This window comes from Streptomyces sp. G-G2, from assembly GCF_030063135.1.
In the GTDB taxonomy this organism is placed as follows: domain Bacteria; phylum Actinomycetota; class Actinomycetes; order Streptomycetales; family Streptomycetaceae; genus Streptomyces.
Genome location: NZ_JASISO010000056.1, coordinates 1 through 49726, shown reverse-complemented (window position 1 = coordinate 49726; position 49726 = coordinate 1). Strand labels below are relative to the sequence as shown.

The 49726-nt window shown below is 71.0% G+C and carries 46 protein-coding genes and 5 tRNA genes; 18 read left to right on the top strand and 33 right to left on the bottom strand.

Annotated elements, in window-relative coordinates; translation table 11 throughout:
* Positions 1-163: 163 nt before the first annotated feature.
* Positions 164-1387, bottom strand: coding sequence for a signal recognition particle-docking protein FtsY (ftsY, locus tag QMF80_RS32670; protein ID WP_283460010.1), 1224 nt, complete (start codon positions 1385-1387; stop codon positions 164-166).
* A gap of 666 nt (positions 1388-2053) precedes the next feature.
* On the opposite strand from ftsY, the gene QMF80_RS32665 reads away from it, so the two are divergent.
* Positions 2054-3538 carry a cytosine permease gene (locus QMF80_RS32665; protein ID WP_283460009.1) on the top strand — a complete coding sequence of 495 codons (1485 nt, stop codon included), beginning with the start codon at positions 2054-2056 and terminating at the stop codon, positions 3536-3538.
* 71 nt (positions 3539-3609) lie between these two features.
* Positions 3610-4596, top strand: coding sequence for an LLM class flavin-dependent oxidoreductase (locus QMF80_RS32660; RefSeq protein ID WP_283460007.1), 987 nt, complete (start codon positions 3610-3612; stop codon positions 4594-4596).
* Between the two features lie 45 nt (positions 4597-4641).
* Here QMF80_RS32660 and QMF80_RS32655 read toward each other — a convergent pair whose 3' ends face one another.
* The 4 genes from QMF80_RS32655 to QMF80_RS32640 all read right to left on the bottom strand — a co-directional run bounded on the left by QMF80_RS32655 (position 4642) and on the right by QMF80_RS32640 (position 11343).
* A complete protein-coding gene (locus QMF80_RS32655; protein ID WP_283460004.1) occupies positions 4642-6072 on the bottom strand; it encodes a sugar porter family MFS transporter in 1431 nt (476 codons plus the stop codon).
* Between the two features lie 242 nt (positions 6073-6314).
* On the bottom strand, positions 6315-10331 hold the full coding sequence (locus QMF80_RS32650) for an SMC hinge domain-related protein (RefSeq protein ID WP_283460002.1): 4017 nt from the start codon (positions 10329-10331) through the stop codon (positions 6315-6317).
* Between the two features lie 200 nt (positions 10332-10531).
* Positions 10532-10747: a hypothetical protein gene (locus tag QMF80_RS32645; RefSeq protein ID WP_283460000.1), complete on the bottom strand. Its 216-nt coding sequence runs from the start codon at positions 10745-10747 to the stop codon at positions 10532-10534.
* A 314-nt stretch (positions 10748-11061) separates the two neighbouring features.
* Positions 11062-11343: an acylphosphatase gene (locus tag QMF80_RS32640; RefSeq protein ID WP_283459998.1), complete on the bottom strand. Its 282-nt coding sequence runs from the start codon at positions 11341-11343 to the stop codon at positions 11062-11064.
* Positions 11344-11468: 125 nt separating this feature from the next.
* Here QMF80_RS32640 and QMF80_RS32635 point away from each other — a divergent pair, with 125 nt between their 5' ends.
* Complete coding sequence (locus tag QMF80_RS32635; RefSeq protein ID WP_283459996.1) at positions 11469-12359, top strand: CAP domain-containing protein; 891 nt, start codon at positions 11469-11471, stop codon at positions 12357-12359.
* 7 nt (positions 12360-12366) lie between these two features.
* Here QMF80_RS32635 and QMF80_RS32630 read toward each other — a convergent pair whose 3' ends face one another.
* Entirely contained in the window at positions 12367-12969 is a 603-nt protein-coding gene (locus QMF80_RS32630; protein WP_283459994.1) for a flavodoxin family protein, read from the bottom strand.
* Positions 12970-13074: 105 nt separating this feature from the next.
* Between QMF80_RS32630 and QMF80_RS32625 the strand changes: the two genes are divergently transcribed.
* Entirely contained in the window at positions 13075-13482 is a 408-nt protein-coding gene (locus QMF80_RS32625; protein WP_283459992.1) for a winged helix-turn-helix transcriptional regulator, read from the top strand.
* Here QMF80_RS32625 and mutM read toward each other — a convergent pair.
* The 9 genes from mutM to QMF80_RS32580 all read right to left on the bottom strand — a co-directional run bounded on the left by mutM (position 13455) and on the right by QMF80_RS32580 (position 22542).
* Entirely contained in the window at positions 13455-14324 is an 870-nt protein-coding gene (mutM, locus tag QMF80_RS32620; RefSeq protein ID WP_283459990.1) for a bifunctional DNA-formamidopyrimidine glycosylase/DNA-(apurinic or apyrimidinic site) lyase, read from the bottom strand. The genes QMF80_RS32625 and mutM overlap by 28 nt on opposite strands.
* A 141-nt stretch (positions 14325-14465) precedes the next feature.
* Positions 14466-15305 (bottom strand): ribonuclease III, encoded by an 840-nt coding sequence (gene rnc, locus QMF80_RS32615; protein ID WP_283459988.1) that lies wholly within the window; start codon positions 15303-15305, stop codon positions 14466-14468.
* Positions 15306-15324: 19 nt separating this feature from the next.
* Positions 15325-15498, bottom strand: a complete 174-nt coding sequence (gene rpmF, locus QMF80_RS32610; RefSeq protein ID WP_003965982.1) for a 50S ribosomal protein L32 — start codon at positions 15496-15498, stop codon at positions 15325-15327.
* A gap of 2 nt (positions 15499-15500) precedes the next feature.
* Positions 15501-16148, bottom strand: a complete 648-nt coding sequence (locus QMF80_RS32605) for a YceD family protein (protein WP_283460014.1) — start codon at positions 16146-16148, stop codon at positions 15501-15503.
* Between the two features lie 132 nt (positions 16149-16280).
* Entirely contained in the window at positions 16281-17360 is a 1080-nt protein-coding gene (locus tag QMF80_RS32600; protein ID WP_283459901.1) for a cell division initiation protein, read from the bottom strand.
* Positions 17361-17455: 95 nt separating this feature from the next.
* Positions 17456-17935, bottom strand: coding sequence for a pantetheine-phosphate adenylyltransferase (gene coaD / locus QMF80_RS32595; RefSeq protein WP_283460012.1), 480 nt, complete (start codon positions 17933-17935; stop codon positions 17456-17458).
* Positions 17936-17964: 29 nt separating this feature from the next.
* Complete coding sequence (gene rsmD, locus QMF80_RS32590) at positions 17965-18543, bottom strand: 16S rRNA (guanine(966)-N(2))-methyltransferase RsmD (protein WP_283459899.1); 579 nt, start codon at positions 18541-18543, stop codon at positions 17965-17967.
* A 67-nt stretch (positions 18544-18610) separates the two neighbouring features.
* Positions 18611-20836, bottom strand: a complete 2226-nt coding sequence (gene recG / locus QMF80_RS32585) for an ATP-dependent DNA helicase RecG (RefSeq protein WP_283459897.1) — start codon at positions 20834-20836, stop codon at positions 18611-18613.
* A gap of 38 nt (positions 20837-20874) precedes the next feature.
* Positions 20875-22542 (bottom strand): DAK2 domain-containing protein, encoded by a 1668-nt coding sequence (locus QMF80_RS32580; RefSeq protein ID WP_283459895.1) that lies wholly within the window; start codon positions 22540-22542, stop codon positions 20875-20877.
* 244 nt (positions 22543-22786) lie between these two features.
* Here QMF80_RS32580 and rpmB point away from each other — a divergent pair, with 244 nt between their 5' ends.
* Positions 22787-22972 (top strand): 50S ribosomal protein L28, encoded by a 186-nt coding sequence (gene rpmB, locus QMF80_RS32575; RefSeq protein WP_073911113.1) that lies wholly within the window; start codon positions 22787-22789, stop codon positions 22970-22972.
* 137 nt (positions 22973-23109) lie between these two features.
* Here the strand turns inward: rpmB and thiD are convergent, their stop codons facing one another.
* A complete protein-coding gene (gene thiD, locus QMF80_RS32570; protein ID WP_283459890.1) occupies positions 23110-23940 on the bottom strand; it encodes a bifunctional hydroxymethylpyrimidine kinase/phosphomethylpyrimidine kinase in 831 nt (276 codons plus the stop codon).
* A complete protein-coding gene (locus tag QMF80_RS32565; RefSeq protein ID WP_283459887.1) occupies positions 23937-24917 on the bottom strand; it encodes a thiamine-phosphate kinase in 981 nt (326 codons plus the stop codon). Before QMF80_RS32565 ends, thiD begins: the two co-directional genes overlap by 4 nt.
* Positions 24918-25153: 236 nt before the next feature.
* On the opposite strand from QMF80_RS32565, the gene QMF80_RS32560 reads away from it, so the two are divergent.
* Together QMF80_RS32560 and QMF80_RS32555 are read left to right on the top strand one after the other, a co-directional pair.
* Positions 25154-25387, top strand: coding sequence for an Lrp/AsnC ligand binding domain-containing protein (locus QMF80_RS32560; RefSeq protein WP_283459886.1), 234 nt, complete (start codon positions 25154-25156; stop codon positions 25385-25387).
* Positions 25388-25410: 23 nt separating this feature from the next.
* Entirely contained in the window at positions 25411-25911 is a 501-nt protein-coding gene (locus tag QMF80_RS32555) for a DUF3515 family protein (protein ID WP_283459882.1), read from the top strand.
* An 88-nt stretch (positions 25912-25999) separates the two neighbouring features.
* Here the strand turns inward: QMF80_RS32555 and QMF80_RS32550 are convergent, their stop codons facing one another.
* From QMF80_RS32550 to QMF80_RS32540, 3 genes are read right to left on the bottom strand one after another with little or no spacing between them, the layout of a single operon-like run.
* Positions 26000-27157, bottom strand: a complete 1158-nt coding sequence (locus QMF80_RS32550) for a D-alanine--D-alanine ligase family protein (RefSeq protein ID WP_283459880.1) — start codon at positions 27155-27157, stop codon at positions 26000-26002.
* Positions 27158-27196: 39 nt separating this feature from the next.
* Entirely contained in the window at positions 27197-28207 is a 1011-nt protein-coding gene (locus tag QMF80_RS32545; RefSeq protein WP_283459879.1) for an NAD(P)H-dependent glycerol-3-phosphate dehydrogenase, read from the bottom strand.
* On the bottom strand, positions 28204-28956 hold the full coding sequence (locus QMF80_RS32540; protein WP_283459877.1) for a lysophospholipid acyltransferase family protein: 753 nt from the start codon (positions 28954-28956) through the stop codon (positions 28204-28206). The genes QMF80_RS32545 and QMF80_RS32540 overlap by 4 nt, the downstream gene beginning before the upstream one ends.
* Before the next feature lie 158 nt (positions 28957-29114).
* Between QMF80_RS32540 and cofC the strand changes: the two genes are divergently transcribed.
* Both cofC and QMF80_RS32530 read left to right on the top strand, forming a co-directional pair.
* Positions 29115-29822: a 2-phospho-L-lactate guanylyltransferase gene (gene cofC / locus QMF80_RS32535; RefSeq protein ID WP_283459874.1), complete on the top strand. Its 708-nt coding sequence runs from the start codon at positions 29115-29117 to the stop codon at positions 29820-29822.
* 49 nt (positions 29823-29871) lie between these two features.
* Positions 29872-30078 carry a hypothetical protein gene (locus QMF80_RS32530; protein ID WP_283459872.1) on the top strand — a complete coding sequence of 69 codons (207 nt, stop codon included), beginning with the start codon at positions 29872-29874 and terminating at the stop codon, positions 30076-30078.
* A gap of 82 nt (positions 30079-30160) precedes the next feature.
* Here QMF80_RS32530 and QMF80_RS32525 read toward each other — a convergent pair whose 3' ends face one another.
* The 4 genes from QMF80_RS32525 to leuC form a co-directional block, all read right to left on the bottom strand.
* Complete coding sequence (locus tag QMF80_RS32525) at positions 30161-30835, bottom strand: HU family DNA-binding protein (RefSeq protein ID WP_283459870.1); 675 nt, start codon at positions 30833-30835, stop codon at positions 30161-30163.
* A 145-nt stretch (positions 30836-30980) separates the two neighbouring features.
* Complete coding sequence (locus tag QMF80_RS32520; RefSeq protein WP_283459869.1) at positions 30981-31208, bottom strand: SCO5555 family protein; 228 nt, start codon at positions 31206-31208, stop codon at positions 30981-30983.
* A gap of 125 nt (positions 31209-31333) precedes the next feature.
* A complete protein-coding gene (leuD, locus tag QMF80_RS32515) occupies positions 31334-31927 on the bottom strand; it encodes a 3-isopropylmalate dehydratase small subunit (RefSeq protein ID WP_283459867.1) in 594 nt (197 codons plus the stop codon).
* 3 nt (positions 31928-31930) lie between these two features.
* Positions 31931-33355, bottom strand: coding sequence for a 3-isopropylmalate dehydratase large subunit (leuC, locus tag QMF80_RS32510; protein WP_283459865.1), 1425 nt, complete (start codon positions 33353-33355; stop codon positions 31931-31933).
* Positions 33356-33538: 183 nt separating this feature from the next.
* Between leuC and ndgR the strand changes: the two genes are divergently transcribed.
* A complete protein-coding gene (gene ndgR, locus QMF80_RS32505) occupies positions 33539-34252 on the top strand; it encodes an IclR family transcriptional regulator NdgR (RefSeq protein WP_283459863.1) in 714 nt (237 codons plus the stop codon).
* Between the two features lie 182 nt (positions 34253-34434).
* Here ndgR and QMF80_RS32500 read toward each other — a convergent pair.
* The 9 genes from QMF80_RS32500 to QMF80_RS32460 form a co-directional block, all read right to left on the bottom strand.
* Positions 34435-34507, bottom strand: a tRNA-Glu gene (locus QMF80_RS32500).
* A 19-nt stretch (positions 34508-34526) separates the two neighbouring features.
* A tRNA-Gln gene (locus tag QMF80_RS32495) sits at positions 34527-34598 on the bottom strand.
* Positions 34599-34622: 24 nt separating this feature from the next.
* Positions 34623-34695 (bottom strand) — tRNA-Glu (locus QMF80_RS32490).
* Positions 34696-34756: 61 nt separating this feature from the next.
* Positions 34757-34829, bottom strand: a tRNA-Glu gene (locus tag QMF80_RS32485).
* 27 nt (positions 34830-34856) lie between these two features.
* Positions 34857-34928: transfer RNA gene (locus tag QMF80_RS32480), tRNA-Gln, on the bottom strand.
* Between the two features lie 88 nt (positions 34929-35016).
* Positions 35017-35757: an HAD family hydrolase gene (locus tag QMF80_RS32475; protein ID WP_283459861.1), complete on the bottom strand. Its 741-nt coding sequence runs from the start codon at positions 35755-35757 to the stop codon at positions 35017-35019.
* Positions 35758-35767: 10 nt separating this feature from the next.
* Positions 35768-37225 carry a glutamate--tRNA ligase gene (gltX, locus tag QMF80_RS32470; RefSeq protein WP_283459858.1) on the bottom strand — a complete coding sequence of 486 codons (1458 nt, stop codon included), beginning with the start codon at positions 37223-37225 and terminating at the stop codon, positions 35768-35770.
* Positions 37218-38039, bottom strand: coding sequence for a fumarylacetoacetate hydrolase family protein (locus QMF80_RS32465; RefSeq protein WP_283459855.1), 822 nt, complete (start codon positions 38037-38039; stop codon positions 37218-37220). Before QMF80_RS32465 ends, gltX begins: the two co-directional genes overlap by 8 nt.
* Positions 38040-38150: 111 nt before the next feature.
* Positions 38151-38345 (bottom strand): hypothetical protein, encoded by a 195-nt coding sequence (locus QMF80_RS32460; RefSeq protein WP_283459853.1) that lies wholly within the window; start codon positions 38343-38345, stop codon positions 38151-38153.
* 581 nt (positions 38346-38926) lie between these two features.
* On the opposite strand from QMF80_RS32460, the gene QMF80_RS32455 reads away from it, so the two are divergent.
* The 8 genes from QMF80_RS32455 (at position 38927) to QMF80_RS32420 (ending at position 49553) form a co-directional block, all read left to right on the top strand.
* The gene (locus QMF80_RS32455) at positions 38927-42808 is read left to right on the top strand and encodes a sensor histidine kinase (RefSeq protein ID WP_502962969.1); all 3882 of its coding nucleotides are present in this window, start codon (positions 38927-38929) and stop codon (positions 42806-42808) included.
* Positions 42809-42817: 9 nt separating this feature from the next.
* Positions 42818-43231 carry a roadblock/LC7 domain-containing protein gene (locus QMF80_RS32450; RefSeq protein ID WP_349372260.1) on the top strand — a complete coding sequence of 138 codons (414 nt, stop codon included), beginning with the start codon at positions 42818-42820 and terminating at the stop codon, positions 43229-43231.
* A gap of 149 nt (positions 43232-43380) precedes the next feature.
* Positions 43381-43773, top strand: coding sequence for a DUF742 domain-containing protein (locus tag QMF80_RS32445; protein WP_283459848.1), 393 nt, complete (start codon positions 43381-43383; stop codon positions 43771-43773).
* A complete protein-coding gene (locus QMF80_RS32440) occupies positions 43754-44341 on the top strand; it encodes a GTP-binding protein (protein WP_283459846.1) in 588 nt (195 codons plus the stop codon). The genes QMF80_RS32445 and QMF80_RS32440 overlap by 20 nt, the downstream gene beginning before the upstream one ends.
* Before the next feature lie 293 nt (positions 44342-44634).
* Positions 44635-47862 carry a sensor histidine kinase gene (locus QMF80_RS32435; protein WP_283459844.1) on the top strand — a complete coding sequence of 1076 codons (3228 nt, stop codon included), beginning with the start codon at positions 44635-44637 and terminating at the stop codon, positions 47860-47862.
* 10 nt (positions 47863-47872) lie between these two features.
* Positions 47873-48286, top strand: a complete 414-nt coding sequence (locus QMF80_RS32430) for a roadblock/LC7 domain-containing protein (RefSeq protein WP_283459842.1) — start codon at positions 47873-47875, stop codon at positions 48284-48286.
* A gap of 93 nt (positions 48287-48379) precedes the next feature.
* Positions 48380-48985 (top strand): DUF742 domain-containing protein, encoded by a 606-nt coding sequence (locus tag QMF80_RS32425; RefSeq protein ID WP_283459840.1) that lies wholly within the window; start codon positions 48380-48382, stop codon positions 48983-48985.
* The gene (locus QMF80_RS32420; RefSeq protein WP_283459838.1) at positions 48966-49553 is read left to right on the top strand and encodes a GTP-binding protein; all 588 of its coding nucleotides are present in this window, start codon (positions 48966-48968) and stop codon (positions 49551-49553) included. The genes QMF80_RS32425 and QMF80_RS32420 overlap by 20 nt, the downstream gene beginning before the upstream one ends.
* Positions 49554-49726: the final 173 nt, after the last annotated feature.

The following is a 49726-nucleotide window of genomic DNA, read 5'->3' as shown; positions in this document are numbered from 1 at the left end:
GAGCTGGAAGTATCCAGCCCGTTCCTCAGCGAGCTTCTTTCGCCCCTGAGGGCTCCGCACCTCACGGATCCGGAAGTCCATCGCATCCCCTGAACTGGGGTGTTGCGACAACCACTAGAACCCAAGGTGGGTGCGGGGGCCCTGCGGAACGTACCGGTCCGGGTCAGTCGCCGATCAGCGCGTCGACGAAGGCCTCGGGCTCGAAGGGGGCCAGGTCGTCCGGGCCCTCGCCCAGACCGATCAGCTTGACCGGGACGCCCAGCTCGCGCTGGACGGCGATCACGATGCCGCCCTTGGCCGTGCCGTCGAGCTTGGTCAGCACGATGCCGGTGATGTCCACGACCTCGGCGAAGACACGGGCCTGGGTCAGGCCGTTCTGGCCGGTGGTGGCGTCGAGCACCAGCAGCACCTCGTCCAGCGGTCCGTGCTTCTCCACGACCCGCTTGACCTTGCCCAGCTCGTCCATGAGGCCGGTCTTGGTGTGCAGCCTGCCCGCCGTGTCGATCAGGACGACGTCCGCGCCCTCGGCGATGCCCTCCTTGACCGCGTCGTAGGAGATCGCGGCCGGGTCACCGCCCTCGGGGCCGCGCACGGTCCGCGCGCCGACCCGGTCGCCCCAGGTCTGGAGCTGGTCGGCGGCGGCGGCGCGGAAGGTGTCGGCCGCGCCCAGGACCACGCTGCGGCCGTCGGCCACCAGGACGCGGGCCAGCTTGCCGGTGGTGGTGGTCTTGCCGGTGCCGTTCACGCCGACGACCATCACGACGGCCGGGGTGTCGACGCCGCTCTCGGTCTTCACGGCGCGGTCGAAGTCGGTGCCGAGGAGCGCGACCAGCTCTTCCTTGAGCAGGGCGCGCAGATCGGCCGGGGTGCGGGTGCCGAGGACCTTGACCCGCTCGCGGAGCCGGTCCACCAGCTCCTGCGTGGGGGCGACACCGACGTCGGCGATGAGGAGGGTCTCCTCGATCTCCTCCCAGGTGTCCTCGTCGAGGTGCTCGCGGGAGAGCAGCGTCAGCAACCCCTTGCCCAGCGAGTTCTGCGAGCGGGCGAGCCGGGCGCGCAGCCGGACCAGCCTGCCCGCGGTGGGCTCGGGGACGTCGAGGGCGGGCGCGGCGGGTGCCTCGACGACCGGGTCCTCGATGGCGACCGGCGAGTCGGTGGCGGCCTCCGCATCGGGGAGGGCGACCTCCTCGATCGTGCGTCGCGGCTCGTCCTTCGTGGGTGCGGCGTCTTCCCCGACCTGCGGCTCGGCGGGCGGGGCAGTGATGGTCGGCGTGCTCGACGGCGCCGTGGGGGGCAGCTGCTTCTTCTTGCGGCTGCTGACCACGAGCCCGCTGATCGCGCCGACCGCGACCAGGGCGATGACTACGGCAAGGATGAGGATTTCCATAACCCGTCCAGTATCGGTCACGAAAGGCGGGGAGCCGCAGAAGGTGCGAGCCCGTGACGGTGCGAGCCCGTGACGGTGCGCGTACGGGCCATCGCGAGCCGCGCGGGGCGACCCAGGGGGCCATTGACGGATCGGCCCACCTGCCTCGGGCAAGCCCGACCAATGCGGCGATCGTCCCGCCGAGCACCCGGTCGCGCACCTCACCCGGGCTGGTGACCCGCTCCACCATCGCCCGGGTGAGGGCCGGGTCCCCGTACGGGGCATCGGAACCGAGTCCTCCGAGCTGGCTGACCACCAGCGGAACCGTCGGATGCCGGCCGGCGAGCGCCGACAGGGTCACCAGGTCGTCCGCCGTGGTCGGGGCGAACCCGTGCACAACCACGGGTAGCCGATCAACGTGCCGCCGACCTGGAGACCGCGCGCCGCCTTCCGCGCCGGACGATCGCCGACACCGAGAACCCGGCGTAGTCACGGACGCCTCCCCCGGACAGAACTCGCGACATCGCACCATCCGACGTCGTCAGTCGTCAGTCGTCGGCCGTCAGTCGGCAGCCCGGGCCGTGGCGGAAGGCCCAGGGGCGTAAGCCTCTATTTGAGCTTTTCGCCTTAAATCTACGATGATGGACGACTTCCCCTGCCGACCCTCCCTCCCCCACGGAGTACCGCATGTCTGCCGAGCCCGCCGACGGCGCGATAGAGACCGCGATAGCGACCGCGAGCGAGACCGCGGTCGAGACCCGCGGCCTCGAACCCGTCCCGGACAGCGAGCGCACGGGGCGGGTCCGCGAACTCGTCCCCACCTGGGTGGCCGCCAACATCAGCGTGCTGCTGCTGACCATGGGCGCGGGCCTGGTGATCTTCAACAAGCTGAACTTCTGGCAGGTGCTGGTCGTCGCGATCGCGGCGCCGGTCCTCTCCTACGGGCTCGTCGGGCTGATCTCGATCGCCGGGAAGCGCGGCGGCGCCCCCGGCATGGCCCTCTCGCGCGCCGTCTTCGGCCAGCGCGGCAACCTCTTCCCCGGCGCGCTGATCTGGGTCGCCCGCTGGGGCTGGGAGACCATCAACGCGGTCAGCGGCGCCTTCGCCGTGCTGACCATCCTGGACCTGCTCTTCGGGATCCGGAAGAACACCCCTCTGATCGTGGTCACGCTGCTGCTCTTCGTCGGCTGCACCTTCCTGGTCTCCGGGCTCGGGATCAACGCGCTGCGCGTCTGCTCGAAGTGGTCCACGTACCTCTTCGGCGCGTTCAGCGTGCTGGTCCTCGGCTATCTGATCGCCGAGACCGACTGGTCCGGCGTCTTCGACAAGCCGGCCGGTTCGACCGCGATGATGGTCGCGGGCATCGGCACGATCGCGGCGGGCGGGATCAGCTGGGTGCCCTCGGGCCCCGACTTCACCCGCTACCTGCCCCGCACGGCCTCCTCGCGGGGCATGGTCGGCGCGACGATCGGCGGCGCGGCCGTGGTCGTCATCCCGATGGTCCTGATGGGCGCGGTCATGGCGGTCGGCACTCCCGACCTGGCGACGGCCCAGGACCCGGTGTCCTTCATCGGCGAGCTGCTGCCCGTCTGGATCGCCGTTCCGTACCTGCTCGTGGCCCTGGTGGGCATGCTGCTGATCAACTCGATGTCGATGTACTCGGCGGGCTTCACCGCGCAGACGCTCGGCATCAAGGTCCCGCGGGCCTGGGCGGTCAGCGTCAACGCCGTCATCAGCCTGGTCTTCGGCTTCCTGCTGATGGTGGTGGCGACCAGCTTCTTCGGGTCGTTCATCTCGTTCCTGACCCTGCTCGCGGTGGCGTTCTCCGCCTGGATCGGCGTCTTCGGCGTGGACATGCTGCGCGGCCGTACGTACGACGCGGCGGCGCTGCTGAACACCGGGCGCACCAGCGCCTACTGGTACAAGGGCGGCTTCGCCTGGCAGGCGATGACGGCGTGGGCGGCGGCCCTGGCCGTGGGCCTGCTGTTCACCGAGGTCGACTGGTTCGGCGGCCCGCTCGCGGGCACCTGGATCGGCGAGAACGGCCTGGGCTGGGCGGCCGGGATCGTCACCTCGGGCCTGCTGTACGCCGTACTCCCGCGCGCGTCGGCGCCCGCCGCCCCCGCCGGGGCCGCGGAGGAGCCCGCGCTCGCCGGATCCCTGTCCAACTGATGCTGCGTCAGCTAACGTCCCCCTTCGCCCGGCCCGTCCTACGGGCAGCAAGGCGAAAGGGGGACTTCTTCATGCCCATCACCGTGGCCCGGTTCAACCTCATCGACCCGGACGGCACGCCCGAGACCCTCTCCGCGCGCTACCAGGCGGCCCTGGAGATGGCGCGGTACGCGGACGAGCACGGCATCGACACCATCCAGACCGAGGAGCACCACGGCACCGACAACAACTGGCTGCCCTCGCCCTTCGCCTTCGCGGCCGCCGTCTTCGGCGCGACCCGCCGGATCGCGGTCACCGTCTCGGCGATCATCGGCCCGCTGTACGACCCGCTGAAGGTCGCCGAGGACATCGCGGTCCTGGACCTGCTGAGCGGCGGCCGGCTGGTCACGGTCGCGGGCATCGGCTACCGGCCCGAGGAGTACGAGCAGCACGGCGTCGAATGGGGCCGGCGCGGCAAGCTCCAGGACGAGCTGCTGGAGACCCTGCTGAAGGCGTGGACGGGCGAGCCCTTCGAGTTCCGGGGCCGCACCGTGAAGGTCACCCCGCGCCCCTTCACCCGGCCGCACCCGCTGCTGCTGGTGGGCGGCAGCTCGCAGGCGGCGGCCCGGCGCGCGGCCCGGCTGGGACTGCCGTTCTTCCCGAGCGCGCACCTGCCGGAGCTGGAGGCGTACTACCAGGCGCGGCTGGCGGAGTACGGCACCGAGGGCTTCTGCATGATGCCCGCCGCCCGGACCCCGCTGCTGCACATCGCGGAGGACCCGGACCGCGCGTGGGCGGCGTACGGGCACCACTTCCTGCACGAGGCGGGCATGTACGCGTCCTGGCAGTCCAAGGACATCCGCTCGGCGGTACGGTCCGGCGCGCACACGGTCGAGGAGCTGCGCACGGAGGGCGTGTACCGGATCCTGACCCCGGACGAGGCGGTGGCGTACGCCCGGGAGGCGGGTGAGGCGGGCAACCTCGTCCTGCACCCCCTGTGCGGCGGGATGCCGCTGGACGAGGGCCGGCGCAGTCTGGAATTGCTGTGCGAACGGGTGCTGCCCCGGCTCAAGGACTGAGCCGGGGCAGCGCCACGGAGGAGAGGGGGTGTTGGCGGGGGATGGTTACCCCATCTCCTCCAACGCCTTGCCCTTGGTCTCCGGCACCCATTTGAGGATGAAGGGGATCGAGAGCAGGGCGAAGACCGCGTAGATCACGTACGCGCCGGACAGGTTCCAGTCCGAGAGCGTCGGGAACGAGACCGTGATGACCCAGTTGGCGATCCACTGGGCGGCGGCGGCCACACCGAGGGCGGCCGCGCGGATCCGGCCCGGGAACATCTCGCCGAGCAGCACCCAGACCACCACGCCCCAGGAGAGGGCGAAGAAGAGGACGAAGAAGTTGGCGGCGATGAGGGCCACCAGCCCCTGGGCGTGCGGCAGGGCGATGTCGCCGCCGCTGTTGTCCTTGTAGGAGAAGGCCCACGCGGCGAGCGCGAGGGAGACCGTCATACCGACGGAACCGATGAGGGCCAGAGGTTTGCGGCCGATGCGGTCCACGAACACCATCGCGATGACCGTACCGATGATGTTCACTACGGAGGTCTCGAAGGAGTACAAGAACGAGGAGCTCGGGTCGATGCCGACCGACTGCCACAGCGAGGAGCTGTAGTAGAAGATCACGTTGATGCCGACGAGCTGCTGGAAGACGGAGAGGCCGATGCCGATCCAGACGATCGGCAGGAAGCCGAAGCGGCCGCCGAGCAGATCCTTGAAGCTTGACTTCTGCTCCGAATGGATGGCGCTGTCGATCTCGCGGACCCGGGCGTCGGCGTCGATGTGGTCGCCCTCGACCTCGCGCAGGACGATCTTGGCCTTCTCCATGCGGCCGACCGAGACGAGGAAGCGGGGGGACTCGGGGATGGCGAAGGACAACAGGCCGTAGAGCACGGCCGGGACCACCATCACGCCGAGCATCCACTGCCAGGCTTCCAGCCCGCCGATCTTGCCGCGCTGGTCGCCGTCGGCGAGGTTGAGGATGCCCCAGTTGACGAGCTGCGAGATGGCGATGCCGATGACGATCGCCGCCTGCTGGAAGGACGCGAGCCTGCCGCGGTAGGCGGGCGGCGAGACCTCGGCGATGTAGGCCGGGCCGATGACCGAGGCCATGCCGATGCCGAAGCCGCCGATGACACGCCATACGGCGAGGTCCCAGAGGGCGAACGGCAGGGCGGAGCCGATGGCGCTCGCGGTGAACAGGACGGCGGCGATCTGCATGCAGCGGATACGGCCGATCCGGTCGGCGATGCGGCCGGCGGTGGCCGCGCCGAAGGCACAGCCGATGAGTGCGGCGGCGATCACCTGGGCGAGGGTTCCCGAACCGACGTCGAAACGGTCGCGGACGGCCTCGACGGCGCCGTTGATGACGGAGCTGTCGTAGCCGAAGAGGAAACCGCCCATCGCCGCGGCCGCGGTGATGAAGATGACGTGCCCGAGGTGTTCGGGCTGTGATGCGCGTCCGCCGCCTGACGAGGACGCCTGCGCTGTGCTGGTCAAGGTCTGCTCCTGCGTGCCCGGCTGCGGTGACGGGCGAAGGTGGGGGTGATTCCTTCCAGTGGCGCACAGTTCAAGATCGGCCACCACCCGAAAGGAAGGGCAGTGGGTGCGAGCCTATGTGTTCATTTTATGAAGTCAAGACCTGGTTGGAACTTCTCTGAACCTGGCTTTGGTGGCCCACCGGGGGGAGCGCGTACTACTACTGGCTTCACTACTTGAACAGAAGGTGGAGCGGGCGGGGATCAGCGAAGACGCTGGCTGATGACTTTGGACACCCCATCGCCCTGCATCGACACGCCGTAGAGCGCATCGGCGACCTCCATCGTCCGCTTCTGGTGAGTGATCACGATCAGCTGTGAACTCTCCTGCAGTTCCTCCATGATCCGGATCAGCCGTTGCAGGTTGGTGTCGTCCAGGGCGGCCTCGACCTCGTCCATCACGTAGAACGGGCTGGGCCTGGCCTTGAAGATGGACACCAGCAGTGCCACGGCCGTCAGCGAGCGTTCGCCGCCGGAGAGCAGCGAGAGCCGCTTGATCTTCTTGCCCGGCGGGCGGGCCTCCACGTCCACCCCGGTGGCGAGCATGTTGTCGGGATCGGTCAGGATCAACCTGCCCTCGCCTCCCGGGAACAATCGCGCGAAGACCCCCTCGAATTCGCGGGCCGTGTCCCGGAACGCCTCGGTGAAGACCTGCTCGACCCGCTGGTCCACCTCCTTCACGACCTGAAGGAGGTCGGCGCGGGTCTTGCGCAGGTCTTCCAGCTGCTCGCTCAGGAACGTGTGCCGTTCCTCCAGCGCCGCGAACTCCTCCAGCGCCAGCGGGTTCACCTTGCCCAGCTGCTGGTACGCCCGCTCGGCGGACCGCAGCCGCTTCTCCTGTTCGGCCCGTACGAAGACCCCCGGACGGGGGTCGGCGTCCGCCTCCTCGCCGTCGGCGGGCGGACCCGGGGGCACCGGCTGACCGGGGCCGTACTCGGCGACCAGCCCGGCCGCCGCCACCCCGAACTCCTCCAGCGCCTTGGTCTCCACCTGCTCGATGCGCAGCCGCTTCTCGGCGCCGAGCACCTCGCCGCGGTGCACGGAGTCGGTGAGCTTGTCGAGTTCGCCCTTGAGGTCGCGGCCGCGGGTACGGGCCTCGCCCAGCTCCCGCTCCCGGACACCCTTCGCCGATTCGGCCGCGACGCGTTCGCACTCCGCGCGGGCCAGCGAGACCTCGATGTGCGCCAGGAGCTGGCGGGCGCCGTCGCCCACCGCCGTGGCCACCCGGGCCTCGTGGCGGCGCCGGGCCGTGCGGCGCTCGGCCCTGGCGCGGGCCTCGCGTTCCGCCCTGGCCCCGCGGTCGAGGGCGTCGGCCCGGCCCGCCAGGGCCTTGACCCGCTCCTCGTGGGTGCGCAGCTGGAGCCGGGCCTCCATCTCGGTCTGGCGGGCGTTGGCGCCGTCAGCGGCGAGCCGGTCGCGGACGCCGGTGTCCGGTTCCTCCTCGGCGGGCATCTCCTCGACCACGGCGAGCCGCTCGGCGCACTCCTCCACATCGGCCAGCGCCTGCTCCAGCGCGTCCTGGGCCTTCGCGGCGGCGGCGGCGCAGCGCTCGGCCTCGCCCGCCGCGCCCTTGGCCTGACCGGCGAGCCGTCCGAGCTGCTGGGCGACCCCGGCCCTCGCCGCCTCCCCCGCGCGGCGCCGCCCGTCCAGCTCCTCGACCAGACCGGAGTGATGGCGGCGGCGGTCCTCGGCCTCCGCCCTGGCTCCGGCCAGGTCCCGGCAGCGGGTCTCCAGTTCGGCGAGAGCGGCGTCGGCCTCGTCCACGGCGGCCTGCACTTCGAGCAGGCTCGGCGCCCCGGCGGAACCGCCCTGCGCGAGGTGCGCCCCGAGCACGTCCCCCTCGACGGTGACGGCGACCACGTCGGGCCGCGCCGCCACCAGCGCCTCGGCGTCCGCCAGGCCGGCCACGACCAGGTACTCCCGCGCCACCCACTCCACGGCCCGCCGCACCCCGGCGTCCCCCCCGACCAGTTCCGTCAACGCCACCGCGCCGGTCCCGCGGGCGACCTCGCCGTCGGGGGAGCCGATGGCGGCCGGGGCCTGTGCGCTCCGGGTGGGGGCCGGGACGTCGGCGGGGGTCGGAGCCCCGCCGTGACCCGCGGCAGCCGACCCCGCCAGGCCGGCGACCGGGGCGGTCGCCACCGCCTGAGCCGAGCCGGGGCCGGGGCCGGGGGCCGGGGCGGCCGGGACGGTTGCCCGGACCGCCCGGGCGGAGCCCGGATCCGGGGCGGGACCCGGCGGGCCCGGGACGTGGGCCGGGGCCGCCGGGGCCGTGACCTCGGCGGAGCCGGGGGCGGCCGGGGCCGGGGCCGCCGGCGCCGCGCCGCTCGCGGGGTCCGGGGCGAAGTCACGGTTTCGGGAAGGGGCGGGGTGGGGGGTAGCTCCCCCACCCCCGGCCGGGTCCGCCGGCGGAGGATCCGGTTCCGTGGCCGGCGCTGACGACGCCGCTACGGCTCCGCCACCCGCACCCCGGCCCGCCGATGCCGAGGGCTGGGACGGGACCGGGGTCGGGGCGATCAGGAAGGCCGCCCGGCCCGCGTCGGTCGTGCGCAGGTGGCGGATGGCCGCCGCCGCGGCGGCCGGGGAGGTCACGACCAGGGCGTCCGCCGCCGCGCCCAGCGCCGCCGCCACCGCGACCTCGTACCCCGGCGCCACCGACAGCCGCTGGGCCGCCGGGCCGAGCAGGCCCGCCAGCTGATCCCGGGCCGCCAGTACCGCGCCCGTGCCGTCCTTGCGGCGCAGGCCCAGCGCCAGCGCCTCCCGCCGCGCGGACACCGCCGCACGGGACCGCTGGGCCTCCGCCAGCTCGTCCCGGGCCGCCGAGAGCACGGCCTCCGCCGCGGCCAGCTCCGTCCGGGCACGCTCGTACTCGGCCGTCACGGACTCCCCCGCGTCCCGCGCGCCGACCTCGTCCGCCAGCGCCTCGTACTCCTCCCGGGCCGCCACCGACCGGGATTCCGCTTCGTCCCGGGCAGCCACCAGCCGGTCGATCTCCGCCTGCGCGGCCCCGGCCCGGGAGCGGGCCGCGCCGAGCCGGCCGGTCAGCCGGGCCAGGCCCTCGCGCCGGTCGGCGATGGCCCGCGCCGCGTCCCGCAGGCGCCGCTCCTCGCCCTCCAAAGCCCGTTCCAGTTCCGCCCGGTGCGCCGAGGTGTCCTCCAGGGCGCGGTCGGCGGCCTCCAGCGCGGCCGTCAGTTCCGCTTCCTGCTCGCGGATCCGGGCGGCCTCCTTCTCCATGTCCTCGGGGTCCCGGCCGCGCCGTTCCTCCTCGACCGGCGCCGTCGCGCTCCTGACCCGCGCCTCGGCCAGCGAAGCCGTCCCGCGGACGCGTTCGGCCAGCTGCGACAGCTCGTACCAGGTCTGCCGCGCCCGCTGGAGCCGGGGCGTCAGCGCGCGTACGGCTTCCTCCAGTTCGGCCTCCCGCCGCAGCGCTCCGGCCAGTTCCGCCTCGGCCGACTCCTTGCGCTCCTTCAGCGCGGCCTCGTCCGCGATCTCCGCGTCGAGCGCGCCCCGCAGGGTGACCAGGTCGTCCGCGAGCAGCCGCAGCCGCGCGTCCCGCAGGTCGGCCTGGATGGCGGCGGCCCGCCGGGCCACCGCCGCCTGCCGCCCCAGCGGCTTGAGCTGGCGGCGCAGTTCGTCGCCGAGGTCCTGCACGCGCGCGAGGTTGGCCTGCATCGAGTCCAGCTTCCGCAGCGCCTTCTCCTTGCGCTTGCGGTGCTTCAGTACGCCCGCCGCCTCCTCGATGAAGGCGCGGCGGCCCATCGGATCGGCGTGCAGGACCGAGTCCAGCTGACCCTGGCCGACGATGACGTGCATCTCGCGGCCGATGCCGGAGTCGGAGAGCAGCTCCTGGATGTCCAGGAGGCGGCAGGGGTCACCGTTGATCTGGTACTCACTGCTGCCGCCCCGGAACATGATCCGGGTGATGGTGACCTCGGCGTAGTCGATCGGCAGGGCGCCGTCGGAGTTGTCGATGGTCAGGGACACCTCGGCGCGACCGAGCGGCGGGCGGCCGGTGGTCCCGGCGAAGATGACGTCTTCCATCTTCCCGCCGCGCAGCGACTTGGCGCCCTGCTCCCCCATGACCCAGGAGAGCGCGTCCACCACATTGGACTTGCCGGAGCCGTTGGGTCCCACGACGCAGGTGATGCCCGGCTCGAAACGCAGGGTGGTGGCAGACGCGAACGATTTGAAACCACGCAGGGTCAGGGCCTTGAGGTGCACGCCGCCGGATTCTACCTTTTACGTTCGGTTTCACCCATGAAGGTGCAGGGCACATCTGACGTGAAAGCGGCGATGCGGACGACCGCGAAAGCGAATGCGGCGGAAAGAAAGAAGGGACGCCGGAGCGGCGTCCCTTGCAGATCAAGCGGGGCTGACAGTCGAGCGGGGCAGGGCTGGCAGTCAAGCGACGAGATCGCGGGTCAGGTGAGCGCAGGCTCCGCCTGGGGTACGTCGATGTCGATGCTGTCCAGCAGCAAGTCTCCGTGCTGAGCGGCGGCCGCATTCAGGGCGTCATTCTCGGACTGAATTCGTCCGAGTTCGGACTCGAGGTCCTGGACGCGCTGCTGAAGCCGTCGCATCTCGGCGAGGAGTCGCGGATCGGAACCGCCGACGTAACCGAGAAGCGCCTTTGCCATGATGGATGGTCCTCCACACTGAGTGACCGACCGAAGCGGTGTGGGTCGTGAGGGAATCGCACCCGCGTTGTCCGGCAGTGGCTGTCAGTCACTGCGCTCAATACTGCCAACACTGCCAAACAGCTCAGGTGCGCGGGGCTTCCAGCGTCTCACCAAAAAGTTTGACGGTCAACACGATCACGCCCTGTATCGGCGGGCAGCCCGTTCCCGGCAAGGGGCGGGGAGATCATCCGCTCCTTCGAGCCTTCCACGGATGACCACTCTCGGCAACGTATGCGCAGTTCCGGCGGTATGCACATCCGATCAGTTCATGATCACCGGATCGCGAACCCGTCATACCCGCCGCGCGGAATTCCCCAGATCTCTGTGACCCCGTCCACCCGCCCGGGCGTGTCGGCGGATCGCAGCCAGTCGAGCAGCCGGTGGCAATTCTCACGTTGACCTTCGGCGACGACCTGTACTCGGCCGTCGTCGAGGTTGAGCGCGAAGCCCACCAGGTCGCCGATCTCCAGCGCGTTGGCCCTGGTGAACCAGCGGAAGCCCACTCCCTGTACGCGGCCGCGCACCCACGCGGTCACTCGGACATGTTCGTTCATGTGTGAACGCTAACCGGGTGATCCCTTTCCGGGCACCTCGCCCCCGCGGTGGCATCGGCTACAGTCGCGCCTCAATGAACTCACCCATTTGGGTGAGTAAAGGTTGATCTTGGAAGGCACCGCCGATGGGACGCCACCGACTCCCCGCGCCGCAGCGCGACGGCCGCGGCAAGCGCGGCGGCACCGCCCTGCGCACCGGCCTGCTGGGCGCCTGCGTGGCAGTGGTCCTCGGGACCGCGGCCGTAACCACCGGACTGGTGCCGGTGGGCGCCGACTTCCCCTTCATAGGGCAGGGCGCCGCCGACAAGAGCGAGGCCTCCGGGTCCCGGCACGGCGCGGACAGCGGCGTGGGCAGTACGGACGGACAGGGCGGCCTGGCCAACCTCTCCGGCCGCTCCCCCGAGGCCTTGGGCGCGTCCACCACCCCGTCGCCCTCGCACGCGCCGTCGCCGTCGGCCTCGCCGAGCCCCTCGGCTTCCCCCTCCGCCTCGGCCTCCCCTTCCGCGTCAGCCCCGGCCACGCCCTCCGCCGCGCCCTCGACGAAGGCCCCGGCGAAGCCCGCCGACCCGCCGCCCGCCAGGCCCTCGGCGCCCGCCAAGCCCCCGGCGCCCTCCGTGCCCCCCGCCCCCGCCGAGGGTCACTCCGCGGAGGAGGCGGCCGTACTGGCGCTCGTGAACCAGGAGCGGGCCCGGGCGGGCTGCGGCCCGGTGCGGGCGAACCCGCCGCTGGCGGCCCTCGCGGGCGCGTTCAGCAAGGACATGGCCGTCCGCGGCTTCTTCGACCACACCGACCCCGACGGGAACACCCCGTGGGACCGCGCGTCCAAGGCAGGGATCACCGGCCTCGGCGGCGAGAACATCGCCCGGGGCCAGGGCGACGCCGCCTCGGTCATGAAGGCGTGGATGAACAGCCCGGGCCACCGGGACAACATCCTGAACTGCGACTACCGCACCCTCGGCGTCGGCGTGCACTTCGCCTCCGGCGGCCCCTGGTGGACCCAGGACTTCGGCTTCTAGCGCCGCGTCAGGCGGCGACGGCGGCGCGGCCCGCGACGAAGACGCGGGTGGTCTCGGCCACGCGGCGGCCGAGGTGCTCGGCCGTCAGCAGGTCGGCCTTGTGGACGCCCTCGACGCCCTGGTCCGAGAAGCTCTGGGCGGCGGCGCCGTCGAAGAAGCCGAGGCGGTTGATGTCGTTCTCGGAACCGGTGGTGGTGTTCCAGCCCGGCTTCAGGCCCAGATTGACCCAGTTCATGCCGTGCTGCGCGGCCAGCGTCTGGAAGAAGTCCAGGGTGTTGCCCTTGTCGCCGCTCTTGGACGCGGAGTTCGTGAAGCCCGCCGCCAGCTTGTCCTGCCAGGCGTCGGCGAACCAGCGCTTCGAGGTGGCCTCGGCGAACACGTGGAAAGCGCCGGACGCGGTGCCCATGTAGGTCGGGGACCCGAAGACGATCGCGTCGGAACCGTCCAGGAGTTCCCACTGGGCGTCGTCGATCTCATCGACCTTGATCAGATGAACGGTCGCCCCGGCGTCGGCGGCGCCCGCACGGACGGCCTCGGCGACCACCGCCGTGTGCCCGTATCCGGAGTGGTAGGCGATCGAGACGACGGGGGCGGGGAAGGAAGCGGACACGGTGGAACTCCTCTGGAACGTGGTGGTGCGTCGAGAGAAGGTAAGCACTAACTTTTCGGAAGTGCAACCTTCTGGTTAGCGCTGCGTAGGAGTAGCCTGTTCGTCATGGAGACCCCCGCCCGCACCGAAAGCACCGGATCCGCCGAACTGCCGTTCGACGTTTTCGCGCGCGACTGCCCGTCCCGGGAAACCCTGGAACACGTCACCGGGCGCTGGGGCAGCCTGACGGTCGGCGCCCTCTACGACGGGGCGCGCCGGTTCAACGAACTGCGCCGCCGGGTCGACGGCGTGAGCGAGAAGATGCTCTCCCAGACCCTCCACGCGCTGGAGCGCGACGGCATCGTGCACCGCGAGGCGCAGCCGACGAACCCGCCGCGCGTCGACTACGAGCTGACCCCGCTGGGCCGGGAGATCGCCGAGCGGCTGCTGTCACTGATCCACTTCGTCGAGGGCAGCATGAATCCGGTCCTCGCGGCCCGGCAGTCCTACGACGCGACGCGCGGCGGGCGCTGACAGCGCGGGCAGAAGTAGCTGGACCGGTTCATCCACGGCCTGCGCCGCACGGGCGTGCCGCAGCGCCTGCACGGCTCGTCCTCGCGCCCGTACGCGTCGAGCGAGCGGTCGAAGTAGCCCGACTCGCCGTTCACGTTGACGTAGAGGCTGTCGAAGCTGGTCCCGCCGACGGCGAGGGCCGCGTTCATCACGTCGCGGACGTGCCCGAGGAGTTCCCCGCTCAGCGGGCGCGTGAGGGTGGCGGTGGGGCGCTCGTAGTGGAGCTTGGCGCGCCACAGCGCCTCGTCCGCGTAGATGTTCCCGATGCCGCTGATCAGGGACTGGTCCAGCAGGGCCCGCTTGAGCGTGGTCCGCTTGGCCCGCAGCGCCGCGTGGTAGAGCACCTCGTCGAAGGCCGGGTCCAGGGGGTCGCGGGCGATGTGCGCGATGACGTCGGGAAGCCCGTCCGCGCTGTCGGGGGCGCTCTCGTGCAGGGAGAGGCCGCCGAAGGTCCGCTGGTCCACGAAGCGCAGCTCGGTCCCGGCCGAGTCGGTGAAGCGGACCCGGATGCGCAGGTGCTTCTCGTCGGGGGCCCCGGTGGGCTGCACCAGGAGCTGCCCGCTCATGCCGAGGTGGGCCAGTACGGACAGGTCCCCGTCTTCCAGGGGCAGCCACAGGTACTTGCCGCGCCGCTGCGGGGCGCCGACGGTCCGGCCCGTGAGCCGCGCCGCGAAATCGGGTCCGCCGCCGGGGTGACGGCGTACCGCCCGGGGGTGCAGCACCTCGACGGAGGCCACGGTCCGCCCGGCCACCCAGCGCGCCAACCCGCGTCGTACGACTTCGACTTCGGGCAGCTCGGGCACGGTGTCTCCTCGGAGGGCGGTCCTTGTGGGGCTCGCCCCGAGCGTACCGCCGGGCCCGGTACGGCCGCGGCGGGGCCCCGGGAACGGGTCCGCCCGCCACTGCCGGAGCAGTGGCGGGCGGAGAAACTCCCGAAGGAAGCGTCAGGCGGTCGGCGTCGGATCGGCGGGCGTCGGCGCCCCGCCGTCCTCGGCCGGAGCCTCGGCGACAGCCGGTGCGGCGGAGGCGGCGGCTTGCGCCGCGATCCCCTCGTCCGCGGCGGCGCGGATACCGCGCCATGCGGACTCCGCAGCCTGCTGTTCCGCTTCCTTCTTGCTGCGGCCGGTGCCGATGCCGTACGAGACACCACCGACGCGAGCAGCAGCGGTGAAGGTCTTCTCGTGGTCCGGTCCGGTCTCGCTGACCAGGTACTCGGGTACGCCGAGCCCCTCGGCCGCGGTCAGTTCCTGGAGACTGGTCTTCCAGTCCAGGCCGGCACCGAGGTTCGAGGACTTCTCGATCAGCGGATCAAAGAGCCGGTGAACCAGCTCGGAGGCCGCGTCGAGACCCTGGTCGAGATAGACGGCGCCGATCACCGCTTCAAGGGTGTCGGCGAGGATGGAGGCCTTGTCCCGGCCGCCCGTGCCTTCTTCGCCCCGGCCTAGCCGGATGAAGAGGCCGAGTTCGAGCGCACGCCCGACCCCGGCCAACGCACGCGAATTGACCACAGCGGCCCGCAGTTTGGCCAGTTGGCCTTCCGGCAGGTCCGGATGGATCCGATAGAGCGTGTCCGTGACCACCAGGCCGAGCACGGAGTCCCCGAGGAACTCCAGCCGCTCGTTGGTGGGCAGACCGCCGTTCTCGTACGCGTACGAACGGTGGGTCAGTGCACGCACCAGAAGGGCGGACTCGAGGTGATACCCGAGCCGCCCTTCCAGAAGCGTGTGGGACGAGGCCGCGTTGTTCTTGTCTGCCTGCGTATGGCCGCCGGCAAGCTCAGACATTGCGCCTCTCACCAGCCGCTCAGACCTCGAGGACCTGGCGCTTGTTGTAGGTGCCGCAGCTCGGGCACGCAATGTGCTGGAGCTTCGGCTCCTGGCAACGCTCGCACGAAACCAGGGTGGGGACCGCAGCCTTCCACTGCGACCGGCGGTGGCGCGTGTTGCTGCGCGACATCTTCCGCTTCGGAACAGCCACGGCTACTTCTCCTGCTTCTCGGCGGCGCGCTGGACGTCAGATGCGACGCCGCTCATGTTGTCCTTCTCGTCGTCCTGATCGGTCACGACGAGTCCCTGCAACGCCGCCCAACGAATGTCGGTGGCGTCATGGTGGTGGTCCGGGTCGTCGTTCAGACTGATCCCGCATTCGGGACACAGTCCGAGGCAGTCCTCCCGGCACACCGGCTGCAGCGGCAGTGCGAGCACCACCGCGTCACGCAGCACTGATTCGAGGTCGAACAAACCGTCCTCGATGAAGAGCCTGTCCTCGTCATTCTCAACGTCGTCGCCCGGTTCCGCTTTCATACGGCCCCGGTCGTCGGCGTCAGGGTACGAGAACATCTCCTGGAAGTCCGCCTTGAGCTCGCGCTCCACGGCCTCCAGACACCTTACGCACTCCCCGGCGGCCAGTGCACGGGCGGTGCCTGTGACAAGCACCCCTTCCATGACCGACTCAAGCCGGAGCTTCAGCTTCACCGGCGCGCCGTCCGGCACTCCGATGACGTCCGCGAGACCGAAGTCCGCGGGCGCCACGATCTCTCGGGTCAGCCGCAGCAACGCACCAGGACGCCGACCCAGCTCGTGCGTGTCGAACACGAGGGGGTCATGGGGGTCGAGGTGGGTGTTCAGGGCTGGTCCTGCTTTCAGAAATCGCTGAGCTTTTTGCCGCTTGCGGGCAGCAAGGATCGCATCGCATACGCGCGACCGAAGAGCCAGGATACCCGCCCCTTCGCCCTGAGCCCAATCCGGGGCCGGGGCCCGTCAGCGGCCCTGTTCGTACTGACGCAGCTGGTCCAGATTGATCATGCTCGTGTCGAAGAGGCTGGTCTCGTCGAGGGCCGGCTGCGAGGGCTGCTGGTGCTGCTGCGCCTGCTGCTGCTCGTCGAGCTGATGCGGCTGCTGCTGCTGTTGCGGCTGCTCGTAGGCGGCGTACGGGTCCGGCTGCTGGTGCTGCTGCTGGTACGCCGCGTACGGGTCCGGCTGCTGCGGGGCCTGCTGGTAGCCGTAGGCGTCCTGGTAGCCGTACGCGCCCGGCTGGGGCTGCTGGTAGGAGTAGGCCTCGTACACCGGTTCCTGCGGCGCTTGCGCTCGCTGGGGCGCGATCGGCGCCACCGGTTCCGCCAGGCCCGCCAGGAAGTCCGCGTCGCTGGTGGTCCGGGACTGCTGGCCGCCCGCCGCGTCCTGGGCCGCCATGTGGGCGCCCAGATCGTCCGTCGGCGCCCGGCCCAGCAGCTTCTGCCTGCCCCGGCCGACCGCCTCCAGGGTCTTGGAGAGCACCGCTTCGAAGGTTGCCAGCTTCGTGTCCACGTAGGCGTCGGCCTGCTGGCGCTGGACCTCCGGGTCGTGGCTGCGCTCGGGCGCCTCCGCGTCGGAGAAGCCGTGCTCGTCGAGCCCCGGGCCGCGCCCGAGCAGCTTCTCGCGGCCCCGGTCCACGGACCCGATGGTCTTGGAGAGGACCACCTCGAAGTTGGCGAGCTTGCTGTCGACGTACTCGTCGGCCTCGGCGCGGATCTCCTCCGCCTCCCGGCGGGCCTCCGCGAGGATCCGGTCCGCCTCGCCCTGCGAGCGGCGCGCGACCTCGGTGTCGGAGACCAGCGAGCCCCGCTGGGCGTGGGCCGACTCGATGATCCGGTCCGCCTCCCGGCGGGCCTCCTCGACCATCTGCTCGCGCCCGCCGATCAGCTCCCGCGCCTGGGCGAGCGAGCCGGGCAGCGCCTCGCGCACCTCTTCGAGCCGGGCGAGCAGCTCGGCGCGGTTGATCACGCAGGAGGCGGACATGGGCATGGACCGGGCTCCGCCGACCGACGCGACGATCTCGTCGAGCTTCTTCTGCACGTCCACGGTGGCTCGCACTCTCTCGGCCTCAGGCGGTTCCTGAGACGGACGGGACGACTGTACGGCCCCGACGCGGCCCCCCGACAGCGAGTGACGGCACGTCAGTTGCCGTGCAGCCGCTCCATCAGGGCGGTGTGGACGAAGGGCGGCAGCAGGTGGGAGACGTCGCCGCCCCAGGTCGCCACCTCCTTGACCAGGGAGGAGGACAGGAAGCTGTAGGTCGGGTTGGTCGGCACGAAGAGCGTCTCCACCCCGGTGAGGCCCATGTTCATCTGGGCCATCTGCAGCTCGTAGTCGAAGTCGCTGACCGCGCGCAGACCCTTGACGATGGCCGGGATGTCGCGCTGCTTGCAGAAGTCGACGAGCAGTCCGTGGAAGGACTCGACCTCGACGTTCCCGTATCCGGCGGTGGCCTCGCGGATCAGCTCGATCCGCTCCTCGACCGTGAAGAGTCCCTGCTTGGACTGATTGATCATCACGGCGACATGCACGACGTCGTAGAGCCGGGCGGCTCGTCCGATGATGTCGAGATGTCCGTTGGTGATGGGGTCGAACGACCCCGGACAGACGGCGCGGCGCAACTGAAGTCCCTCGCTCTCCGGTACGGGCATCATGAGTCTTCGCAGGTGTCGGCGGCGCGACCGTACCAAAGGGTGCCTTCGCCGTACCGCCGGGAGCGGAGCGGCTCGAAACCGTCGGGCCAGGGGAACGCACCGCTTCTGGTGCTGCGCTCCACGGTGACGAGCGCATCGCCCGTGAGCCAGGCATTCGACCGGAGTGTGAGCAGGATCTCCGCGAGATCGACGTGCGCGACCTCGTAGGGCGGGTCCAGGAAGACGATGTCGTACGGCTCCCCGACGGCCGGGAGCCCCACGATCTGCTCCGCCCTGCCGGCCCGGAATTCGGCGCCGGGCAGGGCCAGCGCCGTGATGTTCTCCCGGATCGCCTTCGCGGCCTTGGCGTCGGCCTCGACGAGCAGGGCGTGCGCCGCGCCCCGGGAGAGGGCTTCGAGGCCGACCGCGCCGGAGCCCCCGTAGAGGTCGAGGACCCGGGCACCCTCGACGCCGTGCAGCGACTCCCAGGTGGAGAACAGGCCTTCGCGCATCCGGTCGGAGGTGGGCCGGGTGCCGGTGCCGGGCGGCACGGCGAGGCGTCGCCCACCGGCGCTGCCGGCGATCACGCGGGTCATGTGGAGGTCCTTCGCTCAGGGAATGCTCGCGGCTCCACGATAGGACCTCCGGTACGGGACCTCCTGGTCAGCCCTTCTCCAGGTACTGCTCCCGCTCGGTGTCGAGCAGTGCGGCGAGGGTGGTGAGCAGGCCGGGCAGTGCGGTCAGTTCCGGATCGTCGGCGACGACACGGGTGGCCTCCTCGCGGGCCTGCGCGATGACCTCCTCGTCCTCGATGACGGACAGCATCCGCAGCGAGGAGCGCACGCCGGACTGGGCCTGGCCGAGGACGTCGCCCTCGCGGCGCTGTTCGAGGTCGATCCGGGAGAGTTCGAAGCCGTCGAGGGTGGCGGCGACGGCGGCCAGCCGGGCCCGGGCGGGGCTGGCCTCGTGCATCTCGCTGACCAGGAGGCACAGTCCGGGGGCGGAGCCGCGGCCGACGCGGCCGCGCAGCTGGTGCAGTTGGGACACCCCGAACCGGTCCGCGTCCATGATCACCATCACCGTGGAGTTCGGCACGTTCACCCCGACCTCGATGACGGTGGTGGCGACCAGCACCTTCACCTCGCCCGCCGCGAAGCGCCGCATCACGGCGTCCTTGTCGGCGGGGTCCATCCGGCCGTGCAGCACCTCGACGGTCAGCCCGGCGAGCGGGCCCCCGGCCAGCTGCTCGGCGATCTCCAGGACGGCGAGCGGGGGCCGCTTGTCCCCGTCCTCCTCGGCCGCGGCCTTCTTCTTGGCGGCGGCCTTGGCGGCCTTCGGATCGTCCTCGCCGTCGCCGATCCGCGGGCACACCACATACGCCTGGTGCCCCTTGTCGACCTCCTCGCGGACCCGCTCCCAGGCCCGGGTGAGGAAGTGCGGCTTGTCCTTGGCGGGCACCACGTGGGTGGCGATCGGCGAGCGTCCGGCCGGGAGCTGGTCCAGGACGGAGGTCTCCAGGTCACCGAAGACGGTCATGGCGACGGTGCGCGGGATCGGGGTCGCGGTCATCACGAGCAGGTGCGGGGGCTGTTTGCCCTTGGAGCGCAGGGCGTCGCGCTGTTCCACGCCGAACCGGTGCTGCTCGTCGACCACGACCAGCCCGAGGTCGTGGAACTTGACCTTGTCCTCGATCAGGGCGTGGGTGCCGATGACGATCCCGGCCTCGCCGGTGATCAGGTCGAGCAGCGCCTGCCGGCGCGCGGGCATCCCCATGGAGCCGGTGAGCAGCACCACCTTGGTGCCCCGGTCGGATCCGCCGAGCAGCCCGCCCTCGGCCAGTTCGCCCATCATCTCTGTGATCGACCGGTGGTGCTGCTGGGCGAGCACCTCGGTGGGCGCGAGCATCGCGGCCTGTCCCCCGCAGTCGACGACGGCGAGCATGGCGCGCAGCGCGACCATCGTCTTTCCCGAGCCGACCTCGCCCTGGAGGAGGCGGTGCATGGGGTGGTCGGTGGCCAGGTCGTCGAAGATCTCCCGGGACACCGCGACCTGGCCGTCGGTGAGGGTGAAGGGGAGCTTGGCGTCGAAGGCGTCGAGCAGGCCGCCGGGGGCGGGGCGGCGCGGGACGGCGGGGAGCAAGGTGTCCGCGTGCCTGCGGCGGGCCAGGGCGACCTGGAGGACGAAGGCCTCGTCCCACTTGAGCCGCTGGCGGGCGGCTTCGATGTCGGCCTTGGTGCGCGGCCGGTGGATCTTGAGCAGGGCTTCGGTGAGCGGGAGCATGCCGCGGCCCTCGCGCAGCGCGGGCGGCAGCGGGTCCACGGCCTCCTGGGCGGTGGGGAGCACCGTGTCGACGGCCTTCGCGATCTTCCAGGACTCCAGTTGCTTGCAGGCCGGGTAGATCGGGATCAGCTGCTGGGCGAAGGCGTCCACCGCGTCGGCGGTGGTGGCCTCGACGCCCAGGGGTTCGTAGGCGGGGTGGGTGAGCTGGAGCTTGCGGTTGAACAGGGAGACCTTGCCCGCGAACATCGCGCGGCTGCCGGGGAGCAGGTCCTTGTGCGGTTTGTGGACGCCCGCGCCGAAGAAGACGAGCTGGAGCCTGCCGCTGCCGTCGGTGATGGTCACCTCCAGCCGTTTGCCCCGCCCGCCGTTGAAGGTGAGGACGCGGGCGTCGGCGACCTGGGCGACGACGGTGACGTGTTCGTCGATCTGGTCGGCCAGTTCCGCCAGCGAGGTCAGTTCTCCGCGCTCGGCGTACCGGCGCGGGTAGTGGTGCAGCAGGTCCAGGGCCGTGTGCAGGCCGAGGTGTTCGGCCAGCACCTTGGCGGTGGCGGGGCCGAGCGTCTTCTTGAGGTCTTCGTCGAGCGCGGGCACGTGTTCATTGCACACCATGGCTGTGACATCGCGGGCCCTGGACCCCGCCGAGGTCCCTACTCGACCCCGATGAGCAGCGGCGCGGAGTACCGCCCGCCCCGGTAGGTGACGGTGTCGACGGCCAGGTGCCCGTGCTGGACGTACGCCTCCAGCCGTTCGGCGAGCGCGTCCGGCACCTCCGGGCCCAGGACCAGGGTGACGAGTTCGCCGCCGGAGCCGAGCATGCGCTCCAGGACGGCCTCCGCGGTCTCGGGCAGCCCCGCGCCGATGACGGCGACGTCCCCGTCGATGAGGCCGAGGACGTCCCCGGCCTGGCAGATGCCCGCCGAGGTGAAGGACTGGCGTTCGGCGATGGCGAGTTCGCCGTGGCGGGTGGCTCCGGCGGCTGCGGTCATGGCGACCACGTCCTCGTCGAAGCTGGCGTCGGGGTCGTGCACGGCGAGCGCCGCGAGCCCCTGGACGGCGGACCGGGTGGGGATGACGGCGACCCGTACGCCGTCGGCGCGGGCCTGTTCGGCGGCGGCCGCGGCGGCCGCGCGCTGTTCGGCGCCGCCGGGCAGCAGGACCACCTCGCGGGCGTGCGCGCGCCGTACGGCGGCGGCGATCTCGGCGGCGGCGGGCGGTTCGCCGGGGAGGACGAGCACGGTGGCCGCCCCGGCCTCCTCGCAGAGCGCGGCCAGTCCCTCGCCCTGGACGACGGCGACCACGGCCCGCTGGGCGCGCTCGGTGCGGGCGCGGCGCCGCTCGTCGCCGAAGTGGGTGATCCGGATCCGGTAGGGCCGTCCGGCGACCACGCCGGCCTCCACGGCGGCGCCGGGATCGTCGACATGGACGTGTACGTTCCACAGTCCGTCGCCGCCGACGACGACCAGCGAGTCGCCGAGCCCGTCGAGCCGTCCGCGCAGCACCTCGACGGCCGGGTCCGCGGCCTCCAGCAGGTAGATCACCTCGTACGCGGGCCCGTCCGGCTCCTCGGGGCACGGTTCCGGGAGCGCGGGGACGGCGACGGCCCGCCCGCGCACCGGTTCCAGGGGCACCTCCTGCCCCGACAGCGCCTCCCAGAGCGCCCCGAGCACGGCGACCACTCCGCAGCCCCCCGCGTCCACGACCCCGGCCCGGCCCAGCGCGGCCAGCTGCCCCGGGGTCTCGGCGAGGGCGGCGCGGGCCCCGTCGTAGGCGGCCCGGGCCACGTCCGCGGCGTTCCCGGCGGCGGCTTCGGCGGCCCGCGCGGCGGCGGAGGCGACGGTGAGCATGGTGCCTTCGACGGGGTGCGCGACGGCCTGGTACGCCGATTCCGCGGCCCGGGTCAGCGCCCCGGCCAGCAGTCCGCCGGAGGCCGCGGCGCGGGGTTCCCCGCCGAACGCGTCGCCGCCGAGTACGTCGGCCACCCCGCGCAGCAGCTGCGCGAAGATCGTCCCGGAGTTCCCCCGGGCGCCTATGAGGGCTCCGTGCGCGTACGCCCGTACCGCGACGGCCAGCGCACCCTCCTCACCAGCGGTTTCCGCTGTGCCCTCGCTCACATCGGCGGGGTACTCGAAGGCGGCGTCGAGGGCTTTGGCCGCCGAGCAGGCGGTCAGGTAGAGGTTGGTCCCGGTGTCGGCGTCGGCGACCGGATAGACGTTGATCGCGTCGATGTCCTCACGGGCGCGGCCCAGTGCGGTCACGGTCAGCGAGCTCCAGGTGCGCACCGCGGCGGCGTCGAGGGCGTGCGGCTCGTGCGGCACCGGGTGTTCCTCCTTGGGCGGGCGGGGGTTCACCGCAGCGTAACGAAGGACGGCTCCGGATCCGGGGTGCACCCGGGACGGGGTCCGTGGCGGTCATGGTAGTTTTCTTGGACGGACGCAGTCGTTGTATGCTGCTCCGGTTGCCCGATGAGAGTCGGGCCATTCCCCCGGCAAACCACTTCAGATCTCTGATTCCGGTGCGCCGGTTTCACTGTAAGTGCATCTGAAGTCTTTGGAGTGACCTGTGGCTGCCAACTGCGACGTTTGCGCCAAGGGGCCGAGCTTCGGCAACAGCATCTCCCACTCGCACCGCCGCACCTCGCGTCGCTGGAACCCGAACATCCAGCGCGTCCGTGCCGTGGTCAATGGGACGCCGAAGCGCCTCAACGCCTGCACCTCGTGCATCAAGGCCGGCAAGGTCTCGCGCTGACGCCTCCCGTCGTCGTAAGCGCAGCCCCTTCCGGTTGCCAAAAAGGCTGGTCCGCCTAGGCGGACCAGCCTTTTTGCTTGCCGTCCCCGTGGGGGCCGGTTCCGCGGCCCGCCGCGGGACCGGCCCCCACGGCGTTCCTACGGGCGCCGGCGCCAGGCGTGGTCCACCGGGCCGATGCCGCCGCCGAGGGCGAAGCCCGCCTCGATGGCGCCCGTGACGTACTCCTTGGCCGCGGTGACCGCCGCCGGGACGTCCAGACCCTTGGCCAGGCCCGCCGCGATCGCGCTCGCCAGGGTGCAGCCGGTGCCGTGCGTGTGCCGGTTGCCGTTGCGGGGCGCCCGCAGCCACAGTTCCGTGGATCCGTCGCTCAGCAGGTCCACGGCCTCGTGCCCGGCCGCGAGGTGGCCGCCCTTGATCAGGGCCCAGCGCGGCCCGTACCCGAGGATGGCGTCGGCGGCCCGCCGCATGTCGTCCTCGGTCTCCACCCGGACCCCCGCGAGCTGCGCCACCTCGTCGAGGTTCGGGGTCGCCACGGTGGCCCGGGGCAGGAGTTCGGCGCGTACGGCGTCCAGCGCGGACGCGGCGAGCAGCGCGTCCCCGTGCTTGGAGACCCCGACGGGGTCCACCACGGCCGGGGCCCGGGTGTCGGCCAGCAGTGCGGCGACCGTCTCGACCAGCGCGGCCGAGGAGAGCATGCCGGTCTTGACGGCGTGCACCCCGATGTCGTCCACCACGGCCCGGTACTGGGCCGTCACGGCCTCGGCGGGCAGTTCCCACACCCCGTGCACCCCGAGGGAGTTCTGGGCGGTCACGGCGGTGACCACGCTCATCGCGTGCACCCCGAGCGCGAGCATGGTCTTGAGGTCGGCCTGGATGCCCGCCCCGCCGCCGGAATCGGATCCGGCGACGGTCAGGCACAGCGGCGGCGCCCCCGCGCCGGCGCCCTCGGCGGCGCCGCCGTCGCTCATCTCGGGGGCTCCTGCGCCGGGTCGGGGCCGAAGTGGTCCCAGCCGCCGGTGCTGGTCCAGGGCGCGCCGTCCACGGTCACCTGGGGCAGCGCGGAGCGGTTGAGCACCTCCCCGATGACCTTCCACCGGGCCGGGAGCTTCACGTCGGGCGGGAAGGTCGCCACGATCGCGTGGTCCTCTCCCCCGGTGAGCACCCACTGGAGCGGGTCCACCCCGACGGCCTGCCCGATGTCGTGCATCTGGGTCGGGATGTCCACGGCCGCCGAACGCAGGTCGATGCGGACCTTGCTGGCCTCGGCGATGTGCCCGAGGTCGGCGACCAGGCCGTCACTGACGTCGGTCATGGCGGTGGCGCCGAGCCCGGCGGCCGCGGGACCCGCGTGGTACGGCGGCTCGGGGCGCCGGTGGGCCTCGACGAAGGCCCGCGGCGAGCGGAACCCGCGCGAGAGCACCGCGAATCCGGCCGCGGACCAGCCGAGCCAGCCGGTGACGGCGACGACGTCCCCGGGCTGGGCGCCGGAGCGCAGCACGGGGTCGTGGTTGCGCAGATCACCGAGGGCGGTGATGGCCACGGTGATGGTGTCCCCGCGGACCACGTCCCCGCCGACCACGGCGGCCCCGGCGACCTGGCACTCGTCGCGCAGGCCGTCCATCAGCTCGGTCGGCCAGGTCACCGGCAGGTCGGCCGGTACGACGAGGCCGAGGAGCAGCGCCGTGGGCACCGCTCCCATCGCGGCGATGTCGGCCAGGTTCTGCGCGGCGGCCTTGCGGCCGACGTCGTAGGCGGTGGACCAGTCGCGCCGGAAGTGCCGTCCCTCCAGCAGGATGTCCGTGCTCGCCACGACCCGCCGGTCGGGCGCGGACACGACCGCCGCGTCGTCACCGGGCCCGAGCCGGACCGCCGGGGTGGTGGTCAGCCGTGAGGTCAGCTCCTTGATGAGCCCGAACTCCCCCAGCTCGCCGACAGTGCCCTTCATCGCTGTGCTCCTTCTGGCCCAGTCCGCTTGCGGTCGCGAGCCGTCTCAGCTCTGGGTACCGTCAACAGATACGTCAACTTCTGCTCTCCGTACGCCCCGCTGCGCGTGTCACCGGGCTCGCGGGTCTCCCCGCGGCACTCGGCGACGCGGTACCGTGGCGTCCCTTCCTCCCCGGGTCCGGGACATCCCACCCGAAGGTTAGGGGAAATGATCCTCGCGGCCGCTCTGGAGGTTCCGTGGTACAGGCGTACATCCTCATTCAGACCGAGGTGGGCAAGGCTTCGCTGGTGGCCGAGTCGATCGGCCTGATCGAGGGGGTGATCCAGGCCGAGGACGTGACGGGGCCGTACGACGTGATCGTGCGGGCCCAGGCCGAGACGGTGGACGAACTCGGCCGCATGGTGGTCGCCAAGGTCCAGCAGGTGGAGGGGATCACCCGCACCTTGACCTGCCCGGTCGTCCATCTGTAGCCCCCGTCTACTCTTGGCCGGTGATGTCCCTCCACCGCCGGTCCGTCCGTCTGTCGGCCCTGTCCGTCCCCGTGGCCGTACTCGCCGTGGCAGCCCTCGCGGGCTGCTCCCCGGATACCGCCCGGGCCCGGGTGGACCCCCCGCCCGCGCCGCCCGCCGATGTCGCGGGGCTCTGTGCCACGCTGCACGAGGAGCTCCCCGACACGGTGGCCGGACTGAAGCGGACCGATACCGCACCCCGTTCCGACCTGACCGCCGCGTGGGGCGGCTCGGCGATCGTACTGCGGTGCGGTATCCCCAAGCCCCCCAAGATGTCGGATCCGGCTCAGGACGGCGTCGAGGTCGACGGTGTGGCCTGGCTGCTGGAGGACCGGGGGGCGAAGGGTTTCCGTTTCACCACCGGACTGCGGCTCGCGTACACCGAGGTCACGGTGGACAAGGAGCACGCCAAGGACGCCGGTCTGCTGGTCCCGCTCTCGGCGGCGATCAAGAAGTCGGTGCCCGAGGGCGTCTCGTCCTACTGAGAACCGCCCGCCGGATCATGACCCGGCGGGCGGTCTCTCGTACGTACGTCGTTCCGCGGCCGTACGTCGTTGCGCGGCGCGGTGGCGGCTAGCGCAGCCCGGTCGAGCGGCGCAGCGCCGCCTGGATCAGGCGGTCCACCAGCTCCGGGTACTCCACGCCGGTCTCCTGCCACATGCGCGGGTACATGGAGATGGGGGTGAACCCCGGCATCGTGTTGATCTCGTTGATGACGAAGGTGCCGTCCTCGGTGAGGAAGAAGTCGGCGCGCACCAGGCCCTCGCAGGACGCGGCCTCGAAGGCCTCGACCGCGAGCCGCTGGACCTCGGCGGTCTGCTCCGGGGTCAGCGGGGCGGGGACCAGACCGGAGGCGGAGTCGATGTACTTCGCCTCGAAGTCGTAGAAGTCGTGGCTGGAGACCGGCGGGATCTCGGCGGGCACGCTCGCGCGCGGGCCGTCCTCGAACTCCAGCACGCCGCACTCGATCTCGCGGCCGCGCAGCAGCGCCTCCACGATGATCTTCGGGTCGTGGCGCTGGGCTTCCTTGAGGGCTTCGTCGAGGCCCGACGGGTCGTCGACCTTGGTGATGCCGATGGAGGAACCCGCCCGGGCGGGCTTGATGAACAGCGGCCAGCCGTGCTCGGCGGCGAACTCCACGATCTTCGCGCGGGCGGCGCTCTCGTCGCGCTCCCACTCGCGGGGGCGGATGGTCACGTACGGGCCGACCGGCAGCCCGAAGGAGGTGAACACCCGCTTCATGTAGTCCTTGTCCTGGCCGACGGCCGAGGCGAGGACGCCGGAGCCGACGTACGGGATGCCGGACAGTTCGAGGAGGCCCTGGAGGGTGCCGTCCTCGCCGTAGGGGCCGTGCAGCACGGGGAAGACGACGTCGACCTCGCCCAGCGCCTTGGGCGCGGAGCCGGGTTCGGTGTAGACGACCTCGCGGCTGGCCGGGTCGACCGGGAGCACCACGGTGCCCTCGGCGGAGTCGGCCAGTTCCTCGACGCTCGGCAGCCCGCGGTCGGTGATCGCCATCCGCTCGGGCTCATCGGCCGTCAGGGCCCAGCGGCCGTCCGTGGTGATGCCGATGGGCAGCACCTCGTACTTGGACCGGTCGATGGAGCGCAGAACCGCGCCCGCAGTGACGACCGAGATGGCGTGTTCGGAGCTGCGGCCGCCGAACACGACGGCCACACGCGGCTTGCGACCCTGCTGGTCAGGGCTCTGGGGGGAGTTCTGGCTGCTCATATCGGTCCGAGGGTACCCGGTCCGCGTACCGGAACGGAGTCAGCGGCGTTCCGGTTTGGCGCTGCGTCCCATGAGTTCCTTCAGCGCGACCAGCGGCGGCTTCCCGTGGTGGACGATGTCGACCACTGTGTCCGTAATGGGCATGTCCACTCCGTGCCTGCGGGCCAGATCGGCCACCGACTCGCAGGACTTGACGCCCTCCGCGGTCTGCTTGGTGACGGCGATGGTCTCCTCCAGGGTCATCCCGCGGCCGAGGTTGGTGCCGAAGGTGTGGTTCCGGGAGAGCGGCGAGGAGCAGGTGGCGACCAGGTCACCGAGGCCCGCGAGGCCGGAGAAGGTGAGCGGGTCGGCGCCCATGGCCAGGCCCAGCCGGGTGGCTTCGGCCAGTCCGCGGGTGATCAGGGAGCCCTTGGTGTTGTCGCCCAGGCCCATGCCGTCGGCGATGCCGACGGCGAGCCCGATGACGTTCTTGACGGCGCCGCCCAGTTCGCAGCCGATGACGTCGGTGCTGGTGTAGGGGCGGAAGTACGGGGTGTGGCAGGCGGCCTGGAGGCGCTGCGCGACGGCCCCGTCGACGCAGGCGACCACGGCGGCGGCGGGCTGCCGGGCGGCGATCTCGCGGGCCAGGTTCGGGCCGGTGACCACGGCGACGCGCTCGGAGGGGACCTTGGCCACCTCTTCGATGACCTCGCTCATCCGCTTGGCGCTGCCCAGCTCGATGCCCTTCATCAGGGAGACGAGGACGGCGTCGGCGGGGAGCAGCGGGGCCCATTCGGCGAGGTTGCCGCGCAGGGTCTGCGAGGGGATGGCGAGGACCGCGAAGTCGGCGCCGCGCGCGGCCTCGGCCGGGTCGGTGGTGGCGCGGATGTTCGCGGGGAGTTCGATGCCGGGGAGGTAGTCCGGGTTGGTGTGTCCGGTGTTGATCGCGTCGGCGACCTCCTGGCGGCGCCCCCACAGGGTCACCTCGCAGCCCGCGTCGGCGAGGACCATGGCGAAGGCGGTCCCCCAGGAACCGGTTCCGTAGACGGCGGCCTTGACGGAACGTGTCACTTGTTGCCCTCCCCCGCGGCCTTGCGCCGCTGTTCCACCCTGGCCTTGCGGTGGTCGTACGGCTGCGCGGGAGCGGTCTCCGCGCGCAGTTCCTCCAGCAGTTCGGTGATGGCCGCCATGATGGTCTCGGTGACGGCCTTCAGGACGTCCGGCGTGGGTTCCCGGTCGTAGAACTCGGAGAGGTCCACGGGCGGTCCGGCCAGCACCTGGAGCGTCTTGCGGGGGAAGAGGCGGACCCTCTTCTCCGTGGCGTACGGCGGCACGGCGAGGTTCGCGCCCCATTGGGCCACCGGAATGACGGGGGCCCGGGTCAGCAGGGCCACCCGGGCGGCGCCGGTCTTGCCCGCCATGGGCCACTGGTCGGGATCGCGGGTGAGCGTCCCCTCCGGGTAAAAGGCCACGCATTCGCCGCGCTCGATCGCGGCCACGGCGGCCCGGAATGCGTCCAGGGCGTTCGTGGTCTCGCGGTAGACGGGGATCTGCCCGGAGCCGTGCAGGATCGCTCCGACAATGGGCACCTTGAAGAGGGCGGCCTTCGCGAGCAATCGGGGGACCCGGCCGGTGTTGTACTGGAAGTGCGCGTAGGAGAGCGGATCCAGATACGAGTTGTGATTGACAGCGGTGATGAATCCGCCTTCGGCCGGAATGTTCTCCATTCCCTGCCAGTCCCGCTTGAAGAGCACTACCAGCGGCGGTTTTGCGATGACCGCGGCCAAGCGGTACCAGAAGCCGATTCTGCGGCGGGACACTCGGACACCTTCCTCTAGGACCGGTGCGCGGCTTGGGCACCTGCCCGGGCGGACAAGTCTCTCCCCGGGCCCGGTCTCTGTCGAGAACACCGTACGCCCCGCTCACGCCACCGGGCCGCCGGGTTGTCCGGGAGGGGGGCGACAATGGGCCGACGTATGTGCGAGAACGCATCCACGACGTATCGACGGGGAAGGGGCCGGCCACGAACGCCGTCTGGAGCCTGGTGATCCCGCTCAAGCCCCTTTCCGTGGCCAAGAGCCGTCTCGCCGCGGCGGCGGGCGCGGACCGCCCGCGGCTGGCGCTGGCGTTCGCGCAGGACACCGTGGCGGCGGCGCTGGCCTGCGCGGCGGTGCGGGATGTGGTGGTCGTCACGGACGATCCGCTGGCCGGGGCGGAACTGGCCGCGCTCGGCGCGCGGATCGTGGCGGACCGGCCCGCCGCGGGGCTCAACGCGGCGCTGGCCCACGGCGCGCGGGCGGTCCGGGCGCTGCGGCCGGGCGCCGCGGTGGCCGCGATGAACGCGGACCTGCCCGCGCTGCGGCCGCCGGAATTGCTACGGGTGCTCGAAAAAGCGGCGGTATTTCCCCGGGCATTCCTGGCGGATGCGGCAGGAATCGGGACGACGTTGCTTTCCGCTGCGCCGGACGTGGAATTGCGCCCCTCGTTCGGCGGTCCTTCGCGGGCCCGGCATTCGGCGTCGGGCGCGGTGGAAATCACCCTCCGGGACGTCGACAGCGTCCGCCGGGACGTGGATACGGCGGCGGACCTGCGCGAGGCCCTGCTGCTGGGCCTGGGCGCCTGGACCGGCCGCTACGGGGCCGTCCTGCGGGGCGGTGTCCCCGTGGTCGGGCCGGAGCCCCGATAACCGCCCGGGGCCCGGGCGTACGGGGAATGCCAGGGCCTAAGCTGCGCTCATGCAGGCAACGGCGTTCACGTACGACTCTCAGACCCGCGGCGGCAGCGTGCTGCTGGACGACGGCACTCCGGTGCCCTTCGAGGCCGCGGCGTTCGACGCGGGCGGCCTGCGGCTGCTGCGCGCGGGGCAGCGGGTGCGGATCGAGACCGAGGGTGAGGGCGCGGGGCTGCGCATCACCCTGATCACCCTGCAGACCTTCGTCTGAGGGCTGTCCGGGCCCGGACAGCACCGCGGGCCGGCCCCCCTGCCATTGGGGGGCCGGCCCGACGTGTGTGACGTCGCCTCGCTTACTTCTTGCGGGCGGTGGTCTTCTTCGCGGTGGCCTTGCGCGTCGCCGTCTTCTTCGCCGGAGCCTTCGTCGCGGCGGTGGCCTTCTTGGCCGCCGGGGCGGTCTTCTTCGCCGTGGCGGTGGTCTTCTTGGCGGGCGCGGCGGTCTTCTTGACCGTGGCGGCCTTCTTGGCGGCCGGGCTGGCCTTCTTCGCGACCGTGGACTTCGCGGCCGACTTCTTGACCGGGGCGGTGGTCTTCTTCGCCGTGGTCTTCTTCGCGACCGCGGTCTTCGCCGCCGCCTTCTTGGCGGTGGTGGCCTTCTTGGCGACGGCCTTCTTGACCGTCGCGGAAGCGCTGCCGGTCAGGCTGCCCTTGGGCGCCTTCTTGACCGAGACCTCGCCACCCTTGGGGAGCTTCTTGGTGCCGCTGACCAGGTCCTTGAAGCCCTGGCCCGCGCGGAAGCGGGGGACCGAGGTCTTCTTGACCCGTACGCGCTCACCCGTCTGCGGGTTGCGGGCGTAACGGGCCGGGCGGTCGACCTTCTCGAACGAGCCGAAGCCCGTGACCGAGACCCGGTCTCCGGCGACCACGGCACGGACGATCGCGTCGAGTACCGCGTCGACGGCGTCCGCGGCCTGCTGGCGGCCGCCCACCTTGTCGGCAATCGCTTCTACGAGCTGCGCCTTGTTCAACGTCTTCCCCTTCGGAGACTTCGCCAGAACGAATGTGTTCAAGCTTATTTCGCACGTTAGGCGGATATATACCGCAAATCAAACACGAAACGGGCTAATCACCCTAGTGCCGCAACGATGTAGGCCGTTACGGAGTTCCTTCGCATCAGTCGCCTTCAGGGAATCGACCCTCGTCGAGGTCCTTCATCAACCTGTCCAGGCGCCTTGCCGCATCGGCGAGATCGTGCTTCGCCGTGGCCGTGACGACCAACAGCTTCCGGGACAGCGCCATCCTTACGCCCTCCGGGACTTGCAGTGAGCGCACCCTTGTGTGCGCTTCTTTCAGCCGGTCCGCGACAAGTCCGTAGAGCTGGAGTTGACTGTCGCGTTCCATGCACAGATTGTGCCATCTGGGGCGAGTTGTCGCCTCATGGGGCCTCAACAAACGCGTGTGCCCCCCGCCGGAAGGCGAGGGGCACAGGCGTCAAAGCGAGTTCAGCCGAGGTGAATAAGCGCTGATCAGGCCTGAATCGTGCGCGGCTTGAAGCTCGGCCGACCGCTTTCGTAGGTCGCGATGTCCGATTCGTTCTGAAGGGTGAGGGAGATGTCGTCCAGACCCTCCAGCAGACGCCACCGGGCATTGTCGTCGAGTTCGAACTCGGCCACGACGCCTTCGGCTCGGACCTCCCTGGCGACCAGGTCCACCGTGATCTCGGTGGTGGGGTCGGCCTCGGTCAGGGACAGCAGCGTGTCGACGGTCTCCTGCGGGAGCACGACGGTCAGCAGACCGTTCTTCAGCGAATTCCCGCGGAAGATGTCGGCGAAGCGCGAGGAGATCACGGTCTTGAAGCCGAAGTTCTGCAGGGCCCAGACCGCGTGCTCGCGGGAGGAGCCGGTGCCGAAGTCGGGACCGGCCACCAGAACGGTCGCCCCGGCGCGCTCCGGCTGGTTCGTGATGAACGCCGGGTCCTTGCGCCAGGCCTCGAAGAGCCCGTCCTCGAACCCGTCGCGGGTGATCTTCTTCAGCCAGTGGGCCGGGATGATCTGGTCGGTGTCGACGTTGCTGCGGCGCAGCGGCACGGCCCGGCCGGTGTGGGTGGTGAAGGCTTCCATGGTTCAGACTCCGGCGGTCGCGGTGGCTTCGGTCAGGTCGGCGGGAGAGGCCAGATGGCCGAGTACCGCGGTGGCCGCGGCCACCTGCGGGGAGACCAGGTGGGTCCGTCCGCCCTTGCCCTGCCTGCCCTCGAAGTTGCGGTTGGAGGTCGACGCGGAACGCTCACCGGGGGCCAGTTGGTCGGGGTTCATGCCCAGACACATCGAGCAGCCCGCGTGCCGCCATTCGGCGCCCGCCTCCTTGAAGACCTTGTCCAGGCCCTCCGCCACCGCCTGCAGGGCGACCCGGACCGAACCCGGGACGACCAGCATGCGTACGCCGTCGGCGACTTTGCGGCCCTCGATGATGCCCGCGACGGCGCGCAGGTCCTCGATGCGGCCGTTGGTGCAGGACCCCACGAAGACCGTGTCGACCCTGATGTCGCGCAGCGGCTGCCCCGCGGTCAACCCCATGTACTCCAGGGCCTTTTCGGCGGCGTTGCGCTCCGAGGCGTCCTCGTACGAGGCCGGGTCGGGGACGTTCGCCGACAGCGGCGCGCCCTGGCCCGGGTTGGTGCCCCAGGTGACGAACGGGGAGAGGACGGTGCCGTCGATGACGACCTCGGCGTCGAAGACCGCGTCCTCGTCGGAGCGCAGCGTCTCCCAGTACGCGACCGCGGCGTCCCAGTCGGCGCCGACCGGGGCGTGGTCGCGGCCCTCGAGGTACGCGAACGTGGTGGCGTCCGGGGCGATCATGCCCGCGCGGGCGCCCGCCTCGATCGACATGTTGCAGATGGTCATGCGGGCTTCCATCGACAGCTTCTCGATGGCGGCGCCGCGGTACTCCAGGATGTAGCCCTGGCCGCCGCCGGTGCCGATGCGGGCGATGATCGCCAGGATCAGGTCCTTGGCGGTGACCCCGTCGGCCAGTTCGCCCTCGACGGTGATCGCCATGGTCTTGGGGCGGGCCAGCGGGAGCGTCTGGGTGGCCAGCACGTGCTCGACCTGGCTGGTGCCGATGCCGAAGGCCAGCGCGCCGAAGGCGCCGTGGGTGGAGGTGTGCGAGTCGCCGCAGACCACGGTGGTGCCCGGCTGGGTCAGGCCCAGCTGGGGTCCCACGACGTGGACGACACCCTGCTCGACGTCGCCCAGCGAGTGCAGCCGGACACCGAACTCGGCGCAGTTCTTGCGCAGCGTCTCCAGCTGGGCCCGGGAGACCGGGTCCGCGATCGGCTTGTCGATGTCGATGGTGGGGGTGTTGTGGTCCTCGGTCGCGATGGTGAGGTCGAGGCGCCGCACCGGGCGGCCCGCCTCCCGCAGACCCTCGAAGGCCTGGGGGCTGGTCACCTCGTGCAGCAGGTGCAGATCGATGTAGAGGAGGTCGGGCTCGCCCTCGGCGCGCCGGACGACGTGGTCGTCCCAGACCTTCTCCGCGAGTGTCCTACCCATCGCTTTCCCTCCGGCCGACAGGTGAGTCGGCGCTTCTAGAGATTCCCTGCCGCCGGTTCGCCCGTACCCCACATGGCGGACGGCGGCTCGGGCCCCGTGGTTCGTGGACCCGTACATACAGACTCGCTGGTTCTTGGAAAAATTGAACTTGCGTTTCACAGTGTGAGACGCGAATATCGTTTCATGGACAACTCTAGCGGCGTCGGCGTTCTCGACAAGGCAGCTCTGGTATTGAGCGCACTGGAGTCCGGTCCGGCCACCCTCGCCGGGCTGGTCGCGGCGACAGGGCTCGCACGACCCACGGCACATCGCCTGGCCGTGGCACTGGAACACCACCGGATGGTGGCGAGGGACATGCAGGGCCGGTTCATCCTCGGACCGCGGCTGGCGGAGCTCGCCGCCGCGGCCGGCGAGGACCGCCTGCTGGCCACGGCCGGACCGGTGCTCACGCACCTCCGTGACGTGACGGGCGAGAGCGCGCAGCTCTACCGGCGTCAAGGCGACATGCGCATCTGCGTGGCGGCGGCCGAACGGCTGTCGGGCCTGCGGGACACCGTCCCGGTGGGCTCCACGCTCCCGATGAAGGCCGGTTCGGCCGCGCAGATCCTGATGGCCTGGGAGGAGCCCGAGCGGCTCCACCGCGGCTTGCAGGGCGCGCGCTTCACGGCCACGGCCCTCTCCGGCGTACGGCGCCGCGGCTGGGCCCAGTCGATCGGTGAGCGGGAGCCCGGCGTGGCCTCCGTCTCGGCTCCGGTGCGCGGCCCCTCGAACCGGGTGGTGGCCTCCGTATCGGTCTCGGGCCCGATCGAGCGGCTGACCCGGCACCCGGGGCGGATGCACGCCCAGGCCGTGATCGACGCGGCCGCCCGCCTGAGCGAGGCCCTGCGCCGCTCCTGACCCGTCCCGCTCCGCCCCGCTCCGTTCCACTCCCCCGGGCCCGGGGGCGCGTACGACGCCGCACACGTCCGAACGCGCGCCTCCGGGCCCGCATTTGTACCCACCCACGGCTCCCCGCCGCACGGTGCCCGGGAACACGGAAGAGGCCCTCCGCGATGATCGCGGAGGGCCTCTCCTGTACGTACCCCCGACCGGATTCGAACCGGCGCTACCGCCTTGAGAGGGCGGCGTGCTAGGCCGCTACACAACGGGGGCCTGCATGCTTTGTGCTGCGCTGGGCTACCAGGACTCGAACCTAGAATAAGGGAACCAGAAACCCTCGTGTTGCCAATTACACTATAGCCCATAGTGGTCTAGACCAGCTAGACAGTACCCCCGACCGGATTCGAACCGGCGCTACCGCCTTGAGAGGGCGGCGTGCTAGGCCGCTACACAACGGGGGCCCTAGCGATCCTGCATCAAGACGTCCGGGTGCGACCCTGGAGATCTCGCGGGAAGGATCTGTACCCCCGACCGGATTCGAACCGGCGCTACCGCCTTGAGAGGGCGGCGTGCTAGGCCGCTACACAACGGGGGCAAAGCACTGCGTTACTTCTGTACTGCGCTGGGCTACCAGGACTCGAACCTAGAATAAGGGAACCAGAAACCCTCGTGTTGCCAATTACACTATAGCCCACCAAAACACAACCCCTTGCGGGGGTTTGTTTGGGTTGTTGCGCTTCCGTTCTGACCTTGCGGCCCGCACCGGCGGCGCAGAAAGAACATTACCGGATGCCTGACCGTGCTCCAAAACGGGTATCCCCGGCCAGCAGGGCAGGAAGCTGCGCGAGTCCGGTGATCCGGTGCACCCTCTCGGGGGCCGGACCGGGCCGCGCGCCCCGCCCCTCGCCCCGGTCGAGCCAGACGGCCACCAGACCGGCGTCACGCGCCCCGCGCGCGTCGATCTCCGGCTGGTCACCCACGTAGGCCACCTCGTCCGGCGCGAGCCCCATGGCCTCGCAGGCTGCCAGGAAAGCGGCCGCGTCGGGCTTGCTGCAGCCCAGCTCGGCGGCGCACACGAGGACCTCGAAGCGCTCCCGCAGGCCGAGGAAGCGCAGCTTGGGGTCCTGGTTGGCGAAGGAGGAGTTGGAGAGCACCCCGTGCCGGTGGGTACCGGCCAGCAGGTCGAGTACGGGCACCACGTCCGGGAAGACGGCCCAGGCGGCCTTGTAGTGCGCGACGTACCGGTCGAACCAGGCGTCCGCCAGCGCGCCGCTCAGCGCGGGCCGCTCCAGGAAGTCCCGGACGCGGTCGCGCCGCTGCTCCTGGAAGTCGACCTCACCCGCGGCGAAGCGGCCCCAGTGCCGGTCGGTGTACGCCCGCCACAGCTCCAGGGCCCGCCGCGCAGACCCGTACCGCCCCGCGAGGCCCTCCTGCGCCAGGTGGGCCTCGAGACCGGCCGTGTCGGCCCCGCTGTAGTCGAAGAGCGTGTCGTCGATGTCCCACAGCACCGCGCGTATCGGCATACGGGCGACCCTACGCCGCGTCGATGCGGGACAGGGACTTGTCCTTGCCCAGGATCTCCAGGGACTCGAAGAGCGGCAGGCCCACCGTGCGGCCGGTGACCGCGACGCGGACCGGCGCCTGCGCCTTGCCGAGCTTGAGGCCGTGGGCCTCGCCCGCGGTCAGGACGGCCTGTTTGAGCGCCTCGGGATCGCTCCAGTCGGCCGCCTCCAGGTTGGCGCGGGCCGTGGTCAGCAGGGCCGCGGGCTCGCCCTTCATCGCCTTGTCCCACGAGGGCTGGTCCTCGACCGGCTCGTCGAGGAAGAGGAAGTCGACGTTGGCGGTGATGTCCGACAGGACCGCCAGGCGGGTCTGCGCGTGGGGGGCGATGGCCTCCCAGGCCGCCTGGTCGAAGGCCTCGGGGGCCCACGGGGCGTGCGGGGCGCGCAGCCAGGGGGTGCAGGCCTCGGCGAAGGCCTTCACGTCCAGCATGCGGATGTGGTCGCCGTTGATCGACTCGCACTTCTTGAGGTCGAAGCGCGCCGGGTTGGCGTTGACCTCGGGGATGTCGAACTTCGCCACCATCTCCTCGATCGAGAAGACGTCCTGGTCCTTGGAGAAGGACCAGCCGAGCAGCGAGAGGTAGTTCAGCAGGCCCTCGGGGAGGAAGCCGCGCTCGCGGTACAGGTTGAGCGAGGACTCCGGGTCGCGCTTGGAGAGCTTCTTGTTGCCCTCGCCCATCACGTACGGCAGGTGGCCGAAGGAGGGCACGGCCTTGGCGATGCCCAGCTCGATCAGGGCGCCGTAGAGCGCGATCTGGCGCGGGGTGGAGGACAGCAGGTCCTCGCCGCGCAGTACGTGCGTGATCTCCATCAGCGCGTCGTCGACCGGATTGACCAGGGTGTACAGCGGGGCGCCGTTGGCCCGGACGATGCCGAAGTCCGGCACGTTCTCCGGGGTGAAGGACAGCTCGCCGCGGACCAGGTCGGTGAAGGTGATCGTCTCGTCGGGCATCCGGAAGCGGACGATCGAGGAGCGGCCCTCGGCCTGGTACGCCGCCACCTGGTCGGCGCTCAGCTCACGGCAGGTGCCGTCGTAGCCGGACGGCTTCCCCGCGGCGCGTGCGGCGTCGCGGCGCGCGTCCAGCTCCTCGGTGGTGCAGTAGCAGTCGTAGGCGTAGCCGCCGTCCTTGAGCTTCTTCGCGACGTCCGCGTAGATGTCCATGCGCTCGGACTGGCGGTACGGGGCGTGCGGGCCGCCGACCTCGGGGCCCTCGTCCCAGGTGAAGCCGAGCCAGCGCAGCGAGTCGAGCAGCTGCGCGTACGACTCCTCGGAGTCGCGGGCCGCGTCGGTGTCCTCGATGCGGAAGACGAACGTACCGCCGTGGTGGCGGGCGAACGCCCAGTTGAAGAGGGCGGTCCGGACCAGGCCGACGTGGGGGTTGCCGGTCGGGGAGGGACAGAAACGTACGCGGACAGGTGCGTTAACCACGCTTGATCACCTTGTTGGTGAGAGTGCCGATGCCTTCGATGGTGACGGCGACCTCGTCGCCGACGTTGAGGGGGCCGACTCCGGCCGGGGTCCCGGTGAGGATGACGTCGCCGGGGAGCAGCGTCATGGCCTCGGTGATGTGCACGATCAGGTCCTCGATGGAGCGGACCATGTCGCTGGTGCGGCCGAGCTGGCGCTGTTCGCCGTTCACGGTGCACTGGACGGCCAGGTCGCTCGGGTCCAGGTCGGTCTCGATCCAGGGGCCGAGGGGACAGGCGCCGTCGAAGCCCTTGGCCCGGGCCCACTGCTTCTCGCGCTGCTGCACGTCGCGCGCGGTGAGGTCGTTGGCACAGGTGTAGCCGAGGATGACGTCCTTCACGCGCTCGCGCGGGACCTCGCGGCACATCCGGCCGATCACCACGGCCAGCTCAGCCTCGTGGTGGACGTCCTGGGAGAAGGAGGGGTAGGCGATCGGGTCGCCCGGCCCGATCACCGAGGTGGAGGGCTTGAAGAAGGTGATCGGCGCGTCCAGGCGGCCTTGATCATCGACGATGGCGTTGCCCAGCTCCGCCGCGTGCTCCGCATAGTTGCGGCCGATGGCCACGATCTTGCTGGGCAGCACGGGCGGGAGGAGCCGGACCCGGTCCCGGGAGGACGGGTCCAGGGGGACCTTCGTTCCGGACAGTTCGAAGTCCCCGTACGGGATGCCCTTGATGATGTCGAGGACGAGCCCGCCCTCGGCGCCGGGGGCGGCGTCGCCCTCGACCGCGCCGAAGGCGACATTTCCGTCGATCGAGAACCTGGCGATGCGCACGTGTTGCGTCTGCCCCTCTGTATGTCCGCTGGGTGGCCCGCGTGGGCCGGAGTCTGCGGACTCCAGGCTAACGCGGCGGACCGGGGCCCTTCACGCGGTGACCTCGCGCGGCTACGGCGCGGCGGGGGCCACCGGGGCGTCCATCAGGATGGTGCGGCGCGGGTTCGCCGTCTGGGTGGGCAGCTCGACGGAGTGCTCCGGAGCCTCGACCGACTGCAGCTCCTCGGCGTCCTTCAGGTGCGCCAGGGTGGTGCGGCGGGGGTTGGCTATGTTGCGGAACATCATCGTCGTCTTCTGCGTACTCATCGGAGTATCGGACCCTTGTCGCTTGGGGGCCGGACGCACCTCGTGGGCGCCGGTTGTCGGGCGTGCCGTCGCTGTAAAGAGCCAGGCTAAACATCTGAATCCCCCGACGAACGGAGAAGTAATGGCCACGGCTGTGTGAGTTTGCTCACCAGTGACCGGTCATTACGGTCATAACGGTCAGTCAATTCCGCCCCAGAAAACGGACATTGCGCCACTGAACGCGCCATTCCGCTCCTGATCATCTCGACTGGGACACCCGGCGGGTCATAGGGATTGCACAGCAAAAGTCCACTTTCCACCGAAAAGGCTTCCACATCGGGTAGCCCCTCTGTCACAAGCCGTAACCGACTCCCCGGCCGAACGCTCGCACCTTGTTGGAGATCCGCCACTGTGCTGGAATTCGCGGGACCGCCGCGGGAATCAGCCGGCGCGCAAGCGGCGCGACTATGCGCCGAGCGCGGCGGCACAGAGAGGGAGACGCGCCGGTCACCGACGACCACCATGGGGCCGTCAGTGCCCCACGACTCGACACCGTCCCGCCGGTCGCCCGGAGGGACGCCTGGTCCAGAGGTTGCGAGCTAGTGCAGGGACGTTTCAAGAGGGATGGAATGGGGTCTCCCCAGGCCCGCCAGGGACTGGGGGACGCTGCGGCGGAGCAGGAGCCGCGCAGCGGGACCGACCGTGGCTCCTCGCCCCAGCACGCCCAGAACCGCGGGCCGGCTGCCGGCGGCACGGGCCCTGACACGCCCGCCGCCCCCAAGGCGAAGGGCAGGGGCAAGAGCCCCAAGGCGAAGGCGAAGGCCAAGGCGAGCGGCAAGACCGCCGTGGACGAGTCGGCCGAGCGGGACCTGGCGATACCGAAGGCCCCCAGTGGGCCCGGCTCCCGGCTCGCCCTGCAGAACTGGCGCATCAGCACGCGACTGGTGTCGCTGCTGACCCTGCCGGTCGTCGCCGCCACCACGCTCGGTGGCTTCCGCATCAACGACTCGCTCAACGACATCGCGCAGCTGGAGCACATGCAGCTGCTGACGACGATGACCCGGCAGGCCACCAACCTGGCCGCCGCGCTCCAGGAGGAGCGCGACAAGTCGGCGGGTCCGCTGTCGGTGGTCAAGACGGGCAAGGCCAACAGCCTGGTGCAGGGCGTCCGCGACCAGACGGACGCCGCGGCGACCGCCTTCGCCGGTGCGACCGACAAGATCGACAACGCCCAGGACAAGGACGACACCCTCAAGTCGATCCGCAACAACGTCCTGCAGATCGGCCGTCAGCTCGCGGGCATCGAGGACATCCGCAAGAAGGCGTACGTGAACGGCGCCCAGCAGACGGTCTCCGAGTACAACGGCCTGATCGTCTCGCTGCTCTCGCTCTCCCAGGACATGGCCCAGGCCACCTCCAGCCCGGAGATGATCAAGCGCACGCGCGCCCTGGCGGCCTTCTCGTCCGCCAAGGAGTACGCCTCGATCCAGCGCGCGGTCATCGCCGCGGCGCTCCCGGAGACCGGTGCCGAGCCCGGCAAGCTCAGCGAGAACGACCGCCTGTACGCCCTGGCCGCCCAGCGCGGCGAGAGCCAGTCGAAGAAGACCTTCGAACTCGTCTACCAGGGCAAGCCCGAGGAGCTCCTCCAGGCGCTCGGCGACGGCAACAGCGAGATCGGCACCGCCGACCACTACGCCCGCCGCGTGCTGACCACCGAGGGGCAGTTCTCGAAGGAGAAGAACCGGTCCTGGATGGACTGGTACGACGCCGACGACACCAAGCTCCAGGCCATGAAGGTCATCGAGCTGACCCTGCTCGAGGACATGGAGCAGAAGGCCCGCGAGCTGAAGAACCAGTCTCAGCAGGACGCCATCATCAACGGCGCCCTGATCCTCCTCGTCCTCGGTGTCTCCCTCGTCGGCGCCTTCGTCATGGCCCGGTCGATGATCCGCTCCCTGCGCCGTCTGCAGGACACCGCGACCCGGGTCGCCCAGGAACGCCTGCCCGAGCTCGTCAGGCAGCTCTCCGAGACCGACCCGCAGGACGTCGACACCTCCGTGGAGTCGGTCGGTGTGCACTCGCGGGACGAGATCGGCCAGGTGGCCGCGGCCTTCGACGACGTGCACCGCGAGGCCGTCCGGCTCGCCGCCGAGCAGGCCCTCCTGCGAGGCAACGTCAACGCGATGTTCACCAACCTCTCGCGCCGTTCGCAGGGCCTCATCCAGCGCCAGCTCTCGCTCATCTCCGAGCTGGAGTCGCGCGAGGCCGACCCGGACCAGCTGTCCTCGCTCTTCAAGCTCGACCACCTCGCGACCCGCATGCGCCGTAACGGCGAGAACCTCCTCGTCCTCGCGGGCGAGGAGCCGGGCCGCCGGTGGACCCGGCCGGTCCCGCTGGTCGATGTCCTGCGTGCCGCCGCGTCCGAGGTGGAGCAGTACGAGCGCATCGAGCTGTCGTCGGTGCCCGGCACCGACGTCGCCGGCCGCGTCGTCAACGACCTCGTGCACCTGCTCGCCGAGCTGCTGGAGAACGCCACCTCGTTCTCCTCCCCGCAGACCAAGGTCAAGGTGACCGGTCACGCGCTGCCCGACGGCCGCGTCCTGGTCGAGATCCACGACACCGGTATCGGCCTGTCCCCCGAGGACCTGGCCGCGATCAACGAGCGGCTCGCCGCGCCGCCCACCGTGGACGTCTCGGTCTCGCGCCGCATGGGTCTGTTCGTGGTCGGCCGCCTGTCCCTGCGACACGGCATCCGGATCCAGCTGCGTCCCTCCGACTCCGGTGGTACGACGGCGCTCGTCATGCTCCCGGTCGACGTGGCGCAGGGCGGCAAGAAGCCCGCCCCGATGTCGGGCGGCCAGGGCGGACCGGGTGTGCAGCCGGCCGCGGGCCAGCAGGGCGCGGTCTCCGGTACGGGCGTACGTCCTCCCCTGGGCGCGGCGCCGCAGCGCGGCCAGGTCTCCGGCGGCGGCCAGCGTGCCGCGCTGCCCGGTCGTGAGAACTCCGGCCAGCAGCGTCCCCAGGGACAGCAGAACCAGCAGGGCGGCCGGGGCCAGCAGCAGCCCGGCCGCGGTCAGGCTCCGCAGGGCCCGAACGCCTTCGGTGCCGGTGCGCCGGTGGCCGGGGCCGGGCGCGCGACGGGCGGCTGGCAGCCTCAGGGCCGCCCCGGCGTCGTCCCGGGCGGGCCCACCACCTCCGGGACCGCCGGTCAGGGTCAGCATGACCCGTTCGGCGCCCCGCAGAACCGTCAGGCCCCCGGGGCGTCCCCGCAGGGCGGCGGCTTCGAGCGTCCGCAGCCCCCGGCTCCGGGCCAGGCCCCGGGCCAGGACGCGCCCGTGACCCCGCGGGTGCGGCCGCAGCTGCCGCCGCGCGGTGGCGCTCCGCGTCCGGAGCTTCCGGGCGCGGGCAGTGCCGCGGCCGCCGGGCTCCCGCAGACCCCCAGCTGGGGGGCCGACCCTGGCCGGCGCGGTGGCCAGGACGTTCCCCGCGGGCACGACGAGGTCCAGGGCCCCGGCTCCACGGCCGAGTTCGCCCGCCCGGACTTCAGTGCGCCGAACCCGTCCACCACGGGCCAGTTCGCGCGGCCCGGCACCTCCGGCGGCTTCCAGGACCCCGGCTCCACGGGCCAGTTCGCCCGCCCGGACCTCGGTTCCCAGGACCCGTCGGCCACCGGCCAGTTCGCGCGCCCCGACTTCCCGGGCGCCCAGAACCCTTCCACCACCGGCCAGTTCGCGCGGCCCGACTTCCCGCAGTCCGGGACGGGCCAGTTCGAGCGGCCCGACTTCGGGGCCCCGCGCACCGGCGGCCCCGGTGTCGGCGGCTACGGCGACCAGGACGGCCACCCGCAGCAGCCGCAGCACCAGCAGCCGGGGGCGCCCGTACCGGCGGCCCGTGCCGAGGCTCCGGGGCTGCCCCAGGCCCGCCAGCCGGAGGCGCTGCCCCCGGCCCAGCACCCGGGCGACGCCCGGACCCCGCTCTTCGACAACCTGGAGTCGAACTGGTTCCGCCAGGAGGGCGAGCAGCCCCCCGGCCAGGCACCGGCCGTACCCCAGCAGCCGCAGCAGGGTCTGCCGACCGGGCCCGCCCCGGTGGCCGCCACTCCGCAGCAGCCGCTGCCCCAGCGCGGCCAGGAGCGCGCGGCCGAGCCCGCGCAGAACGCCGCGCCCGGCTCGCCGACCGTGAGCTGGCGCTCCTCCCCCAACGACGAGCTGATGCGGCAGGCCGAGCGCGTGCGCCAGCCCGCCGCGGGCGGGATCACCACGTCGGGGCTCCCCCGCCGGGTGCCCCGCGCGAACCTCGTCGCGGGGACCGCCCAGCAGCAGGCCGAGGCCCAAGCGGGCCCGCAGGTCTCGCGTTCGCCCGACGACGTCCGCGGCAGGCTCACCAACCTGCGGCGCGGTATCCAGCAGGGCCGTCAGGCGGGCACCCCCGGTCCGGCGACCGGCAGTTACCACGTCGACCCCACTTACCAGCAGGAGCGATAGTTGAGTTCGATGAGCCAGGCGGCACAGAACCTGAACTGGTTGATCACGAACTTCGTGGACAACACCCCCGGGGTGTCCCACACCGTGGTGGTCTCCTCCGACGGCCTCCTTCTGGCCATGTCCGAGGGCTTCCCCCGTGACCGGGCCGACCAGCTCGCCGCGGTGGCCTCCGGGCTGACCTCGCTGACCGCCGGCGCCTCCCGCATCTTCGAGGGCGGCGCCGTCAACCAGACGGTGGTGGAGATGGACCGCGGGTTCCTCTTCCTGATGTCCGTCTCCGATGGATCCTCGCTGGCCGTTCTCGCGCACCCCGAGTGCGACATCGGCCTCGTGGGCTACGAAATGGCCCTCCTGGTGGACCGCGCGGGCAGTGTCCTCACCCCGGACCTGCGCGCGGAACTGCAGGGAAGCCTGCTCACCTGACGTCCGCACCTCCCGGTCGGCGGGTACTGCCGACCGGGGGGCCGGGGTCCCCGCCCCGGAACCCAGTACCGCCGTTTGGCCGTCATCCCGTCCCCCCACCGGCCCCGTCGGACGGCACCTTGACCACTGCTGTCCAGCCCGGAGGATTCATGACCCCGCCCCCCGCCTACCCCGATGCGTACGGAGACTCGTACTCGGAAGGCGACCAGCCGCTGGTGCGTCCTTACGCGATGACCGGCGGCCGGACCCGGCCGCGCTACCAGCTCGCCATAGAGGCGCTGGTCAGCACCACCGCCGATCCGATGCACCTGTCGGGCCTGCTTCCCGAGCACCAGCGCATCTGCACGCTGTGCCGCGAGGTCAAGTCGGTCGCGGAGGTGTCCGCGCTGCTGGCGATGCCGCTCGGTGTCGCCCGGATCCTCGTCGCCGACCTGGCGGAGGCCGGAATGGTGGCCATCCACCAGCCGGGCAATGGAGAGGCCGGCGGCACGCCGGATGTAACGCTGCTCGAAAGGGTGCTCAGTGGACTTCGCAAGCTCTAGCGGCGGTGGCGGGGCGACTCGCTCCACCACCTCCGCGAAGATCGTGGTGGCGGGTGGCTTCGGCGTGGGCAAGACCACGTTCGTGGGCGCCGTCTCCGAGATCAACCCGCTGCGCACCGAGGCCGTGATGACCAGCGCGAGCGCGGGCATCGACGACCTGACCCACACCGGGGACAAGACGACCACCACGGTCGCCATGGACTTCGGCCGCATCACCTTGGACCAGGACCTGATCCTGTACCTCTTCGGTACGCCGGGCCAGGACCGTTTCTGGTTCATGTGGGACGACCTCGTGCGCGGCGCCATCGGCGCGATCGTGCTGGTGGACACCCGCCGTCTCGCCGACTGCTTCCCCGCCGTCGACTACTTCGAGAACAGCGGCCTCCCCTTCGTCGTCGCGCTCAACGGCTTCGAGGGACACCAGCCCTATACCCCCGAAGAAGTCCGCGAAGCCCTGCAGATCGGACCCGACGCGCCGATCATCACCACCGACGCCCGCCACCGCGCCGACGCCAAGAGCGCGTTGATCACGCTGGTCGAGCACGCGCTGATGGCGCGCCTCAAATAACACGAGTACCGCCTCCGCGCGTTCAGGGCGGGCTGTGTCATGCGACACGGCCCGCCCTCTCTTTTCATAACGTTTCGAGAGAGAATTACCACGTGCCGGACACAGGGTGCGTTCGGGCGGTACCACTCCGCTCACAACTCGCCCCACTTTTCCTGCCGGTTGGTCTTTATGTCCGAATTATGGGGTACATAAGGCTCTCGGTACGGCCGGATTCAACTGTTTGGAACACGGCCGTTAACCGTGCTGGAATTCAACGAACTAGCTAGTAGCACCGCCGAGAGGTTGTTGGTCGAGTGAGGCGAAGCAATTCGAGCCCCGCGGAGGAACCCGCGCGCGGCAACTTCACGCCGCCCCCGCGCGTGGGGATGTCGGGCTTCGACGTCCCCGTCGACGCGCCCGCGAGCGGTGGCAGCACCAGCAGGTTCGCGCCCCGCAACTGGCGCGTGCCGACCAAGCTGAACGCCATCCTGCTCGTCCCGGTCCTCGTCGGCCTGGTCATGGGCGGCTTCCAGGTGAAGGGCTCCGTCGACACCTGGAACGAGGCCCAGGACGCCGAGAAGACCGCCCGCATCGTCCAGGCTGCGGCCGAATACGGCCAGGCCCTGCTCAACGAACGCGACCTCACCGCCGACCCCCTCCTCAAGGGCGAGCGCTCGAGCGAGGTCGTCACCAAGGCCTACGCGGCGACCGACTCGGCCAGGGAGAAGTTCGCCGAAGCCGCGAAGGGCATGCCGAAGAAGCAGGGCCTGCAGCGGCGGCTGGAGCTCTTCCAGCAGGAAGAGCCCAAGCTCGACCTGATCCGCAAGACCGCCTACGCCGCTCCGGAAACCGCGAAGAAGGACCTCCCCAAGTCGGCCGGGCCCATCCCGACCGAAGAGGGCTACGTCCTGGTCCAGCACAACCTGATGCAGTTCTCCAACGAACTGGGCCTGGGCACCGGCAACATCACCAGCTACGGCCGCATGGTCTACGCGATCGAGCTGGCCAAGGCCGCGAACTCGCTCCAGCGCTCCGTGGGCACCCACCTGCTGGTCCGTCCGAACGAGAACGAGGACGTCCGCAAGGCCCAGCTGGTCGCCTTCTCCTCCTACGCCTACCTCGAAGAGATCGCGATCGGCGAGTACGTCGCCGCCGGCACCGAGGCGGACACGGAGAAGCTGAAGGAGGTCATGGGCAAGCAGGCCGCCCTGGGCGCCAACAAGCTGAACGAGGCCAAGACGCAGGCCGAGCAGAACGGGACCACCTTCAAGGCACCGCCGATCGTCAACGGCTCCGCCCTGACCGGTATGACCGAGGCGATAGCCAGCGGCGAGAAGAACACCAAGCTCGCCCTCGGCGGCACCACCCCGCAGGCCTGGCAGGCCGCCGCCACCGCGAAGTTCAACGGCTACGCCGAGATCGAGAAGGAACTCCTCGACAAGGCCGTCGCGGACACCATCGTCATCTCCGACGACGCCCGCAACGCGGCCATCACCAACGGCGCCATCGTGGTCGTGGCCCTGCTCGCCGCCTTCATCCTGGCCGGCATGATGGCCCGCCAGATGGGCCGCTCCATGCGCCGCCTGCGCAGTGCGGCCTTCGACGTCGCCGAGCAGCGCCTGCCGATGCTGGTCGACCAGCTCTCGCGCACCGACCCGGGCAAGGTCGACACCCGTGTCGTGCCGATCCCGATCGACTCCCTGGACGAGATCGGCGAGGTCGCGCGCGCCTTCGACCAGGTCCACCGGGAGGCCGTGCGGCTCGCCGCCGAGCAGGCCCTGCTGCGGGGCAACGTCAACGCGATCTTCACGAACCTCTCCATGCGCAACCAGTCGCTGATCGAGGGCCAGCTGACCCTCATCACCGACCTGGAGAACAACGAGGCCGACCCGGACCAGCTGGAGAACCTCTTCCGGCTGGACCACCTGGCCACCCGTATGCGCCGCAACGGCGAGAACCTCCTCATCCTCGCGGGTGAGGAACCGGGCCGCCGCTGGGACCAGCCGGTCCCGCTGGTCGACGTACTGCGCGCCGCCTCCTCCGAGGTGGAGCAGTACGAGCGAGTCGAGCTGTCGGGCGTCTCCGAGGCCGAGATCCACGGCCAGGCCGTGACCGACCTCGTGCACCTGCTCGCCGAGCTGCTGGAGAACGCCACCACCTTCTCCTCCCCGCAGACCAAGGTCCGCGTCAACGCGACCCGGCTCCCCGACGGCCGCGTCATGATCGAGATCCACGACAAGGGCATCGGCCTCACCGCCGAGGACTTCGCGGACATCAACCACAAGCTGGCCAACCCGCCGACCGTGGACGCCGCGATCTCGCAGCGCATGGGTCTGTTCGTGGTCGGCCGCCTGTCGGACCGGCACGGGATCCGGGTCCAGCTGCGCCCCTCGGGCGAGCAGGCCGGTACCACCTCGTTGGTCATGCTCCCCGAAGTGATCACCCATGGTGGTGGTGGCGAGGTCATACCCGACGACGACTTCACGGTCTCCCAGATCATTCCGGAGCAGCACCAGCTCCAGCAGTACCCGCAGCACCAGGGCCCCCCGCAGCGCACGGCCGCCGAACTCGGCTTCGACGATTCGCAGTACGACCGCCGCCCGGGCTCCGAGGAGCAGGACGGCGAGCAGCCGCGCCAGCAGGACCCCGTGGGCCGCTCGCTGGGCCGCGGGGAGCGCCGGGCCGCGCTGGAGGCGCAGGCCGGCTACGCGCCGCCGGAGCAGGACGCCGCCCAGGAGTATTCGGAGCCCCAGCCGGAACACGGCTACCAGCCGTACCAGGGGTACGAGCAGCAGCCCGAGCAGGGCTACGACTCCACCGCCTACGAGACCCAGGACGGCTATCCCGAGCAGTCCGGCTACGCGCCGTACCAGCAGGATGGTTACACCTATCCGGAAGCTGGGTACCAGGACCAGACGCAGGCCGATCCGGCCTACGACGGTGCCTACGATGCCCAGTCCCACCAGGCAGAGTGGCCGGAGCGGAACTCCCACCCGGCCTCCTACCAGCAGGATTACGGGACCGAATCGGAATCACCGGCCGCTCCCGAACCGGCTTCGGACCGCGTAGGCTTCGACCGTCCGGACACCGCTGCCGACGCCGGTCACGATCTGACCGGAGCCGGCCTGCCCCGTCGCGGCAGCCAGCAGCAGTGGCAACCGGCACAGCAGGAAACGGAGTCCACCGGATCCCTCTTCGAGCAGCGGCCGCAGCGTCAGCAGCAGCCCGCTGAAGCGGAGCAGGAGCCGGAGGGAACTGACGGCCGCGAAGACTGGCGTTCTCGCAACGACGAACGCTGGCAGCAGGCCGGCAAGCTCCGTGAGCCGAAGGCGGGCGGGGTCACCCCGTCCGGTCTCCCTCGGCGGGTACCCAAGGCCAACCTGGTCGAGGGTGTGGCGGAATCGACCCCGCAGGGCGGCCCCCAGGTCTCCCGCGCCCCGGAAGACGTCCGTGGCAGGCTGAGCAACCTGCGCCGCGGCGTCCAGCAGGGACGCACCGCGGGTTCGGAGCAGTCAAGTAACAGCTATGACCAGGAGCGTTAGTGTGAGCCCGATGAGCCAGGCGGCACAGAACCTGAACTGGTTGATCACGAACTTCGTGGACAACACCCCCGGGGTGTCCCACACGGTGGTGGTCTCCGCCGACGGCCTGCTTCTGGCCATGTCGGAAGGCTTCCCCCGGGACCGCGCCGACCAGCTGTCGGCCGTGGCCTCCGGACTGACCTCGCTGACCGCCGGTGCCTCCCGCATCTTCGAGGGCGGGGCGGTCAACCAGACCGTCGTGGAGATGGACCGCGGGTTCCTCTTCCTGATGTCGGTCTCCGACGGATCGTCGCTGGCGGTGCTCGCGCACCCGGAGTGCGACATCGGTCTGGTGGGCTACGAGATGGCCCTTCTGGTGGACCGGGCGGGCAGCGTGCTGACGCCGGACCTCCGTGCGGAGCTGCAGGGCAGTCTTCTCAACTAGCAAACAAGCAGTGCGTTTCGCGCCACCGCACCATAGGGTGCGGTGGCGCGGTTCCACAGGGAGTACTGCGTTCTTGGAGTCGGAGGAGGAAACGTGACAACACCCCACGGAGGACATCCTTATGGCGGCGCGCAGCAGCAGCCGCAGGGTGGGCACGACCAGAACCGCTTCAACTTCCCTTCCTCCCCGAGCAACCGGCCCGCGCCGGAGCACCAGCAGTACCCGCAGCAGCCCTACGCCAGACCGGCGCAGGCCCCGCAGCGGCAGCAGCCGTACACACCCGCGCAAGCACACCAGCAGCACCAACAGCCGCGTCAACAGCCGCAGCGGCCCTCGCAGCCGCCTGCTCCCAAGGCGCACAACCCGCTGGTACGTCCGTACGCCATGACCGGTGGCCGGACCCGGCCCCGCTACCAGCTCGCCATCGAGGCGCTGGTCAGCACGACGGCCGATCCCTCGCGCCTGCAAGGGCAGTTGCCCGAGCACCAGCGCATCTGCCGACTCTGCGTCGAGATCAAGTCGGTCGCCGAGATCTCGGCTCTCCTCACCATTCCCCTCGGCGTCGCCCGAATCCTCGTCGCCGACCTGGCGGAGGCGGGCCTTGTCGCCATCCATCAGCCCGGCGGGGACGAATCCGCCGGCGGTCAGCCAGACGTGACACTGCTCGAAAGGGTGCTCAGTGGACTTCGCAAGCTCTAGCGGCGGTGGCGGGGCGACTCGCTCCACCACCTCCGCGAAGATCGTGGTGGCGGGTGGCTTCGGCGTGGGCAAGACCACGTTCGTGGGCGCCGTCTCCGAGATCAACCCGCTGCGCACCGAAGCCGTGATGACATCCGCTTCCGCGGGGATCGACGATCTCACCCACACCGGGGACAAGACGACCACCACGGTCGCCATGGACTTCGGCCGCATCACCCTGGACCAGGACCTGATCCTGTACCTCTTCGGTACGCCGGGCCAGGACCGTTTCTGGTTCATGTGGGACGACCTCGTGCGCGGCGCCATCGGCGCCGTCGTCCTCGTCGACACCCGCCGTCTCGCCGACTGCTTCCCCGCCGTCGACTACTTCGAGAACAGCGGCCTCCCCTTCGTCGTCGCGCTCAACGGCTTCGAGGGACACCAGCCCTATACCCCCGAAGAAGTCCGCGAAGCCCTGCAGATCGGACCCGACGCGCCGATCATCACCACCGACGCCCGCCACCGCGCCGACGCCAAGAGCGCGTTGATCACGCTGGTCGAGCACGCGCTGATGGCGCGCCTGCGGTAGGAGCCGCGGCCGGTCCGCGCGCCCACGTGAAAGGCCCCCGCACCGGTGGCGGTTTCTAGCGGTCGTTGCAACACGTGGTCGGTTGTCTAGGCCGCGAGGAGTTTATGCAGGCGCTCGGCTGGGGTTTCCCAGCCGAGCGTTTTGCGTGGGCGGCGGTTGAGCTGGTCGGCGAC

What these genes read in the sequence shown, in the direction of transcription:
- QMF80_RS32475 (WP_283459861.1), bottom strand. Translation starts at nt 35,757, where the DNA reads ATGCCGATACGCGCGGTGCTGTGGGACATCGACGACACGCTCTTCGAC.
- QMF80_RS32565 (WP_283459887.1), bottom strand. Translation starts at nt 24,917, where the DNA reads ATGAAGGGCACTGTCGGCGAGCTGGGGGAGTTCGGGCTCATCAAGGAG.
- QMF80_RS32530 (WP_283459872.1), top strand. Translation starts at nt 29,872, where the DNA reads ATGCAGGCAACGGCGTTCACGTACGACTCTCAGACCCGCGGCGGCAGC.
- rsmD (WP_283459899.1), bottom strand. Translation starts at nt 18,543, where the DNA reads ATGACCCGCGTGATCGCCGGCAGCGCCGGTGGGCGACGCCTCGCCGTG.
- leuD (WP_283459867.1), bottom strand. Translation starts at nt 31,927, where the DNA reads ATGGAAGCCTTCACCACCCACACCGGCCGGGCCGTGCCGCTGCGCCGC.
- QMF80_RS32625 (WP_283459992.1), top strand. Translation starts at nt 13,075, where the DNA reads ATGGAGACCCCCGCCCGCACCGAAAGCACCGGATCCGCCGAACTGCCG.
- QMF80_RS32555 (WP_283459882.1), top strand. Translation starts at nt 25,411, where the DNA reads ATGTCCCTCCACCGCCGGTCCGTCCGTCTGTCGGCCCTGTCCGTCCCC.
- QMF80_RS32645 (WP_283460000.1), bottom strand. Translation starts at nt 10,747, where the DNA reads ATGGCAAAGGCGCTTCTCGGTTACGTCGGCGGTTCCGATCCGCGACTC.
- QMF80_RS32450 (WP_349372260.1), top strand. Translation starts at nt 42,818, where the DNA reads ATGAGCCAGGCGGCACAGAACCTGAACTGGTTGATCACGAACTTCGTG.
- ndgR (WP_283459863.1), top strand. Translation starts at nt 33,539, where the DNA reads ATGGACAACTCTAGCGGCGTCGGCGTTCTCGACAAGGCAGCTCTGGTA.
- QMF80_RS32640 (WP_283459998.1), bottom strand. Translation starts at nt 11,343, where the DNA reads ATGAACGAACATGTCCGAGTGACCGCGTGGGTGCGCGGCCGCGTACAG.
- recG (WP_283459897.1), bottom strand. Translation starts at nt 20,836, where the DNA reads ATGGTGTGCAATGAACACGTGCCCGCGCTCGACGAAGACCTCAAGAAG.
- QMF80_RS32550 (WP_283459880.1), bottom strand. Translation starts at nt 27,157, where the DNA reads ATGAGCAGCCAGAACTCCCCCCAGAGCCCTGACCAGCAGGGTCGCAAG.
- ftsY (WP_283460010.1), bottom strand. Translation starts at nt 1,387, where the DNA reads ATGGAAATCCTCATCCTTGCCGTAGTCATCGCCCTGGTCGCGGTCGGC.
- QMF80_RS32520 (WP_283459869.1), bottom strand. Translation starts at nt 31,208, where the DNA reads ATGGAACGCGACAGTCAACTCCAGCTCTACGGACTTGTCGCGGACCGG.
- QMF80_RS32665 (WP_283460009.1), top strand. Translation starts at nt 2,054, where the DNA reads ATGTCTGCCGAGCCCGCCGACGGCGCGATAGAGACCGCGATAGCGACC.
- QMF80_RS32635 (WP_283459996.1), top strand. Translation starts at nt 11,469, where the DNA reads ATGGGACGCCACCGACTCCCCGCGCCGCAGCGCGACGGCCGCGGCAAG.
- QMF80_RS32445 (WP_283459848.1), top strand. Translation starts at nt 43,381, where the DNA reads ATGACCCCGCCCCCCGCCTACCCCGATGCGTACGGAGACTCGTACTCG.
- QMF80_RS32660 (WP_283460007.1), top strand. Translation starts at nt 3,610, where the DNA reads ATGCCCATCACCGTGGCCCGGTTCAACCTCATCGACCCGGACGGCACG.
- rnc (WP_283459988.1), bottom strand. Translation starts at nt 15,305, where the DNA reads ATGTCTGAGCTTGCCGGCGGCCATACGCAGGCAGACAAGAACAACGCG.
- thiD (WP_283459890.1), bottom strand. Translation starts at nt 23,940, where the DNA reads ATGAGCGACGGCGGCGCCGCCGAGGGCGCCGGCGCGGGGGCGCCGCCG.
- QMF80_RS32430 (WP_283459842.1), top strand. Translation starts at nt 47,873, where the DNA reads ATGAGCCAGGCGGCACAGAACCTGAACTGGTTGATCACGAACTTCGTG.
- QMF80_RS32460 (WP_283459853.1), bottom strand. Translation starts at nt 38,345, where the DNA reads ATGAGTACGCAGAAGACGACGATGATGTTCCGCAACATAGCCAACCCC.
- leuC (WP_283459865.1), bottom strand. Translation starts at nt 33,355, where the DNA reads ATGGGTAGGACACTCGCGGAGAAGGTCTGGGACGACCACGTCGTCCGG.